Raw genomic sequence first — 57,671 nt, 5'->3', positions numbered from 1 at the left:
CGACAGGATCGTTGATCCGGTCGTGGTCAAACCCGATACGGTTTCAAAAACCGCATCGCAAAAACTAAGTTCAAGCGAGGAAAACCAAAGCGGCAATGCGCCCGTCAGGCTGATCGCAATCCAGGAAAACACCGTCAGAACATACCCCTGACGTGCCGTTACACGCGGACCGATTTCCGACCGGCAGGCAAGACAAGCCATACCGCCAAGACCGATACTGGTCATCGAGGCCTGGGCAAAAATCTTCCAGTCCGGGTTACCGTAAAAAAGATCAACACCAGCCGGGATCATCATCGACACACCGATGATGATAACCATGATACCTACGACGAAGAAAATGGGCTGTAATCGAAACAAGAATTATGTCCATGACACATTCGGAAAATCTGCTTGTAACGCCAAATCACCGCCTTTGCATCCAGTTATCGAACGGCAACCACATCAATTAATCCAAGAACCGTACATTCCCTGAGTTTGCGAGCCATTATTTTGCCGTTGTTTTCAACTGTTCTTTCCAAAGCCATTCGTGCCATTCTGTATCGGTGAACCATCGCCCGTCCCCTTGCATCATTCGAGGTACCTTTGATCCGTATATCCCGCCTGATTGCCATCGCCGCCATCCTGACACTCGGCATTGCCGGGATTGTTTCCTATGGCACCCATGCCGGGGCGGCGGCAAACCGCCCGGCCCCCGAAGGCACGATGGTCTCAAACGGACGCGATGTTAAGATCATTGACGGCGATACCATTCAAATTAACGGCCAGATCCTTGATATCGCCGGTATCGATGCCCCGGAACTGGGCCAGCAATGCCAACACAATGGCAGTTTCTGGGATTGCGGCATGTCGTCGGCCATGCAGCTTCGCAAATATTTCGCGATGGCACCGTTCCCGGTGCGTTGCTGGCCGGGACATGAAGATGAAAACACCCCAATCCGCGACATTCCGATTGCCGAATGCGGCATTGGGGACCGTGATATCGGGGCCGCGATGGTGATTGACGGCGAAGCATTGCCGGTCCCGGAATATTCACACCACTATGACCAACTATCAGCCGAAGCCGCCAACGCCGAAATCGGCATCCATGGCGGCAAAATTGTTCCGCCTGCGGACTGGCGCAATGGCACCCGCCTTAAGGGCGAGGAAAATCGCTGTCTGTATATCGAGGACGGCAACGGCCATTACCTTAGCGCGCTTGACCCCGCATTTGAAAAACTGGTCGAAACAAATCATCCCAAACTCTGCAGTGATGAAGAGGCACGTGCCAAAGGGCTAAGCTATCTTCCACTTGCACCTTAAAATTTGCCATCTACCTGCATCTTTTCTGCCAGCACGACGTCTTTAAGGGTATCAACATTTTACTCAGGAGACTGAAATGCGCCTTCAACTTGCCCTGAACGTCCCCGATCTTGCGGCTGCCATCACTTTTTATAGCGATATGTTCGGGGTATCCGTCCACAAACAGCGTCCGGGATATGCCAATTTCGAAATCACCGAACCGCCCCTAAAACTGGTTTTGTTCGAAAACACGGATGCCCAAGCCAAACACCATCTCAACCATATTGGTGTTGAATGTGAAGACCGCTCAGCCCTTGAAACTGCCGCTATTCACATGACGGCCAAGGGCCTGACACCGGGTAACATCTTGAAAACCGGATGTTGTCACGCGACGCAGGATAAAATGTGGATCACAGGGCCAGACGACCTTTCTTGGGAATGGTATCATGTTCTTGATGATAATCCTGACCCGGAATTTGCCCTTGATAAGGCTCCCACAACAAAATGCTGTGGTACGGAAATCAAACCCGATACCACTTGCTGCGCATAAGGTCCCATGACCCTACCGATCAGCCAAGAAACAGTACATTCTCCGGACTGGCAGGCCCTGAAAAAGGGCCTGCTAGGTTATGTTCACAAGCGCGTACCCGAACGCGATTGTGATGACGTGGTTGCCGATATTCTTGAGGCAATCATCCGTCACAGAGCAAAATTACAACACTCCGATAACCCATCAGCATGGATCTATGCCATCGCCAAAAACAAAATTACGGACCATTTCCGCAAAACGGCACGGCGTCACAATAATCTTAAAGACGCAATGAATGATCCAACTTTCAATGTTGCCGACCAACAGATCAACAAAGACGACATCATGTCGATTTCCGGGTTGGCCATTTGCCTATCCCCATTGATTGCCGGGATGGATCGACAGGATCGTTTGATCCTAAAAGCTATCGATCTTGAAGAAATGCGCCAGACAGATTATGCGGCACATCACGGCATCATCCTGCCAACAGTCAAATCCCGCATTCAACGTGCGCGCCAAAGGTTACGTAATCGACTGCTTGCCTGTTGCCCGGACGGATCAGCCCAGCCAAATCAAAATTGCGCACAGGGATGCGGCCCCGAAAATCAATGCGGTGGTGATGGTAACGTCATCTAAATTTTATGAAAATTTGGAGCGGGTGAAGGGAATCGAACCCTCGTATGCAGCTTGGGAAGCTGCCGTTCTACCATTGAACTACACCCGCTTAACGGCGCGTTTTATATCCCGGTTTCAGGTCAGGTGCAAGCCCATCCCCGATACCGGGATCATTTAATTTGGTGCGGTGCCAACCGCCATTTTGCACCGTCTATCAATCAGCGCGAAACAACTTATCGGGCGCGTTCAGAGATCGGCGCGTTTACCGACAACTCCATATCCCATGGGAAATAGATCCAGGTATCCTGCGAAACTTCAGTGATAAAGCTATCAACGATATCGCGTCCCAGTGGTTTGGCATAAACCGTGGCAAAATGCGCCTTTGGCAGTTTTTCACGCACAGCCTTGGCGGTTTTGCCAGTATCAACCAGATCGTCGATAATCAACATATCCGTGCCATCACCTTCAACACCTTTAAGCCATTCAAGATCGCCGCGAGTTTTGTCGGCATAGCTGCGAATGCACACGGTATCAATCAGACGGATATCAAGTTCGCGCGCGATGATCGCCGCCGGAACGAGCCCGCCACGGGTAATCGCGATAATGCCCTTATACGGGCCCTTTTCCAACAAACGCCACGCCAGTGCACGTGCATCGCGATGCATCTGTTCCCAGGAAACCGGGAAACCTTTGTTATAAGCTGCTTCGCTCACAAGCATTCTCCTGCGCAAAAACCAGATCGCCAAACCGGTCCGCGCCCCATCGCGACATACGAGGTTCACCGGACAGTCATAAAGCGTCATTCATAAATTAAGGCGTTTTCCTACGCTGAGTCACGATCAATGACAAGGTCTGGTTACGATCAGAAACGCAGCCTGCCTAAACGATCCTTCTTTTAGGAGGCTTTTTCATCCCCTTCTTCATGCTCACTGCCACGAAACAATGAAGCAACAAAAACAGGATAGGTCACAAACGCCAAGCCAAGAATGCCAAGCCAATTGGCCGGTGCCAAAGCTAGATAGCTATATTCAAGCCAGAACGCACTGCTTACGACGATGCCACAAACAATTACCGCATCTAATAGCAACAAAAAAAGTACGAATAACGTACGCCAAAGCGGCTTCCTATATTTGGCTTTGCCAAGATTCTCTGGAATATTCCAAATGACATTCTTCGCAGCATTGAATTTGTGACGCCAAAAACTGCCCAAACCAAAAAACTTAATTGTTCTGGATTTCGTCATTGGCGATGGCCAATATTTCCGCATAATCCACATAACAGTAAGCCGGAAACCAAAAACCAAAATCAGCGTAACGATTTCAATGCTGTCGATATCCAGCCCAAACTTACCGAATACAGGCCATCTGACAATGGCCTGATCCGAAAGGTATCCCCAACCATTTGTCAGCAGGTTTTCAAGCGCCATCGCATGTAAATAAACCCCCGCGACTCCTGCATCGATTGTTGGTGGCTGGATAACATCCTGAAACCCTTGAAGGTTAAAACCATACATCACAACCCGACCTGCGAACTCGCTGCGCCATGTACGGCCACTAAAAGTTCCGCTGTCTTGATCATCATCGAATGTAGCAGGCTTGGGGGCTTCAAATAAGACATGAGCCGACGAAATGGTATCAAACGGCACGCACCTTACTTCAGGACGCTCGCCAACCCCCAAAACATAACCAATATTGCGAATAACCTGTTGCCATGAAGAGATATCTGACTGGTTTGCAGCAGGGCACCGATAAGGATGACCTAAATTTTGATCTTTATCTTCATCCTGAAGGTCCGCGTTCAACACACCAGACGTCCAACCGTCGTAGGCTGATTGCTTTTCCGGCCAAATCAGTGACATCAATCTATCACGGCTATATTCTCGCCAAGCATCTGTAATGCCATACAATTTTTCTTTTCCGTCATAGGAAATCACGCCATCGCAATTCCAGTTCTTTACAACATTTTTGCTACCCTTTTCAGACGCCTGCAGCTTAGCTTTGCGCAAGCATAGATCCTCATACAGGGTCAATGCAGCAGACTTCAGGTAACTTTGATCTGCATTATGGCTATCATTCTGATTGGGTTTATCCGGATAAAGGCTATACGAAATTCCCCGAACATCCGACTGGCTCTTGGCATCTCCCCAACCGGCGACCGGCGTCACATACGCAGCCAATTCCTCAAGAACTTCGTTCTGCTCCCAACTTTTAAGCTCTGCCGCCGTAATAAAAACGGGAATACCACTTTCATGGTATTTTTTTAACACCAACATCAGCCTGTTCAGGCTTTGATCGAGAACATAGTTTTGGGGATAATTCCCCGCGTTCTCTGCTCCCACGTCGGGACCAGGTGGGCCTCGGCGATCCCGCAAGGTGAAATCCAGAAAAACAGCAAGCGGCTGTTCATAAAAAATGCCATCCAGCACCCTTGCATGCAAACCATACGGAACAGGCCAACTTGATCGCATATCCCGAAGCGCATCATCATCAACAATAACGACACCAATCGTGTCGGTATTTTCGGCCTCGTAAACCACACTCGAAAAAATACGATTAAAAAGCGCATAGGAATATTCGTCGACCGGCCTTGATATTTCTTCAGGCTCAAGCCGCATCAAAAGCCAGGCCCCAAGAACCACCGTTCCAATCCAACCAACATAACGCCAGCGCGGCACCAGACGTACGCTTGGTTTATCTTGATCTTTCTTGCTCATGCCTGATTAATTTCCACGCATACCGCTACAAAGTGCGCGCTGCTGGGGGTAACGAACCGTACATCCCATCACGAGCTCGTTGGCACGAACCGAATTACCGCTTTGCTTCACACGGGGATACAGGAATTCATATGCCTCAATCGGCCAATTGTAATAGGCAGCAACTGCTTCAATTCGTGAAACAGCAATATCGGTTTCCCCAAGCGAGTCCTGAAGTACTGCCCGTTTGATCTCAAATGGCAAAGGCAAATAATCCTCGCTTTTGACCAAATTAATATTCTGGATCGCCTTTTTCCGCTCACCCTGCTTTTCTCGCAGATTGGCAAAGGCCCAACGAACATAGGGATGTGTCGATGTATCGCCACTGACAGCTATTCGGGCTTCTTTTTCAAGCGCCCTGAAATCTATATTTTCATCCTCTTTCTGCAAAGCAGCCATGATGCCATTCGCCACATCATATTTGTGCAGAATATCCCGGTTCGCCTTAACCAGATTAGTAAAATTCTGAGTTTGTACCGATGTCCGGCGCATAGCCGAATATTCGCGCATGTTATAAGCAAAGATAGCCTCTGCCCGCTCTTTTGCCTCACCATGACGGTCCGCAAACTTATCCTGCAGAGATGTTAATGCATCTGAAAACTCCGTCAAAACCTGATTGAGCAACGCATTATCATTATTTTTCTGGGTGGCATCGAATTCTGCAGCTAACTGTTTTTCAAGTTGGTTCCGCGTATCCTGAAATAGGTTGTCATACTGCTGTTCGTATTTATCGAGCACCTCAAAGAAACGATCTGCTTCTGTAGGATTGTATCCGGCGCGCACCATCAGATCGACACCCATATGATCAGCTTCGCGCTCATCAGCGCGATCCCATACCGGCAGCAAAAGATCACGTGTCAGGATGTCACTACCATAAAGCTGGAATGCCTTGCGCGTCTGATCACCACCGCCCGAACGCGACACAGCAACATCGACCGCCGTGACCAAATAAGGACGAAGGCTTCGCAACAGTGAATCCGGATTATGTTGCAAAATAACGTGGCTGTATTCATGTGCCAAAACAAATGCAAGTTGATCTTCCGACTGCAAATAATTGAATACAGAATGATGAAGAAAAATCATGTTCTCGGGTAATGCCATCGCCCCGGCACTGGCATTTGCTAAAAGGTAAACCTTCACCGACCTTGTCGGTTCAGGAGAAGTGGCAATTATCTTATCAAGCACCGTCTGCGCATAATCCTGTAGGCCCCCCAAAGGGGCAATGCCCTTGGAATTTGCGAGCACTTCAAGCTTTGCCTGATGAATTTCTTCTGCACTGAATGGTTTGATTTCCGGCACAGCAACCGTATCAATATATTTCCCTTCGTCCGGAATCGAGCTTAAAAAAGGAAGATCAATCCCCGTCTGGTTGGTTACACAACCGGCAAGCGCAAAAGCCACCGCGAACAGCGGAATATATGATTTTTTCATGGTATTTCCGAAAATGATCAATTTTTACAAACGACTTCGGTCCCGGCACCACGACCAAGATTTCCCGTTGCCGTAGCTTGACTGGCGTCACATGTGATCTCAACCTTGCTGTTTTCCGCTTCGATCAGAACTTGATCCCCAGCAACCCAGTAATCATTCGGGTCACCTTCAAACCGAATATGATGCATGCGGCCTGCAACAGTTGATGTGCCGAAATATTGGACGACTTTTGGAAATTGATCGCTATTACGTGCCCCCAGCACCGGGTCCTGAGCCCCCGGTCCCGCGTATAATTCAACCTTGTACTTGGGGTGCTTGATTTCTGCTTTGGACACAACAAAATCCGCAGCGTAGGAATGGTTTCTTCCTACATCAAAAATCAGAACTGCCAACAGAATTACAAAATATATGAAGAATCGCTGCAAGTGCCCCTCCCCCTTCGAAATCCCCCTTTAAAGTTGAGTATTCTTGCATAAACACAACAAGAAACTGAACTACTCATAAGGCTAGAGAAAAGCTAGTCTTTCGGGGCAAATACTTAAACGTCCGGATTATTTCAATATTTCCCTTAAGCGCGCCTGCAATAGAACATCAAAGTCCTGCTTCAGATAACCAATAGCATCCTGCCAATCCCCAGGGGACAGCTGCCGATAAATCCGCATGGTTGGATACCATGGGCTATCAGCGCGGTTTACCATCCAGCGCCAATCGGTCGTGTAAAGTTGCAACATCCAGACCGGCAATCCCAATGCCCCTGCAAGATGGGCTGGCGCACTGTCGATGGTGATGATCAGGTCCATATCGCGCATCAAAACCGCGCTATCACCGAAATCGTGAATATGGTCGCCCATATCGGTAATCAATGCGCCTGCACCAAGCTTTGCGATATCGCCGCGCCGGTCGTCTACCTGAAAACTATAAAAACTGGCCCCTTTTTGGGCCATCAACGGCAACAACAGTTCAAGCGGGCAGGATCGATCTCGCGGGTTCAGTTTCCCCGCCCAGATCAGCCCGACTTTAAGTACCGTCCCCGCAGGCGGGCTTAGTCGTGCCTGCTTGCCTTTTGGTGCAGAAATATAGGGATCGGTGGAGATCCGATGCAAATCAGGCGCATTGATTTTCAAGACATAGGGCAAACTAAGCAATGGCACATGCAAATCAAACGGCGGCAGCTTCGCCCCCTTTTCAACAATGGTGCCAACACCGGAAACGGTTCGCATCACGGGGATCAGTTCGCCGCGACATTCCAAAATGATATGCGCGGCTTTTTTCGCGACCAAAGGAACGAAACGGGCAAACTGGATCATATCGCCAAAGCCCTGCTCGGCGCGAAGCAGCAATCGTTTGCCGCGCAGATCAGTCTTGCCATCCCATTCCGGAACGCTTTCAAGCGGGCGGATCGGGTTATCGGCAAGTTTGCGACGGGTTTCATACCCGGCCCAACCGGCGTCAAATTGCCCCATCGCCAATTGGGCCAATGCCTTGTCCCAATTGGCATCGACATAATCGGGGTCAATGGCAAGTGCCGCGTCAAAATGCGCGACCGCCTGATCAAAACGGTTGGTATCGCGGTAAACCAACCCGGCATTGAACGGATGCGATTTGATGGATGCATCAAGTTCCAGCGCCTTGGCATGGGCGGCGGCGGCCTCGTCGAAACGCATCATTTCGCGCAGGCAATTTCCCATATTCGACCAAAGCCCGGCATTGCCCGGGCGCAATTCCGCAGCCCGACGATACGCCATCAGCGATGCATCCAGCCGCTTGCTGCGCCGAAGCGCCACACCAAGGTTGTTCCAGACATCCGGCTGATCAGGGTTTTGTCGCAAAACCGCACCATATAGCGAAATTGCTTCATCAATATTACCGGTTTGATGGGCTTTCAGCGCGCGCGCAAAAAGTTCCGATTTCCCGGGCCGCGCCGTTGCTGGCGCTGCTACAACAGGTGCCGAAACCGCAACAGATGGCGATAACGCCGCAGTTTCGGCCTGCTTTTGGTGTGAATTGATCAGCTTGGCCTCGGACTTGGTCTGGGTCTGGGTCTGGGACTTGATCTGGGCCGAGGTCCGCGGCTGAGCCTTTGGCTCGCGTTCGGATGTCACCGGATTGACCGATACCGGCGTGGTCCCAAGCGTGTCCGCTGCACCAGCCGCACTCGTTACGGCTGCCTTTACCTTGCGGCTTCCCGTCGCCGTGCCGGTAGTGGCTTTTTTACCTTTTTTGGCCGCACGCGGCTTTGTCATGGTTTTAGACTTCGCCATTCGGGTTCCCTGTCCCGCAAAAACTGCATCATCATGATGGTTCACTGTCCAAAAGAAAAGCCGCGATCAGCTTTGATCATTGCCTGTCCCGCCCGGCATTTCGATCAAGCGATTCGCCGTATAAAAAATGCCCGACATGCAAATAGCATTATTTACTAAAAACACGAATAAAACCGGATGATTTTATCGCATTTAGTGATTTTGATATCATTTCAAACAAGCAAATTTTAATTATTTCGGTTATCTGGCGCTTTGCAGTAGCCTTTGTATGGTTGCAACCATCGGCATAATCAAAGGCACGTTTAGATGCTGCGTATGCTTGGGCAATTTGCATAGGGAAGCCAGACCGGAACATCAAACCGGAAAATTACACAAAACCAATTGATCCACGGTCCCTTAAAAACCGAAAACGGATTTTGGACCGCCGAAAACACGGCATCATCCTGTTTTGCCAAGCGGCGACAATTTAAAATGATCGCACGCAGTAAAACAGGCATCGAGGGAACAAATATCATCAGGCTTCAAAGGAGCGGGAGACCCTAATGGCCGAAATCAAAAGATCCGGCGGCTCTGTCGGACGCAAAGTCATTCTGGTTATGGTTGCATTGCTGATTGCGGGCTTTGCATCGATGATGACCATCCAGACGATCTCGCAACGCAATGCGATGATCGAAATCATGTACAATGAATCGGTCGAAAAAACCGAAATGCTGTCAACGGCGGTGCAGCCGGGCTTTATCGCCATGGATGGCAATTCGGTCGAAAAAGAATTCCGCAAAATCACCGACAAGGATAGTTCGCAGCTAGCAACACTGCTGGCCGCCAATCCGAACGGTGATGCAATCGCATCCTATCAGTCGGAAAATCTGCGCGAACACGATCTGGCCGCACTTGCCGAACCTTATCTGGAACGGTTGAAAAACAAGGAAGTCGTCAGCTTTGTTGATGGTGATGCCGTTATTGTTGCCGCGCCGATCACCAAGTATTCCAAGCGTCGTGACGAAGATCAGTATCGCGGCATGCTGATCACGGCCTGGAGCGTTGAACGCGTCAATGCCGAGGTCAAACAGGCCGTCATTATACAACTTGCATTGGCCGCAGGTATTCTTGCCGTCTTGCTATGCAGCACGTGGTTTATTCTTCGCCATCAAATCATCACCCCGCTGGTCAAAATCAATGGCGCCATGGCCGCCCTTGCCGAAGGCAACCGCGACATTCACATCCCCGGCCTGAACCGGCGTGATGAAATTGGTCAAATGGCCGCCTCGGTCGAGGTGTTTAAGGAAAACGCCAAGCGCGTCACCCAACTTGACCGCGAACGCGAAAGTGAACGCGAACAGGCCGAAGTCAAACGCCGTGATTCGATGAATGGCCTTGCCGGTCGGTTCGAACAAACCGTTATGGGTGTGGTTGATGGTGTTTCGGGTGCTTCGAACGAAATGCAGCAAGTCGCCCAGACCATGGTTGCCGCCGTCCACCAAAACGAAGCAGGCTCGCAGGCCGTCGTTACCGCCGTTGAACAGGCCAATCACAGCGTTGAAACTGTCGCCAGTGCGGCAGAACAGCTTGCCGTTTCCATCCGCGACATCAGTGCGCGCGTCAATGACACGTCCAACATCTCCGCCAATGCCAGTACCGAGGCCAACCGGGTCAACGAAATGGTTCAGGGTCTGGATATCTCGGCGCAAAAAGTCGGCGAAGTCGTGCAAATCATTCGGGCAATTGCCGAACAAACCAACCTTTTGGCACTAAATGCAACAATCGAAGCCGCACGCGCCGGTGATGCCGGCAAGGGTTTTGCCGTGGTTGCCAACGAGGTCAAAAACCTTGCCAATCAAACCGCCCGCGCGACCGAGGATATTTCAGCCCAGATTTCGGGCATTCAGGGGTCAACCCAGGAAGCTGTTGGCGCCATCGAAGGTATCACCAGCATCATTTCCAACCTGAATGGAATTGCATCCGAAGTCGCGGCTGCGGTTCAGGAACAGGGACACGCCACATCGGAAATTTCGACCTCGGTGCAACAAGCTGTGCAAAGCACCCAGGAAGTCACCAGCCATATTCACGAAATGCAAGCCGCCGCACGTCAAACCGGCGATGCGGCGCAGCAGGTACTTGATGCGTCCGAAAAACTTGGTACGCAATCCAGCACATTGCGCGATGAAGTCGGCAACTTCCTTGATGAAGTCAGAACAAGCTGATCACACGCCATTAACCAGACAAAAACGCCGCCTCGGTTGGACCGGGCGGCGTTTTTTAGTGTCTGTGCCCCTTGAAAATTCCGTTTAGCGCAACGGATCACAATCGCTTGCGGCATCGTCAAGCCGCATCATGATCACATCATCAAGATCGCGATATCCGTGCTGACGATAAAGTGGCTGCATATCATGTGTTGCCAACATCCATCGTTTAACCCGCGCAATATCAGGATGGCTGTGCAGGGCAGAAAGCATTCTGGCGGCAATCCCACGCCGCCGATAATCCGGATCGACAAACACATCGGCGACATAGGCAATCGCAATAAAATCGGTCACAACCCGGGCAAAACCAACTTGCCGTCCATCGCAATAGGCCCCAACCGGGATCGACATATCGACAGACCGATCAAATTCGCCACGTGTCCGGCCGCGTGACCAATAAGAATTGGCGACAAAGTCATAACAATAGGCAAGATCGATACGGTCGCGGTCACAACTGATGTCAATGTCACCCATTGTCGCCTCTTATTTCATGAACAGAGCCACAGACAGTGCGGCAATCGCCAGCCAAAGCAGGATCGATTGTTTGGAAATGCCACCGGTTTTGCGTTGCCCATTACTCGAACGACCGCGCATTGCCGCCACAGTATCGGGATGCAGGCGCAACCCCTGATCGGTAAAGACGGCCGCGGCCTGTTCGGCGGCTTCAATAACGCGTGGTAACCGGCGCAACATTGATCCAGCCTGACGGGTAGCTTCGGCAATTTTGGCCTCAGGGCCAAGATTTTCGCGCATCCATTCTTCGATCAGGGGGCGGGACAATTCCCACATATTCTCATTCGGACTCAGGATCCGCGAAAGCCCCTCGGTAACGATCATGGTTTTCTGCAACATCAAAAGCTGTGGCTGAGTTTCCATGCCAAAGGTTTCGGTGATCTGAAACAACTGCCCCAACAAACGGCCAACCGAAATATCGGATAATTCCTTGCCCAAAATCGGTTCACCAATCGATCGACACGCTTGTTGAAAGTTTTCAAGCGACTGGTTGCGCGGCACATAACCGGCTTCAAAGTGGATTTCTGCAACCCGGCGATAATCGCGGGTCAAAAAGCCCAAAAGCATTTCGGCCAGATAAAGCCGCGTCTGGCGATCAACCCGGCCCATAATGCCAAAATCAACAACGCTAACCTGCCCGGTTTCATCGACAAACAAATTGCCCGGATGCATATCGGCATGGAAAAATCCGTCACGGAAGACCTGCTGGAAAAACGCACCTGCGGCCTTGGCCAAAAGGGCGGAACGGTTAACCCCCATGCGGTCAAGCGCCTCGACATTATCGATACGCACACCTTTAACCCGTTCCATGGTCAGAACGTGTTCGGCGGTGCGTTCCCAGTCAATCTGCGGGATATAATAGGTGGGGTCGCTTGCGAAATTGTCGCGAAATTCGGATGCCGCCGATGCTTCAAACCGCAAATCCATTTCAAGATGCACGCTGTCTTCAAGCGTCTTGATGGTTTCCACCGGTTTCAACCGGCGCAAACGCGGCTGCGTCAGTTCAACAAGTTCCGACACCCAGTAAAACAGATCAAGATCACGGGCAAAGCGCACCCCGATATCAGGGCGCAAAACCTTGACCGCAACTTCACGGCCATCCGGTGTTGTGGCGAAATGCACCTGTGCGATGGATGCGGCCGCAACGGGCGTGTCATCAAATTCGACAAACAGGGTTTCGAACGGCCCGCCAAGCTGTTCGGTGATAATGCGCTTGGCAACTTTGGCCGGAAATGGTGGTAGGCGATCCTGCAAACTTGAAAGATCCGCCGCAACATCGTCGCCAATCAGATCGGCACGTGTTGCCAATGTCTGGCCCAGTTTGATAAACGCTGGCCCCAATTCCTCAAGCGCACGCGCCAAACGGCGCCCCGGTGGTAAATCGGAACGCCGTGAAAACGGTGCCGTCAGGCGGGCAAAAAATGCCAGCACATTGCCACCCGGGACAAGCGCCAACGGAAACAGCGCATCATGTCGCGCCAAAATCCGCGCCATGCCCAGCAGACGGAAGCTGTTACGAATAAAACGGATCATTCGCCCAACGCCCTCAAATCCGCCAACCGGAATGGATGGCGGCAATACCGCCCGATAAATTACGGTATTTCACCCGTTCGAACCCGGCGTCACGGATCATCGATGCAAATGTTTCCTGATCGGGGAACTGACGAATGCTTTCCGCCAGATATTGATAAGCTTCGCGGTTTCCGGCAATAAGCCGCCCGATTTCCGGCAACAACTTGAACGAATAGGCATCGTAAAGCTTGTCAAAGCCCGGCAACACGACCTTGGAAAACTCAAGACACTGAAACTTTCCGCCCGGACGCAGCACACGATAAGCTTCGGAAAGGGCTTCGGTTATGCGGGTCACATTGCGAATACCAAAAGCAATGGTATAGGCATCAACCGAATGATCCGGCAGTGGCAGTTTTTGCGCATCGCCAACCGTCCAGTTGATGTTTTTAAGCAACCCGTGATCCGCCGCACGATCCCGACCGACATGCAACATTTCATAATTGATGTCGCAAACCGTAACCGACCCGCCACCCTTTTTCAAAAAGCGAAATGCGATGTCCCCGGTCCCACCGGCAACATCAAGCAACTTCATGCCTGGGCGTGGCTTCAGCTCGTTGATAAACGTATCTTTCCACAAACGGTGGACGCCACCGCTCATCAGATCGTTCATCAAATCGTATTTGGACGCGACAGTATCGAAAACCTCGCGCACCATCGATGCCTTCTGGCTTTCGGGCACGTCCCGAAAACCAAAATGGGTTGTCTGTTCGCCGTTTTCGCCCCCGGCTGGGCCTGTGTGCTTGCTCATGGTCGGGAAAATAGCGCAGCAACCGCCATCTCGCCAGTGGAAAGCCACGTAAATTCGCAAATACCCTGTTGGTCCGTATAACTTTCTGCTAGGACCAAATGACTTGGACGGAACATTAAATTGACTCTTAAAGACAGGACACCCCGATGAGCTGCTTGGTCAAAATCTGTGGAATCAATAGCGAAGACGCCGCCATCGCCGCCATGAGTGCCGGAGCTGACGCGCTGGGTTATGTCTTTTTCCCGCCAAGCCCGCGTCACATATCGCTTAACGGTGCCGCCACCCTGACCGAACGTGTCCCTGACAGTATCCTTAAGGTCGGCTTGTTTGTTGAAGCTGGTGACGCCGCACTTGAAAATGCAATCCGAGCCGGGCATCTGGACGTCCTGCAACTTCATGGCAAGGAAAGCCCGGAACGTGTTGCCGAGGTAAAGGAAAAGTTTGGTCTGCGCGTCATGAAGGCGATTTCCATCAGTACCGCTGCCGATATCGATTCTGCGGCGTCGAAATATGACGGTGTTGCCGACTTCCTGCTATTCGATGCCAAACCGCCAAAAAACAGCAACCTGCCCGGTGGCAATGCCGTCAGTTTCGACTGGACGCTTCTAACTGGGCGCAGTTTCACAAGCAACTGGATGCTGGCCGGTGGCCTTGATCCGGACAATGTCGCCGATGCGGTCCGCATTTCCGGTGCCCCTTGGGTCGATGTATCGTCAGGTGTTGAAAAAACCAAAGGCGTCAAAGACGCGCGCAAAATTGCCGACTTCATCCACGCGGCAAAGGGTTACTGACCCTAACCGGCCCCACAACCGACTGCTTTAACGATTTCTGAAGCGATTGCAGCGACCATCAATCAGTCGAGGACGGTCATTGCCGCCCTTTTCCAGCTAGGGTAAAAAATGGCGCAGACGCTTCGATCACAGACCCAAAAACTGTTGCATGGCGTCGACCATCAATCGCGGCTGTCGCGGTCTGTGCATCTGCTTTTGGCATCCCTGATTATTATAAATGTCATCTGCGTCATCCTCGACACGGTTCAGGACCTTGCCGACCGATATTTCACGCTGTTTCTGATCATCGAATTGATCTGTACGGCCGTTTTCACCATCGAATACATATTGCGGATCTGGTCCGCTCCCGATGACCCGGAATTTACCGGTCGCGGCGGACGATTGCGCTATATGCTACGTCCGATGGCGATCGTTGATCTGATTGCCATTCTTCCGGCCTTCCTGTTCTTGTTTACCTCTGTCGATCTGCGCTTTATCCGAATCGTGCGGTTGTTGCGGTTGCTGAAATTCACCCGATACTCTACCGGGCTGGACTTGATGTTGATGGTCTTCCGTCAACAGTTGGGTATTTTCGGTGCCGCCAGTGCCGCATTGGCCTGTATGCTGGTCTTCAGCGCCGGTGCTATTTATCTGGCCGAACACCAAGTACAACCCGATGCCTTTGGTGATCTTCCCAGTACCCTGTATTGGAGCATCATCACCCTTACCACTGTTGGTTATGGCGATGTCGTGCCAATCACAGCCGTTGGAAAATTCCTGGCCAGCATCATTTCCCTGACCGGAATCGGGATTGTTGCCGTTCCGGCCGGTATTCTGGCATCGGCCTTTTCCAGCGAACTGCGCCGCCGCGAAGATATTTATCGCCAACAGGCCGCCCACCATCTTTCGGGCAAACGCCTGACCGAGGCGATGCGCCGCAAACTGCGTTCCCATCAGGAAGAACTTGGTATCAGCGATGAACAGGCACAATCAATCATCGCCGATATCCACGATGTCCATCACGACCACGAAGATGAACTTCTGATTTGTCCGCATTGTCACAAACCCCTGCATCTTGAACTTTCCGAACCCCACGAAGAACCATCTAATCAAAAGCCTTGACGCATGACCAATCTCTGATCATAGTTTTCCTCATGAAAACACACGGCATGAACCCAATCCTTATTGCTAATCGTTGGTGGTGGTCCGCATAAGCGGGCGGCCAATTATCATGCCCTAAACCTACCGGCCGCCTGATCTTTGCAGGCGGTTTTGTGTTTTCAGATCCTTTTTTCATTTGCTGAAACGTCACAATCCGCCTGCGGCAGCGCCCCGTAAACGGAGAATCTGACGTGACCAACCCGACCCCAAAGCCCCACGAAACAACCGGCCGCAACATCAGCAGCGAATATCGATATACCACCGATGGCGGTATTGCTGTCATTCGCCGCCAGACGGAAATCACCTATGAAAATGCCACCGAGCATCTGATTGATGCGTTGGATCGGACCAAGGGTGTTTTGCTGTCATCTTCCTATGAATTTCCGGGGCGATATTCGCGTTGGGATATGGGGTTTTCAACACCGCCGCTTGAAATCACCGGGCGTGAACGCGGCTTTGCCATCCGCGCCCTAAATGACCGCGGCCGGGTGCTGTTGCCCGTCATCGAAAAAATCCTTTCTGACCATCACCATATTGACGGCCTGACCAACGGCGATGATGGCATATATGGCTTTGTCGGCAAGGCCGCCGCATGGTTCCCCGAAGAACACCGCAGCCAGCAACCCAGCCTGTTTTCCGTCGTGCGCGCCATCCGCGATCTGTTTGCCCATAAGGGCGAGGAACGTTTGGGTCTGTATGGTGCGTTCGGATACGACATCGCCCTTCATTTCGAACAGATATCACTGACGCAGGATCGCAGCCGCGATCACAAGGATGTTCATCTTTACCTGCCCGATCAGATCATTACGGTCGATCATGCATCCAAGGTCGCGACCCTGTTTGAATATGACTTCATTGCGCCTGACGGGCGCAGCACCGCCGGGCTTGAACGTATCGCACAGGATCACCCGCCGTCGCATGGCGCAAACACGGCGGTCGAAAATGACATGATAGACGGCGAATACGCCGCCGTGGTCGATGAAACCAAACCGCGCTTTGCCCGTGGCGAACTTTTTGAAGTCGTCCCCAGCCGCGTGTTCCGCACGGAATGCAAAACCGCGCCGTCGGAAATATTCCGCCGCCTGAAACGGCGCAACCCGGCACCTTATGGCTTCCTGATCAATCTGGGCGATGGCGAACACCTGATTGGGGCCTCGCCGGAAATGTATGTTCGCGTAACCGGTCAGCGGGTTGAAACCTGCCCGATTTCCGGCACGATTGCGCGCGGCCGCGATGCGATTGAGGATGCCGAAAATATCCGCACGCTGTTGAATTCGGCCAAGGAAGAATCCGAATTGACCATGTGTACCGACGTTGATCGCAACGACAAGGCGCGCGTTTGCAAACCCGGCAGCATCCGCATTCTGGGCCGTCGCCAGATCGAAATGTATTCACGCCTGATCCACACCGTTGATCATGTCGAAGGTCGCCTGCGCGACGGGTTCGATGCGTTGGATGCCTTCCTGACCCATTGCTGGGCTGTAACCGTGACCGGTGCCCCGAAACGCGCCGCAATGAAGCATATCGAGACCGTCGAACGCAGCCCGCGTGCCTGGTATGGCGGGGCAATTGGCGCGGTTCTGTGCAATGGCGACCTGAATACCGGCCTGACATTACGCACGGTGCGCTTAAAACAGGGTATTGCCGAAGTCCGCGCCGGGGCAACATTGCTGTTTGATAGTGAATCTGCCGCCGAAGAAGCCGAAACCGTGCTGAAAGCATCGGCAATGATCGATGCCGTCACCCGCGACGCCAAAGACGAAGCCATGATTGATCCAACGGTATCGGGTGTTGGTAAACGTGTACTGTTGATCGATCACGAGGACAGTTTTGTCCAAAACCTGGCAAGCTATATCCGCGCAACGGGGGCCGAGACGTTAACGCTTCGCCCCGGTTTCCCCGACGAAGCATTTGACGATTTCAAACCCGACCTGGTGTTTCTGTCACCCGGCCCCGGACGCCCCGATGATTATGGCTTGCGTCAAAGTATCGAACGCGCCCTTGCCGCCGGGCTTCCGGTTTTTGGGGTTTGTCTTGGCTTGCAGGGGATTGTCGAATTTTTCGGTGGATCGCTCGGCCAACTTGACACACCGATGCATGGTAAACCGTCAAAGGTGAAACTGGATCAATTCGATCCCCTGTTTGACGGGCTTCCCGATGAAATTGTTGTCGGGCGTTACCATTCACTGTTTGCCGATCTGGCAACACTGCCCGCCGATCTGAAAGTAACCGCACGCAGCAGCGACGGAGTTGTGATGGGCATTCGCCATCAAAGCCTGCCGATCAGTGCGGTGCAATTTCATCCCGAAAGCCTTCTAACGCTTCAGGGCGATGTCGGGATGCGCATGATCGCCAATCTGTTGCGCAACCCGATGGGCACACTGCCGGGCAAGGTGGAAACCCTAGATAACGATAAAGACGAAACCACAACAATCAAAGCGGCCTGAACCCGCCAGACAATCAAACAACCTGACCCAACGCCCTGTCATCGACCTTCCCCCCTTGGTCGATGAAACCCGGGTCAGGAAAACGCAACGGCCGCGCTCCTCCCTCGCGGTCGTTGCTTCCCTTTAATTGGGATCAATCTTTAATCAGGATTAATCTTCATCATCCAGCGTGCCGTCGACCACGCTATAATCTGGCGGCGGGGCTGTTTGGAATTTCTCGGGGTCGGCCTTGTGCTTGTCACGTGTGCGCGAAATCCAGCCGCCATAAAATGCCTTGGGCTTGGGTTCAGTCGGCGCACCGGCACGCACCGGGCGCGGCGCAAAACGGCCAAGACTGATCAGGCGATCATACATCACGATATTGGCCGCAATCGCGACATTGACGCAGAAGCTCATCGGGATCTTGACAATAAAGTCGCATTGTTCCTGCATTTCCGGTGACAAGTTGCCGCGCTCCGGGCCAAGGATATAAGCCGCCCTAGACGGATGCTTGAAACTGGGCAGTTCAATCGCATCCGAGGTCAGTTCCACACCGACCATCCGGCACCCCGATGGCAGGAAAAAGTGATCATGATCGGGGAAATGATAATACGGCATCTGTTCCGTCGCCCGCGATGTATCGGTTATATTAGACCGTTCATCGCGAAAATCCGCGTCGACCGTAAAGGCAAAGCTGGCCCCAAAGGCATGTGCAGAGCGAAACAGGGTGCCCACATTCAAGGGCTTGCTCGCCCCTTCGATTCCGATCCCGAAATATCCGCGCATCATTTCCTCCGTGCTGCACGCCCATGGTGCGCTTGGCACACACTCCAATAAAAAAAACTGGGTCGGCTATACCCCCACAGGGCGAATATGGCAAGCCAGCGGGATCGCGCCCCACCCGGCCAACAGGACCCCTGTGGAACAAACCCACCAGCATAACGTTTTACATAAAACAAAACAGGAACCGGGAAAATCCGGGCATTGCCCATCCCATGTTCCGATTAAAAACGAGCAACCGATCCATAATACTGCAGGAGAATACCTGATGAATTGGGACCAGATCCAAGGCCGCTGGAAACAAATGCGCGGTAACATCAAACGCGAATGGGGCCGCCTGACCGACGATGATGTCAACCAGACGCAAGGCCAGCGTGACAAACTGATTGGCCTGATCCAAGAAGCCTATGGTGTTGAACGCGAAGAAGCCGACCGGCAAATCAGAAACTGGTTTTCGCGTCTCTGACATTTCATTGCCAACCCACCCTCAACGAATTTACAAAGCCCGTCATGATCATTCCCCCTTGATCCCGACAGGCTTTGTGTTTTCTATGCAGGTAACATTTCATCCATCAGCGATATCGGAAAATCATGCCTGTCAAATCCCCGTGCATCGGCATTTGCGTTCTTGACCCCACTGCGGACTATTGCACCGGATGCTATCGAACAGGCGATGAAATCGGGGCTTGGATGGGCATGAGTGACGGTGGCAAAAAACGTGTTTTAGACCTTGTTCGAAAAAGACGTCAGGCAACGGTCCGTCCTTCATCAAAAGCCCGTCAAACCAAGTCATAAACAGATGCATTGTCGCAATGCATTGCGAAGCGGATTTTTCCACCCCAAATAAAAAGTCCGGTTCATCGAAGGGCGCATAACATGCCGGACAGCAAAAATCAGAATGGAAATGCCGCTTGTGATCTTCGGCGCATGATGCGCCGTGCGCCGCATACCGTTCTGGCAACAACGGCCCGTGATCATAAACAGGTCACAGATGGCTGGCCGGTAACATCTATGGTCGTTCCGGCCGTTCACATTGATGGCAGCCCGATTTTACTTATTTCCGATTTGGCCGACCATACCCGCCATCTGCAAAGCGATCCCCGGCTGTCATTACTGTTTATCGATCAGCTCAACGATCCCGCACAAAACAAACGGATCGATACAGACAGTGCCAGACTTACGATTTTTGGCCGTGCTGTTCCCGATACGGCACCCGATACCCGCAAACGGTATCTGACCGCGCATCCGGATGCCGGGCAATATGCTGACTTTGCCGATTTTGGCTTTTACCACGTCGCGGTCGAGGCCGTTTACTGGGTCGGCGGATTTGGCAAGCAACGCCGCCTGAACGGAAATCAGTTCATTGCCGGGGGCTGTCTTTCACTCGTTGCCGGGCATGATGATGTCGTCGGTCATATGAATAACGATCACGCCGATGCCATTGCCGATATTGTTGGTCATTTCACCGATAAGAACAAAAATGACGGCTGGAAAATGATCGCCATCGACTGTGATGGAATGGATTTAGAACGCGATTCTGCCGATTCCCCCCGTTTAAGGATCGAGTTCCCCGGAACGATCAAAAGTCCGGGCGACGCACGCGACATTCTGGTCGAAATGTGTGAAAAAGCGCGCGGTCAGATGGCCTGAATTGGGCAATGAAGATTTAATTATCACTTTCGAAACCAGACTTTTCGTAAACGCAAAAACGTCTACGTTTTCCTTGGTATTGGGCCAAAGGACCGGTTGCTTTTAAGACACCTTTGTAACAATATGTCGCAACGCAACCGGTTAACCCACATATCGGTTGTGTATAATTGCCTTTTAACCCCCAGACTTAATCCCACCAGGAGAGATCCGTGCTGCAATCAGGACCCGTTGTCAGCCGTGTAGGCCTTGAAACTCATGGCCTCAAAAACCTTGGCGCCGTTCACTGGAATTTGGACGCTGCAGGCCTTTACGAACATGCGATCCGTCGTCAGGAAGGTAAAATTGCCAAAGGTGGCGCATTTGTTGCGTTGACCGGCGAACATACCGGCCGTTCCCCGCAGGACCGTTTTATCGTCGAAGAGGAAAGCACCAAGAACGAAATTGATTGGGGCGACGTTAACCGCCCGGTCAGCCCCGAAGTATTCGATCGCCTGTATCAGAAAGTGCGTGCTTACTTTCAGGGCACCGAACTATTCGTTCAGGACTGCTATGCCGGTTCTGATCCACGTTTCCGCCTGCCGGTTCGCGTCGTTACCGAAAACGCGTGGCACAACCTTTTTGCGCGCAACATGTTCATCCAGCCGCAAAAAGATGAATTGCGCGATTTTGCACCGGATTTCACCGTTCTGCACGCCCCGGGCTTGCAAGCGGATCCCGAAGTCGACGGCACCCGCTCCGAAGTTTTTGTCGTTGTATCGTTCGAACGCAAAATGGTTATCATCGGCGGCACCTGGTATGCTGGCGAAATCAAGAAATCGATCTTCTCTGTCCTTAACCATATTCTGCCCGCCAAAGGCGTCATGCCAATGCATTGCTCGGCCAATATGGGCAAGGACGGCGATACCGCGATCTTCTTTGGTCTGTCGGGCACCGGCAAAACCACCCTTTCGGCCGACGCATCACGCACTCTTATCGGTGATGACGAACATGGCTGGGGCGAAGACGGCGTCTTTAACTTCGAAGGCGGTTGCTATGCCAAGGTGATCAAACTTTCGAAAGAAGCCGAACCGGAAATCTATGCCACGACCGAAACATTTGGCACGGTTCTGGAAAACGTTGTGATGAACAAGCAATCGCGCCAGCTTGATCTCGACGATGCACGTCACACCGAAAATACCCGCTCTTCCTATCCGATTGAATTCATCCCGAATGCATCGGAAAACGGCCGTGGCGGTCATCCGAAAAACATCATCATGCTGACCTGTGACGCATTTGGTGTTCTGCCCCCGATTGCCAAGCTGACCTCGGCACAGGCGATGTACCACTTCCTGTCAGGTTACACCGCAAAGGTTGCTGGCACGGAAAAAGGCGTCAAGGAACCAACCGCTGCGTTCTCGGCTTGCTTTGGTGCGCCGTTCATGCCGCGTCATCCGTCGGTTTATGCCAAGCTTCTGGGCGAATTGATGGAAAAACATCAGGCCAATTGCTGGCTGGTCAATACCGGCTGGTCCGGTGGGGCCTATGGCGTTGGTTCGCGTATGAAGATCGGCTATACCCGCGGTCTTTTGAATGCGGCCCTCAATGGTGAACTGACAAATGCCGACTTCGCAACCGATCCGTATTTCGGCCTGGCATATCCGACCGCCTGCGGCGATATCCCGGCAGAAGTTCTGAACCCGCGCGACAGCTGGTCGGACAAAGCGGCCTATGACAAGGCCGCGGCCAACCTGACCGGCCTGTTCGAAAAGAACTTCACCAAGTTCGAAGAACATGTCGATGGTGATGTTCGTGATGCCGCCATCCGCAGCAATGCCGAAGTCAAAGCCGCCGAATAAGGCAAAATAATTTCAGATAGAAAGCCGGCGCATTTGCGTCGGCTTTCTATTTTCGACATCGTGATCGACAAAACCTTGCCCCGGTTGATCGTTACCGAAAAGTTCACCCCCAAGCGACTTGTGATTATCACTTCTTTGGGTTTTACTTTGGATCATTGGTAACAGGCGGCAACGGATTCGAGGCTGAATCTGAAAAATAATGCCTGTTTTGCAGTTACATCACAGACGATACGTCTCGTAACGTCTTGCGACGAAACTCGTAAACTATCGTGCATTATCAGAACGGCCGGAAAAGAAGACCATTGTGACATTCGGATTGCTGTTGCGCCCAATTTACCGCCTGATCGGCGTTGTTTGTTTGATTACCGGTGTGATGACCGGATCAAAACAAGCCGCCGCAGAACCCCCGCTCCTACAGCCACCCAATCCGCGCCAGAACGTCATCTTGATGTGCAATCCGTTCCCACCGTCCAAGATTGCAGATCGCCCGGTGATGCCGGGTTCTGATGTGGAAATCCTCAGGGCGGCTTTTGCGGTCAGCCATATCGCGGTGATTACACCATTTTATCCCTGGAAACGGGCCTATCTGATGGCCGAACAAGGCGCCGCTGATGGTCTGTGTTCGTGTAGTTATTCCCCTGAACGCGAAACAGCATTTTTATATTCCAACGAGCTTGGCCGCGAACATATTGGTCTGTTCAGCTTGAACAATGCGGCACTTGATGGCATCGAACAACTGGCCGATGCCAAACAGCTGACGATTGGAGTTGTTGCAGGCTACACACTTGAAAGCCAGGCACGCAATGCGGGCCTTGATGTCATTTCAGCCAACAGCGAGAACGCTCTGCTTGGGCTTTTGCTGGCACGCCGCCTTGACGCTATCTTCAGCTTTCAGGCACCAATGCAATACACAATCCGCACGCGCAATCAAACGCATGACCAACAGGTCAAACTGAGCTATCGCGACATTGATAACAGCCCGTATTATTCCTGTATCTCGCGCAAGGCCAAAAGTTCCGGCTTTTTGCTTGAACGGCTTAATCATGGACTAACCGTGTTGCGCAAGAACGGCGTTTACGGCGATATTCTTGAAAAATACGGCATGCTGGCCGAAGAACACGAAATCCTTGCCCCGTTAAACAACCGATAAGCCCGTGCGCCACCGCTTTGATGCATGTTACCGCAGATATTCGAACAGCGACATATCGACAATCTGACCAGCCACTGAATAAGACGCTTCAAGCTGCACCGACAGGGTTTCAAGATTGACCATGGCTTCGGCCAGATCGACCTCGGACAGATCAGTCACGATACCTTCAGCGGTCAATTGGAAATTCGTATGCATATCGACAACGGCCTCAAGTTCATCCTGTGTCAGTGATACCTGTGTCTGCATCTGTGAAATGCCTTCAACCGCATCCTCAATAAGGGCCATCGCCTCGGTCAAAGCAGTTTCATCAATCGGGTCCGAAGACGCATAAGCCGTAAGGTTAAGCGCCCGCAAAGCCTGTTCGAACGGCGTCTGGTCTGCGGTGATGCCATATTCAATCGTCGTTCCATCGGCTACTTTTACCGATGCGACATCGTTGTTGCCGGAATAATAACTTGTATCGGTTGTACTTGGCGATGTCAGAGCCGCGTAATCAGCTACATCAACCGACACCGGTGCTGTATTGGTTGCCGATCCTGCAAAAAGATACCGATCCTCGTACTGGGTATTCAAAAGCGATGCCATAGTCGCAAGAGCCGCCGTCGCGGATTCATTGATGCCTTCAACATTTGTGCTGCCGGTGCTAAGCGCGCCCGAAATATCGGCCGCCATATCACTTAGCAAATCAACCATATCGCTAAGCGTTGAATAATACATTTCAACCCGGCTTTGGATTTGTTCGGCCAAATCGGCATAGGCTGCTGATTCCGATATTTCGGCGCTTAACGTACTGATAATATAAGAATTATCCGAAATTCCGGCATAAGAATCGGATTTCATTCCGGAACTGGATTGTTTGGTGGCATCGGCCAATTGCGATTGTACACTTCGCATCTGATTCAACAGGTTTTGCTGCATGGCGGCTGTCGAAACTCTCATGTTATTTACCCTTTACCGGACAGCTTCAAGCAAGGTGTCCATCAGCGACTGCGTGATCTCAAGGATCGCGGCGGCGGCCTCATAGGCACTTTCAAGATTGGCCAATGTCAGGGCCTCTTCATCGGTATTAACACCGTATTGGTTCGAAAAACTTTCAACAAGATCGCTATAGGCGGTTTCAGCGACACTGGCTTTGGTCTCGGCCGAGGATGCCTGTTGTGCAACATCGGACAATATTTCCGAGGCATAATCTGACAGCGTGGTTTTGGTGCTGCCAAGGTTGCCAGCTGAATCAAAACTGACATTGGTGTCGAACACCTCTGCCAAAGCTTCGGCCACATCGGAACTTCCCGATGAAATCACGCTGTCACCAACCGCAAGGGCCGCATCATCCGATCCCGCCCCTGTCGGCACCAGACTTGAATCGGCAAGCCAGTCGGCATTGACAGAAATGTCATCGGCACCGGTGCCGGTAAACATGTCATTCAGGCCAAAATAATCGGAAAAACCCAATGCATCGGCGCCAATTTCGGCGTCCATATTGACAATCGAAACCCCGTAATCGTCATCGGAACTGGCAATCGTCAACGTCCCATCGGCATTTACCGTTGCCGTCATATTGGTTGATGCATTGATTTGATCAACAAGATCCTGAACGGTGGCCACAGTTGTCAGATCGATATCAAGAATTTCAACCGCATTGCCGTCTTCATCGGTTGCGGCAAACCGCACGGTACCCGTACCGGCAACAGCATCGGTCAAATCTGTTGTTTCGCTTGAATTCAATTCGCTGGCACCGGGAAACGACGTCCCAAGATTGATGACAGCATTGATGCTATCCATCAAGGTCACCGCAAGGTTATCGAGCTCGGCCTGAATATCAGGAAGGGTTTCATCGCGCAGATCAATCAACCCGCCGAGTTCGCCACCGCTGACATCATCCATGATCGAATTGCCATTGACCGTGATCTCGCCAAAGCTGGTATCAGCATTCACCGCCCCAACAGCGTTGTATTCCAGTTGCTGAACCTGACTTCCGACAACAAGGGTGCCCCCAATATAGATCTGCGTCTGGTTCGATCCACTTGTATAATAGCTTATATCAACCAGCTCGGACAATTTCTGAACCGCAACTGAACGGGCATCTTCCAGTTCGCTTGACGACAGTGTCGTCCCGTCCGTGCCGCTTAGTTGATCGTTATAGTTCTGGATCTCAGTCAAAAGCGTATTGATCTGATCGACCGTATCCTCAATTGACTGATCAGCCGCAGAACGCTGATCCTGTACACTGTCAGAAAGATCATTCAGTTCCGTGGCAATCTGTTGCGCATCCGTCAAAGCCAGTGACTTGGCAGATTGGCTGTCGGCACTGGCGGCAAGCGATGCAATCGAGGTTTCCAGATCTGTGATCAAGGTCGAAATCGCATCGTCATCACCAACAGTTCCGAAATTGCTGGCAACAAGTTCCAGAGGATCGGCAAAGACCGAGGCATAGCCACTTTCCGATGCGCTTTCATTAATGGCCTTGATCAGATAAATATCGACCGTTGACCCCACCGATGTGACGGATACGCCAACGGCGGCTCCCCCGTTGACATTGCTCGCCAAACTGGCAGATTTGGTCGTGTATCCTTCGACCGACGCATTTGCGATGTTGTTCGAAGATACAGCGATCCCGGCCTGGCTTGATTGCAATGCGCTTAGCGCAGCGGTTTGGGCAGCACGGATCGACATGATTCTGACCTGTCAGTTGCCAAAATTGCAATTACATCTTGAAGTTAAGGATCGTCTGCGTCGTCTTGTTGTTCAGATCGCCATCCTGATCATATGACGTTGCCTGATCACCCTTTGTCGCAGCCCAGCCCGCACGGATGCGCTTCATGCACGCATCTCGTTTGGCCGTCAGACGAACATTGTTGCGATCAAGCTTGGTTCGCAAACTGCGCACGGCATCGATATTAACAATCTGCCCCGCCAGCGGATTGGTCGGATCAGCCTGTTTCTGAGCACGAAGTTCAGCCTGCAATTCGTTTTCAAGCAGGGTTTTTTCGGCGGTAATATCGGGCAGCAAATCATATTGCGCCTGTTCAAGGATGCGCCATTCGACATCCAGAAGTTCTTCAAGACGATGAATGATCTGTGTTACCGCATCACTGTCGTTACGAAGGGCCAATGCCAAAGCAGTCATATTCCCATATCCCCTTAATTCACGGCCGAAATCAGCGTGTCATACATGTCACTGGTCGTTGAGACGACCTGGGCCGCCGCTGAATAGGCCTGTTGGGCGACAATCATTTTGGAAAACTGGCTGGTGGTATCGACAGTCGAGCTTTCCAACGAATAATCGGCAAGCGTACCGGTGCCACCATCGCCCGGCGTTTTCAGCACATAGTTACCCGATGTATTGCTTTCCCGGTAAACAGTGTCGCTATAGGCTGTCAGACCATCAGCATTGGCAAAATCAGCCAGCACAACCTGATAGACCGGTTCACTTTCGCCATTTTCATAGGTGACCGACACCACCCCGTCATCCGCGATGGAAATCTCGGCGATCTCGCTATAGTTCGAGCCGTTCTGATCGACCGAATACATCGTCATGTCGCCATCTCCCTCGTCCGAGGCAAGTTGCTTCAGACCATCATCATCACCAGCAGTGCCAAGGTCGGAAACGATCGAGCTGTCATTCGCCCCCGTGGTCCAGCCGGTCACAGTCAGGGTTGCGCTGTCGGTTACATCGGTGCCACCGGAATCAGTAATCGCAGACAGATTACCATCGCCGTCAAATGAGATGGTCAGGGGGCCACCGGCCGACGTGCCGGTCACCGTGGTACCATCCGAGGTCAGAACCGGATCGGAATAGGTCAGTTCCCATTCGTTTGCCGCAGTCTTTTCATAACCATAGGTCACCGTGTGACTGGTGCCGAGACTGTCGAAAATCTCGACATCGACGGAAAATGTATCGCCCACTGCCGCATCTGCCGGAAGATTAACGACCATCGAAACTTCGGTCGTGGCTTCGGCCGTCCCGGTCAGGTTTTCAAGATTGATGGTAGACAGTGCGGATGTACTTGTCGGAACGGTTCCGTTGACGGGATCACCATTCTCATCAAGCGCATATCCCATCAGGTAATAACCGGAACTGTTGACCAGATTACCATCAGAATCGGTATCAAAATCACCGGCACGTGTGTAATAGACATCGCCGTTGGCATCGGTCACGACAAAGAAGCCGTCGCCCGAAATCGCCAGACTGGTTGCCGTATCATCCGCCTGAATCAGACCTTGTGAACTGATATTGGTCTGGGTCGATGTAAGCACCCCGTTGGAATAACCACTTGTCGTCGAACCGGGTGTCGTCACCAGCGACGAGAAAGACGTGGTACTATCTTTGTAACCGACGGTTTCACTATTGCTGATATTGCCCGAAATCACACCAAGCGACGTCGATTGCGCATTCAGCCCCAAAACGGCGGAATTCAGTGCACTGCTTAAACTCATGACCTTGATCCTTCACTTCAGGAAACTGTTTGCGTGCCCTGAACGTCCGAGATCGAGATATCGACCCCGTTGACATACAGCACGGCCTCATCACCGGTCAGGTCGATTGCCGACACCACACCGGTCATCAGAATTTCGGAATCTATGGAACTACCGTCGGAATCGGTCGCTTCGACCGAAAGGGTATAGGTGCCCGAGCTCAGCGTACTGCCGTCATCGGTCGTGCCATCCCAGATGAAATTATTCGCACCTTCCGATCCGGTCGTGGTCGTCTGATAGACCACGTTGCCGTCTTCGTCGGTAATTTCGATGCTCACACTATCGGCCGCATCATCAAGGACGAAATACCATTCGGCCTCGCCATCTTCGAGCGGGGCAGTATCGCCAACGGCAACGATATCTGTTCCCAAATAGGACTGGGCGGCGCTGTTATCGACAACCCCCTGCAAGGTCAAAAGCGATTCCGACAAATCAGACAATAGCGAATTGTTCTGTTCCGCCAGTTCAAGCTGTTCAAAGGTTGCAAGCTGGGTGGTGATTTCCGAGACATCCTCGGGATCGGTTGGATCCTGATTCTGGAGTGTCGTCAGCATCAGCGTCATATAGGTTTCATAGGTCGAGCTTTCGCTCGTGCTTGACGAACTTGTCGTGCTCGACGATGTGGTCGCAGAACTCGCCAGGCTATCGTATGTCAGGCCGCTGAGGTAACTCATCACTGCCTCCGGAAATCGAACTGTTAAATTTGTCTATGTTCGTTTCACGCAGGCGGACGGAAAAACTGGCGCCACAAAGTTACTTTTTTTGAAAATAAAAAAAGGAGCGCGGGTGCGCTCCTTTAAAATTACGTGCTGAAATTACCGGCCCATCGCGACCTATTGATCTGGTGGCGGCGGTGGTCCGGGGCGATGCAGCGCCAGCTCGGCACGGTCAGCCAATGATAACTTAACCGCAACATTGGCCATATGATTAAGGATATTGGTAAAGTCACGACCGATACCGTCTTTCAACTGATCAAAAGCAACGCGGATATCTTCATCCGTCGCATTATCGCGTAACAAAACTTCGCGCAATTCCGTGAATGCTTCAACATCCTGACGCCGTTTCATCAACTCCGTGACCACGGGGCCAAACTCTGCATCAAAGACTTCCTTCCCGCCAGGGCTTAGTCGATCCCGTATTTCTTCAAGCATGCGAAGCGGTGGCGGGCGGTCCTGCCCCCCATCAAAGGGCGGCAAAGGCCCCTCAAAGAAGCGATGCAGGATCGTACTGCCCGCAGCAATGCTGCCGGCAATTGCACCGATCAAGAACAGGTTCAGCGCAAGCGAAACCCACATGATCCTGCCACCGGAATTTGATTTTCGGCGATCATCAAATGCCATCATTTTTGCCCTGCCAACGATTTGTCGACATTATTACCAAGACCCATACCCTGCGATGCTTCGTCAAAAAAATGATTTTCAAGTGCCCTGACCATCGGCAGTTCCGTTGCCTGAACATCGGACTGAATTTCCTGTTCCGAGGTAAATATTACCCCAACGACAAAACCGAACATAACACAAATCACCATGCCAAAGGCCGACGCAAAAGTCGCGGAATAACGCAGCAATGCACGTGATGACTTTACCGTCAGGCTCGATACACTATGTGCCGAATCAGTTGGAACTGCGGCATTTTGCGCAGGTGTTGCTGCCTGATCGGATGGATAGGTTTGCCGGGGTGCAATAACATCATCGGACTGTTTCGCCGCAACCGTTACCCTGTGATGTTTCGGGCGATCATCGCTGAAGGCGAAAATGTCGCTTTTGATATCTACGATATCTGCATTGCCCGTAGCCGCGCGGTCGGCACGCCCCTCGTTGACATCAATCGCAGCAAAAATATCATCAATGGCCTGATGCTTGCCCATCGGCAAAGGATCATCGGCCAGAAAGTCTTCAACGGATTTAAGGGACCGAAGCAATTCGGCCGCCTCGTCATTAAGCGCAATAAAACTGTTAGCCTCGTAACGATACAGTTCCGGCCAAGACGAAACATCCCACCCGTATTGATCCAACAGTTCTTCAAATTTCTCGATCTTCACAGCACACCGCTTTTTTCTAGGACGAACCTACCTGTTCGAACGCAACTGAAGTTAACGATCTATTCCATCGCTTTCAACTCTTCACGCAGTCGCTTTCGTGCCCTTTTTAAAAGCGATTCCATTGCATTAACGGAAACACCCATGATCGCGGCCGCTTCTTGGTTCGATAACTCACGATCATAAAATAGATTGATGGCAATTTGTTGTTGCTCGGATAATAGCTTTATTGCCGTTCGCAAGCGTTTGAATTCCTGATGCTGTGCCAATTTTTCAACCGGCGACATTGCGCCATCAGGGATGCTTTCAAGATCACCGCCATCAACAAATTGCGGTTTTCGTTTTAAATCAATGATCCGGTTGACCGCAACACGATATAACCAGGTTTTAAAACTTGCCCCTTCGGGGCGCCATTTTTCCCGATGCAACCAAACCCGGACAAAGACATCCTGCGCTGCATCTTCAACGTCACCACCGTTCAAACCCATCCGGCGCGCAATCCCGATGATCCCACGGTAATAGCGTTCAACAAGCACGCGATATGCGCGCTTGTCGCCATGAACCATCAAGGCAACAAGATCCGGATCAGTCAAATCCGCCAGGGCGGCAGCTTGCCTGGCCACTTCGGATGCCTGTGATCCCAACGTCATTTCGCGACGGATGCCTACACTCAACTGCCCCTCACAACACCTGCTCTACGATGTGACGCGTGCCGGGGACCTGTTTTGATCCAGCGGACCGTGGATTGACCGATTTAAACGATTCCCACTGTTTTGCCAGTGCTTCAAGGTTCCGGTCGACGAATACGTAACGCTCCTCAAGTGGGGTTTCACGCCCGTTTCGAGCCAGAAGTTTGATCATGCGGGCATAAAACGCATAAAGATCACGCGACAATTCCGGGGCCGATTTCGGCGCCACGATTGCTTGCAGGGCACGCAATCGATTGATAGCAATTGCCTTTTCCTGATGTTCCAGATCAAAATGCTTTTCTTCACGGTGTTGTTTGGCCGCTCTCAGATGCTGACGCGTGCGGGTAATGGCAATCACCATCATTGCAATCGGCGAGGTCGTGCGCAATGCATTGTTGTATTGGGAACTCGCACCGGCAAAGCGATAGGCCTGCTGAGCCGCCGCCTGTGAATTATTACTCATCGTTACCCCACAAGGCTTCAAGTTGTTCGCGCAGCAGCTGAAGCTGATACATCTTGGCTTCTAGCGCCGAATAACGTTCGGTCAGCTTTTCGGCATAGGCGGTGGCGTCGGCTGTGACGTCATCAATCTCATCCTCAAGATTTGAGGTTTGTTCTTCCAAACGTTCGATCCGGGCCGAAATCAACCCGTCTGAACTGTCGGTATATGTGTCGAGCACATTCATCATTTCATAGGCAAGGCCACTTGAAATCGTGACATCGATACTGTCGGAACTGTCACCACCAAAATAAAGTTTGACGCCTTCATATTCCGATCCGTCGACCCCGATGATCTGATTACCACTGACGGTGAACAGGCTGGCATCCCCGCCAACACTGGCCGAGGTGATATTGCCATCGGCATCGGTCGTGATATCAATGGTGAAGGTACCGGTATAGGAACCGTCCGCTCCGGACACCAACAATTCATCCGAATTGGTATCGGTCGAAAGTGAAAACAGATCGGCAATCTCGTCAAAGTCAGAGACCAACGCTTCTTCAAGCGTCTCGCTGTCAATGACCAGATAATTGCTTTCATCAAAGGTAATGCCAATCGAAGACAACGTTGCATATGTTGAACTGTCTTCGGAAAACGACAGCGCGCCATAGACCGATGTAACCGAAGAACTAAGCAGTGAGTCGCCAAACAGAACAGCGTCTTCGCCCGCTCCTTCACCTGCTTCATAGGTTTGATTGGTAATAACGAAGCTTCGCAGATCATTATACGCGGTCACAAAGGCCTCAATCGCGTCATAGACCGAACTGGCGTCCTCTTCGATTTCAAGCGTGATTTCCGTGCCTTCTTCCTCGGCATACAGATAAAGCGTCACACCATCGATCACATCATCGACGCTATTGCTGCTGCGTGTAACCTCGACACCATCAACGGAAAAAATCGCCTGATCGGCAGTAACCAATTCATTGGCATAGCTACCATCGGCATTGGTCAGGCCAAGCGAAGCCGCCAGTGTCGTATCGGCACCATCGGTATCAAATGTAATTTCCTGCCCGGTATCAATCGCCGAAAGCACCAGCATATATTCATCATCAGAAATCTGAAGAACACTGGCCCGGACACCGGTTGCACTACTTTGCTCGTTGATCGCATCTGCAATCTCGTCAAGCGACATGTCATCGGTAATTTCGATATCTGTTGCCGTGTAATCATCACCTGCAACCAGATTAATCGTTCCCGCAAGGCCAAGTGCAGATGCAGAATCGTCATAGGTATCACCGCCTAGCTTATGCGCCGTGGCAAGTTGGGTGATTTCAATCGTATAACTTCCTGCTGCGGCCTCGTCATCGACCAGAACACCCAGAACATCAGACGCCGTGGTATTCGCATCTGATGATGACAAATAAGCCGATTTCCCAACCCAGACATCATCACGCAGGCTATCGAGTTCGGCTGACGCCGTCAGCGCCTCGGCCGCATCCTGAAGGGCTTCAAGAAGATCTTGCAAGTCCTCGAAGGCCGCTATCTGAAGTTCGATATCGTCGACCTCTGCCTCGATTGTGTCGGCGACCTCCATCTTGGTATTATAGGCGTCTTCAACCAATTCTGCGGTATCAAGGTCTGTCAAACCTGACACATAGGACGAGGATACGTAACTCGATGTAGTAGACGAATTAACTGTCGACATCCTGCCCTCCTTTCCCAGCGACACAAAATGGTACAGGGTCACCCGGCGGCTCTAAGACCGGATGACCCTGTGTCGAGTTAGCTCAGCAATCGCGTGAGCTTCTCAAGATTTTCATTGGAAACCGACAGGGCCTGGATGGCAGAATCCATCTTCACGCCAAGTTCGGTCTGGTCCGCGCTTAATTGCGCAATATCGGCATCCATATAGACGCTCATTGCGGCTTCAAGGTTGGTCTGAGCCGTTTCAATGTTGCCACCGGCATAGTCAAAACGTGACATCAGGGCACCAACCGTCGCACGACCTGACGAAACGGTCGTAACCGCCGCTTCAATCGCCGTCAGTTCGGTCCCGGCATTGGTCGATGACGTCAAATCACCAGCAAGACCAAGAGATGCTGCGTCAAAGGCCTGTGTCGACAAATCGACAGCAATTGCCGCAACGCTTGAATCCGCTGAAACGGTAAAGTTCTCGTTATAGGTGCCGTCCACCAGCGCCGTATCAAAATAAGTGGTCGAGGCAACGATGGAATCGACCTGTGCGACCAATTCCTGATATTCAGTATCAAGATATCCACGCTCCGTATCAGTCACCGACCCCGAAGATGCCTGCGAGGCCAGCTCATACATACGTTCAAGAATATCTGCGATTTCCGAAAGACCACCATCGGCGGTTTCAAGAATAGCAGTTGCAACTTCGGCGTTATCACCAGCCTGTTCCCAGGCCGCATAGTCGACCGACATTGCGGTGTAAACTGCAAGACCGGCAGCATCATCAGAAGCAGAGTTGATGGATTTTCCGCTCGACATTGCTGTCAGGACGGAAGTCATCTCTTCTGTGGTCTTGTTCAGGTTCGACACCGCCAGGGTTGCCGACATATTTGTGTTAATGCTCGCCATTTTCTAGATCTCCTATATGGAATAATCGACGTGACATACCTGCCAACCGACCAAAAACTAGGTCGGTACTCATATCCACGCGGCGAGGCGCCAAAACTGGCGGTGCTTTGATCATTTTTCTGGGTGAAATATCGCGACCACGGCAAAAAGGGCTGTTTACCGCCAAATTTGGCCAATGTTTTTTTGCCATTCACAATAAAAAAAGCCACCCAAGGGCGGCTTTACACAACGTGATGATGGATTAATCGATCTTGACCCTAGGGATTTTTTCCGTCCTGGACGTTGCGCCAATAACGGGTGATATCCTTTTCGGGTTTGCCAAACAAATAGCCTTGCGCGTAATCAAAGCCAGCCTTGATGACCATGTCGCGCATCGCATCGGTTTCGATCATTTCAGCCACGACTTCAATATCCAGTTCGTGACACAGATCGACCAACGACGTCATAAACACCCGTCCCTTGGAAGATTTCAGGGACTGACGAATAGCTTCCCCGTCCAATTTGACATAATCAACTTCAAGCGCACTGATATAACGGAAATTGGACGCCCCGGTCCCGAAATCATCCAGACAGATTTCAACGCCAAAATCCCGGAATCTGCTAATCCAGACTGCCGCATTGTCCAGATCGCTGATCCTGGCCGTTTCGGTGATTTCAATCATCAGATGCCCCATCGTATCGCGATTGCGTTCAAACAAAGCAATCACTGAACGACAGAAATCAGGATGTTCGATGCTGTCACCTGATACGTTCACAGCAACACGCACATCAATACCGTCATCAAGCTGATTACGGATCCATTTCAGGGTACGGCGCATCATGGCAAGATCCAGTCGATGGATCATGTTCACCTGTTCGGCAAAGGTAATCAGGCGCTCCGTCGGAATCAGTTTATCGTCATCGTCATAAAACCGGGCAAGCACCTCGAAATGATGGATTTCCGCGGAAGGCAATCGCACAATCGGTTGATAGACCGCATCAAATTTCAAACGATCAATCCGCATGCCAAAATCGCGCATCGCAGAAAATGTATCATTCACCAGATTTGGGGCCTGCCCGGTCAAACAGGAAAAAGTGAACCCATGTTCCTGCCGATCACAAAACCGACGAATAGAATATAATACACCGCGTGCCAGATCACCCGGCGGGATCATTTCAGCCGTAAAATCCGTGACCGATGTCGATATTTCGACGCCTGTGCCCGCAGGATCGGCATTGCGTGCACAATCAGCAATCCGGCTTTCAAGTTCGCCAACCGGAATATCGGCACGATGCAGCATTCCAAACTGGTTGCCGTTCATTCGCCCGGCGGTATCACCGGCAACCGAATGGGCGCGTAAAAAGGCGCCAATGCTGGCAAGCATTTCATCACGCTCGATCTGCTCCATCCGTTTGCAAAGCGGATCGAACGCATTAAGTGTCATCAGGGAAAATTTATGTTCCGCCCCGGTTTCACGCTGCGCCATCAGGCGTTCGGTCACAACCCGCGACAGACTTTGTTCGTCCAGAAGGCCCGTAGCAGCATCACGTTTTATCGAACGCGCAATGTCGTGTGGCAGGGTATTGACCGCGATACGAAGTGCGACAAAGAAATGATCCCCAAGATCAGGCAAAAAATAGCCGCTCATCGACACTGGTGCGCTGAGTTGTTCATCCGGGCGGATAAAACGCACCTGAATATTGTCCATACGGCCACGACGGCGCGCCGCAAACAGCATTTCCTGCACCAGCGGCCTGAACTGCGGTGCCAAAACCGACTGCAATGTATGACCTTCAAGATCAACGGCCGCCCGACCCAGCATACCGTCGGCGGCCCCCGATGCGAAAACAATCCGAAGATCGTCATCAAGCTCAAGCAGAAGGTCCCCCCATACAAACGCAAGGGCTGCAAAACGGTTGCGTTCATTCCTAAGCGCCGAAGCTCGACTTTTCAGAAGTTTGTCCAATGGGCTCTCTCGCACTAACTCAAAACCGGTGCAGCTTCCTGCCCCAACTCAGGATTACTACACTTTCACCATGGTGGATTAGCCTATCTTCTGCATGTCCACTCTTAATAAGCCCTTTACATAACTGACAAATTTCTACCCATGTAGATAAATTTCCGGATATTTTCCTATTCGAAACTCAAGGCACCGCATGATGCCATCAAATTCAATCCAAAATCAAAAATGCCTTTGACCGTGCTGTCACGGTAAAATTGCGCCCCCCCAAAACCTTGGCCCGATAACAGCCATCAAAATGTGATATCTGCATCTTTAACGTCGATGTCACCGACGATGCCTTTGCAAAGGCATCGAAATCCCATAAAACAAATGCCTGAAACACGCTTGCTTTTGTCACCTGCCAATTGCGCCACCGCAACGGCAAACAACCGGATTCATCTGAAATGTCTTCGCCCGCTTCTGCTCCATCAACCATCCCGCAGGTCGAAACCGACAATGTTCTGATCTTTGATCTCGACAACACGCTGTATCCTGCGGCATGCGACCTGTTTTCACAGGTATCAAACCTGATCGGGCAATATGTTCGCGATGCGTTGCGCCTGCCAGCCGATGAAGCCTATGTGATTCAGAAAAGCTATTTTCATCGTTATGGGACGACCCTTCGCGGTCTGATGACTGAACATGACATTGATCCGGCCGACTATCTGAACAAGGTTCATGATATTGATCTGTCGGTTGTCGATCCCGCCCCCGATCTTGCCGCTGCCCTTGATGCGCTGCCATGCCGCAAGGTGATTTTTACCAATGCATCACGTGGCCATGCCGAACGGGTGATGGAACGACTTGGCATCGCCAGCCATTTCGAAACCATTTTCGATATTGTCGATGCCAATTATGTTCCCAAGCCACAGCAACATCCCTATGACCTTCTTCTGGCACGGGATGCAATTGATCCAACACGCGCCATATATTTTGAAGACATGGCAAAAAACCTGCTGCCGGCCAAGGAAATGGGCATGACCACAGTTTGGGTCCATACCGACGAGGAATGGGCACAGGTTGGACGCGGTGACCCGCGGATTGACCATGAAACCGATGATATGACGGCTTTCCTGCGCACATTGGGCAACACCACGGTATAAAAACACACAACTTGCGCAAATTTGTCATCGTTCCAAGATTGAGGTTTCCGCCCTGATCAGATAGGTGTTGCGCAGGTCAGGAACCGGAAAACTACGTAAACTGGCGGAGTTGACTTAAGCGCAGGCTTTGACCATTCTCCGCCCGACATGAAATTAAGGCTGACCGCAAGGACCTCTGAAAATGGACAGAACAGAACTTGAAGGCGTGATCAACGTCGCTTGGGAAAACCGCGACGAAATCAGCTCGGCCACCCAGGGTGAAATCCGCAAGGCGGTCCACCAGACACTTGCCGCACTTGATAGCGGCACGTTGCGCGTTGCCGAGAAATCGCAGAACAGCAATGAAAGCAAATGGGTTGTCAATCAGTGGGCCAAGAAGGCGGTTCTTCTGTCCTTCCGCCTTAATGACATGACCACCATTTCCGGCGGTCCGGGCGAGAACACCAATTGGTGGGACAAAGTTCCGTCGAAATTCGAAGGTTGGGGCGAGGCCGAATTTAAAGCGGCCGGTTTCCGCGCCGTTCCGGGCAGCATCGTGCGCCGTTCGGCCTATATCGCACCGGGCACCGTTCTGATGCCAAGCTTTGTCAACCTTGGCGCCTATGTCGATACCGGCGTGATGGTCGATACCTGGGCAACGGTTGGCTCCTGTGCACAGATCGGTAAAAACGTTCACCTTTCGGGTGGTGCGGGTATCGGTGGTGTTCTTGAACCGTTGCAGGCCGGTCCGGTTATCATCGAAGACAATGCCTTTATCGGTGCGCGTTCGGAAATCGTCGAAGGCGTCATCGTCGAAGAAGGTGCCGTGATTTCGATGGGCGTTTTCATCGGCGCATCGACCAAAATCATCGACCGCACCACCGGCGAAACCTTTATCGGTCGTGTTCCGGCCTATTCGGTTGTGGTTCCGGGCAGCATTCCGGGCAAACCATTACCCGATGGCAAGCCAGGCCCAAGCCTGTATTGCGCGGTGATCATCAAACGTGTTGATGAAAAAACCCGTTCGAAAACCTCGATCAACGAATTGCTGCGGGACTGATTTCTGTCACCCGATTTGCCAATGATCTATAAGGGGCAAGACGGCCAGTCCGTTTTGCCCCTTTTTACAAACAGCTTTACCCCGCCCTATCGTGCGCTCAACACAGAGAACATTAAATGTCCGCCGCCCTTGATCTTGCCCAGTCCCTGATCCGCTGCCCATCTGTCACCCCCGCGGATGCCGGTGCCCTTGATGTCTTGCAGACCGCCCTTGAAGCCCGTGGCTTTGACTGCAAACGCAAGGTTTTCCACGAGGATAACTGGGACAGCATCGATAACCTTTATGCCCGATTGGGAACAAAGGGCCGTAATTTCTGTTTTGCCGGGCATACTGATGTTGTCCCGGCGGGGGATACCGCAGCTTGGACCGTCGATCCGTTTGGCGGCGAAATCAAGGATGGCCGTTTGTTTGGTCGCGGTGCGGTCGATATGAAAACCGGCATTGCCTGCTTTGTCGAAGCCATCGATCAGTTCCTGGCCCGCCATCCCGATTTTGACGAAAGCATCAGTTTCCTGATCACCGGTGACGAAGAAGCCGATGCGGTCAACGGCACGATCAAACTGCTGGATTGGTGTGACAAGCATGGCGAAAAATTTGACGTCTGCCTTGTCGGCGAACCAACCAACCCGAAATATCTCGGCGAAATGATGAAAGTTGGTCGGCGCGGCTCTATCACCGGCTGGCTCACCATCTATGGCGCACAAGGCCATGTTGCCTATCCGCATCTGGCCGATAATCCGGTCCCGCGCATGATCAAGGTCCTTGATGCCTTAACCAGCCACGAACTTGATACCGGCACGCCACATTTCCAGCCCAGCAATTTGGAAGTCACGACAATTGATGCCGGAAACCCGGCAACAAACGTGGTTGCGGCCAAAATCAGTGCGGCGTTCAACATCCGCTTTAATGATCTGCACCAGGGTGTTGATCTTGAAAAATGGATCCGCGAAACCTGTGCCGCACATGCCGGGGCGCATGACCTTAAAGTCAAGATTTCCGGCGAAGCTTTCCTGTCTGAACCGGGAAAATTGGCAACCTTAATCGGCGATGCCGCGGAAAAAGTCACCGGTCACCGCCCGGATATGAGCACCACAGGCGGCACATCGGACGCACGCTTTATCCACAAATATTGCGAAGTCGCTGAATTTGGTCTGGTCGGGCAAAGCATGCATAAGGTCGATGAACATGCCATGGTCGATGATATTAAAAACCTGACTGTGATTTACGCAGAAGTCCTTTCAGGATATTTTGCGAAAATCTGATAAACGCAAATTGCATGACAACGGATCGGGACAACAAAAAATGTCGGCCACACCAAAAACAGCAATCAGCACAAGCCGAGTTGCCAAAGGTGATATCGTCCCGAAAATTTCCCTGCCCGACGTTGCCGCAAAGACGGTCGATCTGACCGATCAGCTCATTGCCGGAAATACGCTTGCGCTCTTTTTGCTTGATGACAAACCAACCAAAGAAACCTGGCAGATGATCGACCGGTTTCTCGATCAGGTATCGGATTACGAGGCTCTGACCTTTCTGATCATTGACGGAAAGAAAAGCCCAAAGAAAAGCCCCAAATCAAACGCCAAGGCAACCGAGCTTTATGACCTGGAAAATGCTGTCAGAAAGCTGTTTGGTGTGAACGAGCCCTCAATACTGCTGATCGATCCCAACCATCGGCTGATGTTCAATGCACCGCTGGCGGATATGAATAACGCCATTGATGTCTGCAAGGCAATCCACGCCGGAAGCAAACCTGACCTGGCCAGTCGCCAAGCCCCGGTCATGTTGCTACATGATATTCTCGAACCTGAATTGTGCGAGGCTCTGCTTGCCTATTGGCAGGCGGGTGAAAAACGCGCCGACGGTGTCTCTCAGGGGGCGGAAAACAGCAGCACAGCAAAATCCGACATCAAAAAACGCAACGATGTCGTCCTTTTGGACGAAGTGCTGTTTGAAAAAGTCAAAACCCGGATCGTTACCCGCATTTTGCCGGAATTGTTCAAGGCGTTCCAATTCAGAACAGCCAGCATGGAGGTCTTGCGGATCGGGTGCTATGACGCCGCCGATCAAGGGCATTTCGGCCGTCACCGGGATAACCGCACAGCGTTTACCGCACATCGTCGTTTTGCCGTATCGCTAAACCTGAACCCGATTACTTACGAAGGCGGGCAGGTTCGGTTCCCGGAATATGGTCGTGGCCTTTATGCCCCGCCCGCGGGGGGGGCTGTGATCTTTTCCTGCTCGCTGCTGCATGAAGCAATGCCGGTGACCAAAGGGCGTCGCTTCGGGATTTTCACCTTCCTGACCGACGAAGCCGGTGCGATTGCCGAACAAAAAATGATTGCCCAGCGTAAAGGCCAGATCGCACCGCTTGCGATGAAACGCTGATATTCAGGTTCCATCCATACCCAAGTTAAACCGGGGTTCTTCCGACTTTGGGGGCACTCGCAACTGTATCTATCAAGTTATTTGATCCGCATAGATCACAGGCCAAATGTCTATCCCCATTGCGCTATCTGGATCATCCAATGGGCCTTGCAGCCGCCCCAATGTAATTTCTGATGCAGGGGCGGCTGTTTTTTCAAGGAAGGCTGTTTCAGGGCTTCATCGTAATCGGAATATAGCCCGGCAAAGCCGAAATACGATCCATCCACGCCATGATGCCCGGATATACCGACAGATCAATGTGACCTTCCTCGGCAACATGGGTATAGGCGTATAGCGAGATATCGGCGATGGAAAGCCCATCAGCCACCAGCCAGTCATGGTCTGACAAACGTTTTTCCATGAATTCGAGGGCCTTTTTCGCCCCCGCCTGCTTCATCGGCACTAAAATATCAGCATGTTCCGGCATGCCCTTAATCGCGACCCACGCACGCAAAACAGCAATCGTTGGCTCGTGGTCATATTGTTCAAAAAACAACCATTGCATGACTTCGGTACGTTGCCATACATCGGCGGGCAAATAAGGCGTTCCCTCCGCAAGATGGATCAGGATCGCATTGCTTTCGGTCAGAATGTGCCCATCGCCAAGTTCCAGCGCCGGGATTTTTCCGTTGGCGTTAATCCGCGATATAAATTCCGGTGTGCGGGTTTCGCCCTTGGTGATGTCATATTCCACCAGATCAAACGGTTTGCCGAGAAGGGTTAGCAGCAAACGGATCTTGTACCCGTTCCCGGATGGTAAAAAATCGTGAAGGATCATTTTGTCTTCCTTTGGCACTTGCAGTTTCGCAATGGCCGGCCGGTCGCGATAATTGGGGCTGGCCCAAAATCAAACAATCGAATAGTTTTGACCTGACTGTTCAATTTTGTTGATCATTTTTTCTGACCAAAGGAACCTCAATGGATTCCGATTTGCTGCGCAGCTTTGTCGCCTTTGCCGAATGCGGCAGCTTTAACCGTGCTGCGGATCGCATCGGCCGCACACCATCGGCCTTTTCGATGCAGATGAAGCGCCTTGAAGACCTTGTCGGGAACAAGCTGTTTGAACGCGAAGGTCGTAATGTTCTGCTGACGTCAGATGGCATTACCTTTGTCGGATATGCCCGCCGTATTCTTTCGCTTCAGGACGAAGCCATCGGCATATTGCGCAGTAAAGACATTGCCCGCCCGATAAGGATCGGTTGCCCTGACGACTACATGCAAAACATTTTACCCATCGTTTTGCGCGCCATAAAAGAACGCCACCCCGATATAGAGTTCTTTATATCGGTCAACCCAACGATCCTGTTGCAGCGGATGCTGGATCAGGGGGAACTTGATCTGGCGGTTATCAGCCGTTCGGAAAAAGGCGAAGAAGGATATTTTCTGCGGCGTGAGCCCGGCGTCTGGGTTTCTTCCCCGATCCACAAACAACATTTATCCAACCCGATATCGCTTGTATTGCCTGCAAGCGACTGCAAATTTTATGCTTGGGCAATTGATTCTATTTCAAAGGCAGACCGCCCGTTCACATTGTTTGCAACCTCACGACAAGCCGCATCCCTTTTACATCTCGTGCGGGATGGACTGGGTGTGGCTGCCCTCGCCAAAGCCAGCGTCACAGACGAATTTTTAATTCTGGATCATGGTGACGGTTTTGCACCGCTGCCTGCTGTCGGGGTTGCCCTTATGCTTTCTGATGCGTCCCATCCGCTTGTTGATCGGCAATTGGCCGCCCACATTCAAAACTATGTCAGCACAAATATCATCGATGATGCTTGACCAAACAGACCGTAAACTGTTTGGATGCGCGCCCGTTTTACGCCAAATAACAAACCGGATGCCATGACAACCAAACCCCGCCTGCATATCTGCACGACCTGTACCGCGTCCTCGGCCGACGCGGCGACCGATCCCCGTCATGGCAAGGTACTGTTTGATAAAATGGTTGAAACCTGTGCCGATCAGGACCTGCCATTTGACATCAAACCGGCCCAATGTCTGACCAATTGCAAATCAGGTTGTTCTGTTGCGCTAAGCGGATCGGGCAGATGGGGATATGTTTATGGCAATCTTGATCCGGAAACCATAATCACCGATTTGTGCGACCTTGCCGCACGCTATGCCAATACCACAGATGGCATTGTCGCATGGCGTGAACGCCCCGAAAGCCTGCGGCGCAATGTAATCGCCCGCATCCCCGCATTGGACTAATTTCACAAAAAACCGCCCAAAAAACGGCCTCAGCCCAAAAGATCACCATGCAATTTACGCCAGATTTCGGCCAGATTGCCTTGGATGTGAAGAATGTTAATCAGGGCGTTGTAATCCGCAACCGAAATGGCGGAATCATACGACATCACCGACAATAAATGACTGCTGGAAACCTGTTTGGGCCCCATAAAGATCTGATTGCTAAGTTCCGGGCGTCTTTGAAAGGCAGCCGCCAGAAAACCGGCCGACAAAACCGCAACATCACCATCGCCTGCCAAAAGTTTGTCCAGAACCTGTTGTTCATTATAAAGCAGGGACATATTGAAATGGGCGTTCAGGTAATCCGGGTCAGCCTTGAAATTCGCAAACCCATAGTGAAATCCAAGAACACCCAGGATGGTATGTTTTGTCACATCGTTAAACCATCCCGCCCCCGGGATGTCTTTGCGCCGGGCAACATAAAGGTCATGTTCGGTAACGATCTGATTGGAATAAACGACGTTCTGGTCGCGCCATCCCCAATCCGGGCTTTCAAGCAAAAGCATGTCAAACATACCCGATGCCAGATCGCTGTATCGCCGTCGTGACGATGTTTCGACCAATTCGAAATAATAGGTCGACTGAATAGCATTCAGTGCCGATACCATTTCAAAGGCAAAACCGGTGGGGTTCTTATCTTCAAAAAAATAAACCACCCCGTATTCATAGGCACCGACCTTAACCGTGATCGGCGTCGTGGCATGGGCTGCACCAACCATTGCCAGTGCACAACCCGCAATCCCTGCAAGGGTGCAAAACCATCGAAACATCTGCTTCATTCGAAGACTTAACCTTGTTACTGCCTGTGTTTTCCATCGATGTCTCACCTGTGTCGCGCACAGAGCCGCACAATCGAGGAATTTCTTTCTATATGCGTCCTGCGCACCAATTTTCCAGAAGGTAACGTGCAATAGATATCGGACGCGGCAAATTAATTCCCTTGTCAGGAAGCCCGGCAACCTCGTCACGATGGACCCACATCGCAAACTCGATTTCCTTTTCGTCGATCACAATATCGGTTGTTTCGGCTTCTGCGATGAAGCCCAACATCAACGATCCCGGGAACGGCCATGGCTGCGATGCGACATAACGCGCACGTTTGATCCGAATACCGACTTCCTCATACACCTCACGTGCAACAGCTTGTTCCAGCGTCTCGCCCGGCTCGACAAACCCGGCCAGAACCGAAACCATACCGGGCAAAAATTGCGGCGAGCGCGCCAAAAGAACCTGATCATTTTGATGGATCAGCATAATCACCGCCGGGTCCGTGCGCGGGAAATGCGGTGTCGCACAGGCATCATTGCCACATTGCAATCGATATCCGGCTTCCATTACGTGATTGGGATGGCCACAGACACCGCAATATTGATGCTTCTGATGCCAGTTAAAAATGGCGCGCGCCTGTGCCGCAAGGGCGGCTTCGTCTTCGGAAAGGGCGGCCATACGACTGCGCATATCGCCAAACCCGCCACCCAAACGACGAATGGCATCATCACGATCAATAATCACAGGCGCAATATCAATCGCAATGACGGCTTCCCCACCGTGACGGCCAATATAAATCCAGCTTGCCTGTTCGATTTCAAGGTCCAGATATGGCAAGGCAGGACCGCCCACCACGACAAGCTCGTGTTCGTTCATATCTTCGGGCCAGGCAAAAAGCGGATCACCATTATGACAGATCAGAATGCGAACGGTGTCCTCGGCCAACAGGATTTCACGCCAGTTTTCCCGAGATCGCAATTGGGCATCGCGATCCAGATCGGTTGCTTCATAGAACAGCCTGTCCATTATGGGGCATTTCCTTGTTCTGGCGCGCCGGGTTCTGATCGGTGCCGGGGGTCGGTCGAGTCCCGGCAATCAGGGCGGCGAACCATTTTATGGTGGTAACGGGTCCCGACCTTACCGCTGTCAAACCGACCGTCAAAGCCACGATCACGCGATTTGTCAAAAAATCGCAGCCGGGTCTTGCGTTTTATAGTCCCTTGCGCGATATAGAGGGCGAGAGGCTGGCCGTGGACGGACCGCTCGCCAACCCGGTCAGGACCGGAAGGTAGCAGCCGTAACGAGTTTTTCCGGGTCGCGGTTCAGTCTCTCACCCTTTTATTTCCCCCAAGTATCCCCCTCCGATTTCCGCCATGCTGTGCAGCGTCACGTTTGCCATGGGGTTTTGTGTGGGAAATTTCCCACTTGGCCTTTCCCATCGGCCGCTGAAACTGCTAAAACCAAACCAACTTGAAACATGCCGGACCGGATGAATGACGGACCAGATCGACAGCACCGAAACGCCCGCACCAGAAACGCCAGAGGTTGAGGTAAAGGTGGAACAGGAACCGACCGCTGCAACGCCCAAGGCCGCAAGCCCGGCCATCGTCGAAGAAGCGCCCAAAAGCGAATATCAGGTTCTTGCCCGTAAATACCGCCCCAAGACCTTTGACGAACTGATCGGCCATGGGACGATGGTCAAGACGCTGTCAAATGCGCTTGAAAGCGGACGTTTGGCGCATGCCTTTATTCTGACCGGGGTGCGCGGGATTGGTAAAACCACCACGGCCCGTATCATTGCGCGCGCGCTGAACTGTATTGGTCCGGACGGCACGGGCAACGCCACAATCAATCCCTGCGGCGTATGCGAGCATTGCCGTGCCATTGCCGAAGATCGCCATGTTGATGTTCTGGAAATGGATGCGGCGTCGCGCACCGGTGTTGATGACATTCGCGAACTGATCGAAGGCGTTCGATATCGCCCGACATCAGCGCGTTACAAGATATACATCATCGATGAAGTGCACATGCTGTCGAAAAATGCGTTCAATGCGCTGCTAAAGACGCTGGAAGAACCGCCAGAGCATGTGAAATTCATCTTTGCGACCACCGAAATCCGCAAAATCCCGATTACCGTTCTGTCCCGGTGTCAGCGGTTTGATTTGCGCCGGGTTCAGACCGATGAACTGACCGCGCATTACAAACGCATCGCCGATCTTGAAAAAGCCGATATCGATGACGACGCCCTTGCCCTGATCGCGCGCGCTGCCGATGGATCGGTGCGTGACGGCATGAGCCTTTTGGATCAGGCAATTTCGCATGGTGCGGGCAAGGTCACAACCCAACAAGTCCGCGATATGCTGGGCCTGTCGGACCGGTCACGCATTTTCGACCTGTTCGATCAGACCATGAAGGGCGAAATCAACGAAGCGCTGGAACTTTTGGGTGCGCAATATGCGCTTGGCGGTGACCCGGCAGTCATGTTGCAAGACATGCTTGACCTGACCCATTGGCTGACACGCGTGAAACTGTCACCCGATGCGGCCAATGCCCCCGGCGTTTCGCAAATTGAACGGGATCGCGGCAAGGAAATTGCCGCCAAGCTTGCCATGCCGCAATTAACCCGTTCTTGGCAGATGTTGCTTAAGGGGCTTGAAGAAACACGCATTGCACCATCCCCCATTCAGGCCGCTGAAATGATCCTGATCCGGCTGGCATATGCCGCCGAAATGCCAGCCCCTGGCGATTTGATCAAAAAACTGCGCAACGATTTGAACAAGGCGGGCAACGCCCCGCAAGGCGGCGGTTCTGGTGGCAATGGTGGCGGCAGTGGCCCCGGCCCGCGTATGCAATTGGTTAATGGTGGTGGCGGTGGGGCCGCAGTGGCACATGCCCGCCCCGATCCACTGGGCGAGCCGGAAGTTGCCCAACAGGTTTATGCCAAGCTGCCCGAAACCTTTGCCGAAGTCGCAGAATTGCTATCAAAAGAACGCGAAACCACCGCGCTTTCGATCCAGCTTAAAAACTATATGCATCTGGTAAAATACGAACCGGGTCGCATTGAATTTCGTCCGGCACGCGGCGCACGTGCGGATTTATCGAGCCAATTGATCAAGACACTGAACAATCTAACCGGCCATCGCTGGCTGGTCAGTGTTTCAGAACGTGAAGAGGGCGCGCCGACCCTTAAAGAACAGGAACTTGAGGAACTTGAACAGCGCAAGGCGGATGCATCGCTTGATCCGCTGGTCAAGGCGATCCTTGAAGGACTGCCCAAAGCAAAAATCGTTGCCGTACATCTGCCACCGGGTCAAGAAGAGACCGACGGTGAAGGAGACGACAGCGGTTCCGTTTACGATGATGCGTTTTATCTCGAAGGAGACGACGAGCTATGAAGAACCTTGCAGGGATGCTGAAACAGGCCCAGCAAATGCAGTCCAAAATGCAAGAAATGCAGGACGGTCTGCTTGCACTTGAAATCGAAGGTCAGTCGGGTGCTGGCATGGTCAAGGTCATGCTAAACGGCAAGGGCGAAATGCGCGGTCTGAAGATCGACCAAAGCATTGTCGATCCCCAAGAAACCGAAGTCCTCGAAGACCTGATCGTTGCCGCCTATAACGATGCCAAGGTCAAGGTCGAAGCCGCGGTTCAGGATAAAATGAAAGACGTCACCGGCGGCATGAACCTGCCAGAAGGTTTCAAACTGCCGTTCTGATCGACCCTGTTGATCCGAAATTGCGGCAATACCGCATTTGGCAAAGGGTGGCATTGCGCCGCCCTTTGTTTTTGATACAAACTATCAGTCAATCCAATCGCCAGATCCACCGCAAGACGGGACGACCATGAACGGACGGGAAATCGAAAATCTGATCAAGCTTCTGTCACGCCTTCCGGGGCTTGGCCCGCGGTCGGCACGGCGCGCCGTTTTGCAGATGCTGAAAAAACCCGAAACCCTGATGATCCCGCTGGCGCATGCGTTGGAAGAAACCGCGAATGCCATGACCAATTGCGGCATTTGCGGCAATATCGATGTCATCGATCCCTGTCATATCTGTACTGATCGCGGCCGAACGCGCGAGGCAATTTGCGTGGTCGAAGAAGTTCAGGACCTCTGGGCGCTTGAACGTGCCCGCGTATTCAAGGGGCAGTATCACGTTCTGGGTGGCACGTTATCGCCCCTTGATGGTATTGGGCCAGATGATTTGCATATTGATCAACTGATCGAACGCGCGCGCGGTGAAAATGTCACCGAAATCATCCTGGCGACCAATGCAACGGTCGATGGCCAAACCACGGCGCATTACATTACCGAACGGCTGATTGAAACCGGGGTCAAGGTTACCCGTCTGGCTCATGGTGTGCCTGTCGGGGGCGAACTGGATTATCTTGATGACGGCACATTGGCCGCCGCCCTGCGATCACGCAGTCCCGTCTGAACACCGCCTCGGATATCTAATCCAAACGGAAAAGGCAGCATTTGATGCTGCCTTTGTCACCTTGCATCAAACCTGATCCAACGCCTTAGCTGGCGGCTGCGATTTTTTCCACGGCCAAACGGGTTGCCAGTTCATAACCATAGGCCCCCGCACCAGCCATCACCGCATTGGCAACCGGGCTGATCCAGCTGTGATGGCGGAATTCGTCGCGGGCATGCGGGTTCGAAATATGCAATTCAATGATATAGCCATCAAACGTTTTTAGCGCGTCATGAATTGCCGCCGATGTATGAGTATAAGCCCCGGCATTGATGATGATCGCAGCCGATTTGATCCGCGCATCATGGATAAAATCAACGATGGCGCCTTCATGGTTTGACTGTTCAAACCGCACAGAAACACCAAGCGTTTGGGCCAAGGATACACATTTATCCTCGATACTTGCCAATGTGTCGTAACCGTAAATTTCAGGTTGCCGCTGCCCCAAAAGATTCAGGTTCGGACCGTTAATAATAAGAATTTCCGCAACACTCATGGTGATGACTTCCCCTGAATTTTCTGTTTATTTCGACGTCTGGCTGTGCCGGTTCATACGAGTTTGCGATGCCAGCCGGATCGGCGCATTGGCCGCACCAAACCCGCGATAATCACGCCGTTCTACCAGTTCAAAGAAGAACCGATTGGCAAAGGTCTTTGTATAGACCTGATAATATTCACCGTCATCATCGCGATCATACAAAATATTGGCAGCCTTCAACCGATCAAGAAGATCAGGATCAAGGCCAAACCGGGCATCGATATCATCATAGTAATTTTCTGAAATTGGCAAAACTTCAACACCATTTTTCCGGCAATAATCGACACTGGCAAAAATATCATCGCTAGAAAATGCGATATGCTGAACGCCACTGCCAAAAAATTCATTCAGGAACTGGGAATGCTGGGTATGGGGGCTTTGCGATCCATTCAGGATCAGCCGCACCCCGCCATCATTACCCTGCACCACCTGACTTTGCACCAGACCACCGGGATCAGGCACATCTACGGTCGGCATTTTCCCCAGATCAAAGATCGAGGTAAAATACAGCAACCAGGTCAACATTTCTTCGTATTGCATTGAATAGGAAACGTGATCGACCGCTTTCAGGCTGGCACCGGCCGATGGTTTTCCAGTCGTGGCTTCGGGTTCGAATTCGACATCCCAAATGCGTGCAAGCTCGCTTTGATCATCAAGAAAATAAACCAGACTGCCCCCGACACCGCGAATGGCAGGCATTGCAATCTCGCCAGCACCAACCGGCTGGGTAAAGGACGATGCCAACAAAGATTGCGCCCGTCGCAATGCTGCCCCGGCATCATCAACTTTAAGTCCGACGGCACATACCGACGGGCCATGCACGATGTTATAGGAATGCGCAAAGCCATCCTTGTCGCAATTGATCACAAGGTTGATATCGCCCTGCTTCCACCATGTTACGGCCTTGGATTTATGGCTGCCGCGCTTTTCAAAACCCAACCCGGCAAACAAGGTTGCAAGCTTTTCGGCATTTTCTTCTTCGACTGCAAACTCAACAAATTCGACATTGCGGGCATGGGCCTTGGGCGGCAACGCGGCTGCTTTTGCCCCCACTTTGATCCCATCCACGCCATCGCCCAGATAAATCAGTGACCGCAAGCCATCTTTGGCAACATTCTTGGTCGAGCTGGATCGAAATTGATCATTGAAAATTTCAAGCGAAAGCGGCCCGTCATACCCGGTGACCGCCAGATTGCGCATAAATTCATCAAGTGGAAAATCACCCTGCCCCGGAAAACACCGGAAATGGCGGCTCCATGATAACGGGTCCATTTCAAGGATTGGCGCATCAGCAACCTGCACCAAAAAGATCCTGTCACCGGGGATGGAAGCAATGGCATCAAGCGGCACCTTGCGCGCCATAATGTGAAACGTATCAAGTACCAGACCGACATTAGGATGATTGGCGCGCCGCACGACTTCCCAGCTATCGCGATAGTCGCTGATATGTTTGCCCCATGAAAGGGCCTCGAACGCGATCCGCAATCCGCGCTTGGCCGCACGATCGCCAAGTTCGGCCAAATCCTTTGCCGCCCGATCAAGCCCGCCCAGCGAATGCGGGGATACGTTCGAACACACCATCAAAAGATCGGTGCCAAGTTCTTCCATCAGATCGAATTTACGCTCGGCCCGATCAAAGGCACGGCTGCGCTGGGGTTCGGGCATGCCTTCGAAATCGCGAAACGGCTGAAACGTCACCAGCTTCAGGCCAAGATCACGAATGGTCTTGCCGACATCTTCGGGTGATCCGTCAAAGGTCAGCAGATCGTTTTCAAAAATTTCGACCCCGTCAAAACCCGCAGCAGCAATCGCGTCGAGCTTTTCCTGAAGATCGCCAGACAGCGATACGGTGGCGATGGAAGTCAGCATTTTATCCCTCCGGGATGGTCGTGTGGCGCAATGGCGCACGCGTTCGGAAGGACTTCCGGGCAGGCACCCGGGGGATCGGTGGGATCAATCCTGTGAACGGCGCCGATAGGTTTCGATATGATCGGTCAGTTTCTTAAGGGCTGCGTCCTTGTCACGCGCCAGTGCCAAATCGCAGATGCTGCGATGTTCATAGATGATTTCCTCGGCACGAAAGCCGTGGGTTTTAAGCTCGATCACCACATAGCGGCGGAACTGATCAAAGATTTCGCGATGCATGCGCATATGCAAATCCGAGCCACAGGCCGAAATCAATGCCTGATGAAATTCGCGGTCATACTGGCTCCAACGGACCGTAAGTTCGCGGCTTTCCTCGCTCAGCATGCGTTTTTCAATCGCCGAAAGTTTATGATGGGCGGCGGCAACCCGGCCTTCCCATTCAACATCACCGATCTCAATCGATTTCGCCAACCCGTTGGTTTCAAGCAACAACCGCATGGCGGTCAGTTCCTTGAAATTCGAGGCCGAAGTCCCGACCACCCGAAAACCTTTTTGGCCTTCAACAAAAACAAATCCCGATGCAACAAGACGGTTCAGCACCTCGCGCAGCGTATTGACACCCGCACTATACCGATCACGCAGTGCATCAAGCTTAAGCTTCACACCCGGCTGCAATTCGCCATACAAAATATCGTCGCGAATTTCGTTATAGACTGTCTCTGCAACGGTATTGCTGCTCATGAATTTTTCCCTTACCCCGTCAATGCCTCGGGATAGGCATTGAAATATTCGATCCGGGCCGCATCCCCGTCGATCTGCGTACCACTGAAAACTTCAAACGCTTCAATACCCTGAAAGAAGAACAGTTCAAAGCCGGTCATAACCAAAATCCCTGCCTTACGGGCGGAATGAACAAATGCGGTTTCAACCGGGGTATAAACCGCATCAAACACCCATTTCTGACCGCCCAGCAACCGGGCCTCAAACGGACTTCCCGGATACTGGTTCATGCCGACCGGCGTACAGTTGACCAAACCATCAGCCGTGCGAATAGCATCAGACAAATCAGCTTCCCCAACAAAGGCGGCATTCGCCCCGCCATCCTTAAGGGTCGCGACAAGTGTCTTGCCCCGGTCTGCGTCCTTGTCATGGATCAGGATACGGTCCGCACCAAGCCCATGCAGACCAAAAGCCGCGGCAAGACCAACACCGCCCGCCCCCATCTGAAGGACCATCCCGGGTGCCTGATCGCCAAATTTCCCGCGATACCCCCGCATGAAACCGACATAATCGGTATTATCCCCACGCCAGCCATCGTCACGGAAAACAACCGTATTCACCGCACCAAGGGCATTGGCCAGGCGTTTTCGCGGGGTAATCATTTTGCGCGCTTCGGTCTTATAGGGGTGGGTAACATTCACCCCGGCATAACCGGCATTCGCGCAAGCCGTCAGTTGATCGATCAAATCGAAATCAGCAATCTTTTCACTGTCGAGATAATCATAGGTCACATCAAACCCGCACATTCGGCCAAGCAAGACATGGAGTCTGGCCGACTGGCTGCGTGATATGCCTTTACCAATAAGACCAAGTTTCAACATGGGGCGAAATCCTAAAATCCGAACAGGTTGGGCATAAAGGTAACGAGCTGCGGCACGAAGGTAATCAGGATCAGCACCATCAGTTCCACAAGGAATAAAGGCATGATCGATTTGATCATCCGGGCCATACCAACATTGGCGATGGCATCAGCCACAAACAGGCAAAGCCCCATCGGCGGCGTAATCAGCCCGATCATCAGGTTAAAGATCACGACGATGCCGAAATGGGTTGGATCAATACCAAGACTGATGGCAATCGGATGCAGGATCGGCACCAGAACCAGCATCGCTGCAATGCCTTCCAGCACCAGGCCGACGGCCAGCAACATCAGATTGATCAGGATCAGGAACATGGTCGGGCTATCGACATACCCCAGAACAAATGAACTGACCGCCTGTGGAATACCGGCGAATGTCATGAACCAATTCGCCGCCGCAACCGCCCCCATAATGATCAGGATGCTAGACGAATCGCGCATGGCATTGGCGAATATGCCCGGCAATTCGGCCGGTTTAAGTTCGCGAAAAACAAACAATCCAACGACCAATGCATAAAATACAGCAAAGCTTGCGGCCTCGGTCGGGGTCACGATACCGGCCAAAATGGATCCGATAACAAAGACCGGCATGAAAAGCGGGATCACACCATCCCAAAGCGCACGCAGTTTCTGAGCAAAACTAATCTTCGGGCGCCGCGTGGCATAATGGCCCGCAAAAAGGCGCACATAAACCGAAAGTGCGACCGCCAACAACAACCCCGGAATAATCCCTGCCAGGAACAAAGCTGGTACCGAAACATTAGTCGTGATCAGGGCATAGATAATCACCGGAATACTGGGCGGAATGATCGGCCCGATAACCGATGATGCCGCGGTCAGTGCCGCCGCAAAATCACGCGGATAGCCTTCTTTTTCCATCGACGGAATAAACACTCGCCCAATCGCGGATGTATCGGCCACCGCCGATCCCGAAAGGCCTGCAAAAATCACCGAGGACCAGATATTAACCTGCGCCAAACCAGCCTTGGTACGACCGACCAATGCATTGGCCAGATTAATCACACGCGATGTAATGCCGCTGGCATTCATCAATTCGCCGGCAAGAACAAATAACGGGATGGCAAGAATGGTAAAACTATCAAGCCCGGCAAAAATACGCTGGGGCAGCAAATCAATCGAAAACGTCGCCCCACCGATATAAATCGCAATCGCCAGTGCAATCGCAAAGGCAACCGGCGCACCAATGGCAAGCAGAACAAAAAGACCAAGACCGGTGATCATGCTTCACCCCCGGTGGATTTTTTTGGTCGCAACGCAATCAATCGAAACAGCGCCGCGATCAAAAGGCATCCACCGCCGATTGTCATGGCAATTTGGGCCCAATACATCGGGATACCAATGCCCGACGCCACAATCCCCCCGCGTTTGGCCGCAAAAATAAGCCCCGCATAAACAAGGATCCCGCCAAGAACAAACGTTGCCAGATCAACACCAACGCCAAACTTGCGGCGGATCGCGGCGGGAAAAGCATCAATGAAAATGCTGAACGTAATCTGAGTACCCTGAAGATAGGCAAAGGCCATCCCAAACATGGTGCCATAGATCATCGCGTATTTCGCGACTTCCTCGCTCCATTGCAGGGGGGCAGAAAAAAGATAGCGGCTGACACTGCCGGCAAAGACAACGCCAAAGACAACAAGGATGCTAAATCCCGAAAGTCCGGCAAGAAGACGCCTGAAAGCATTCTCTGCGCGTTGCATAGGGTCCTCTGAATAATCACAGAAATTTCGGTGCCGTGACGATACGATCACCGACACAATGGCGGGAAAAAGGACAGGCCAGGGTCAAAGGAGGCGGCGACACCTGGCCTGCCAATACCATTACATGGCAGCTTCAGCTTCGGCTTCACCGACAGCAGATTGCAGTTTTTCAATCCACTGCGCATCAATCTGACCCGAAAGCCATTTGATCACAGCAGGCTGAGCCGCATCGCGGAAAGCTTTCAACTGATCAGCCGTTGGCGTGGTGACTTCCATGCCCTCGGCGGCAAGTTTGGCGACACCCTCGGCCGAGTTAAATTGCTGGATCGCACGCCCGACATTCGATGCAATGCCCGCAGCCCGGCGCAAAAGAGCCTGATCACCGGCTGACATCCCCTGATAGGTTGCTTCATTCATCAAGATAAAATCAGTGCCGTATACGTGACGGTCAAGCGTCAGATATTTCTGCATTTCATAGAACTTGTTGGCATAGATCACGCTGATCGGGTTTTCCTGACCATCAACCGTACCTGTGGTCAATGCGGTCGGAACTTCCGGCCATGGGATCGGAGTCGGCTCCGCACCCAGCGCCTTGACCATTTCCACAAACAGCGGGACCGTCATAACGCGGATTTTCAGGCCATCCATGTCTTTGGGTTCGGCAACAACGCGTTTGGAGTTGGTGAAGTTCCGGAAACCGGTTTCGCCATACGCCAAGGTGCGCAGCCCGGTTTTTTCAAGGCAATGCGCGGCAAGCTGATCGCCGAAATCACCATCAAGAACTTTCCAGGCCACATTGGCACTCGGGAACATATAGGGGATATCCAAAACAGCGGCTTCCGGGCAAACCTTGGAAAACGGGCCCGAAACCATAGAAATGGCAAGGGTGCCATCCTGGGTATTCTGAAGCAGATCGGTTTCACCGCCCAGTGAACCGGCGGGGAACAACTGAACCTCAATCCGGCCCGCGGATTCCGCTTCGACAATATTTTTGAACACCTGCGAGGCCGCACCTTTTTTCGAGGTGGTCCATTCCGCGGGGTCAACATGGGCAAAATTCAAAGTAATATCCGCAGCCATTGCTGGTGCGATAAAAGAAGCTGCTGCAAGCGACACCGCACCCAGCAATGCACTTTTGGAAACACGTTTCATTTTTTTCCTCCCGAATAAAACAATCCCGACGGACCGACATTAATTCATAGATTCTTATGCATCGATCCGATATCGGAATAGGGAGAATTTAAAAAATATAGGAGATTTTGTCAAACCTTCTATAATTATTATAGTTCAGAATAACTTAGCGCCGCAAACCCCTTGTTCCCACAGCATTCCAACCCGTCATGCCCCGCCAAACGATATGTAAATTTCAATATCGGGATCGTGGCTTTGATCTTCCAAGGCAAAAAATGGAACATTCATTCCTTATGGCGGCCATCCCCCTGCCGGGACTATGGAAATCTCTGTAAAACACTTGCGATTTAACCGGCATTTCATGCTACTTTGACGCCGTAATGCATCTTTCGATGATCGAAACGACGCCCTTTTCAAAAGTGAATTCAGTGAATAGCGTTCCCGGCACTGCAACACCCCAACTTGCCAAAATTGCTTCGCGCATTCTTGCGGGCAGCTTTTTATTCGAAGATCTTGATCCCGAACTGCTGTCACAGCTGTCGGATCAGGCAAGTGTGAAACGGATGGATGACGGCGAATTCCTGTTTAAAAAAGGTGCGCCTGCTGATGGTCTGTATGCGGTTGAGGCCGGAAAGGTCCGTATTTCAACCGTTTCTGACAGCGGCAAGGAAATTGTCCTGAACGTTCTGGCACCCGGTGCCGTCTTTGGCGAAATCGCCCTTTTGGATGGCGAGGCCCGAACAGCAACCGCACGTGCCGTTGGCCCAACACGGCTTTTGTTCATTTCACGCGACGATTTCTTTGTAATATTTGACCGCGAAGCACCACTGCGCCGTCATATCACCGCTCTTTTATGTCGTCGGCTGCGCTGGGTCAGTGACCTTTTGGAAGATGCCAATTTCCTTGATCTGACCGGGCGCCTGATCAAACGCCTTTTGTGGCTGGCAGAACGCCATGGCGGGCCAGATCCCGAAGGCATTCGCATTGCCCTGCCATTATCCCAACAGGAACTCGGCCTGATGCTTGGCGTGACCCGCGAAGCCGTGAACAAGAAATTGCGCGACCTTGAAAAGCGCGACCTGATCACGCGCCGCGATGGCCGATTGGTCATTCGTGACAGGGACGGCCTGAAAGACCTTCTCGCCGATGCCATCAAAAGCTGATATCGGACCCAACTCTTTGTTTGGGCGGCTCGTCGCACGCGAGGAACAGCGCGGCCTTTTCCTTGTCGCGTTCTTGCGCATCTGCATGCTGGCCTTCATCTTGCTGCTATTCTCCAAGCCCGATTCCCCAACCGGCGAACTTTATTCCCTGTTGGAAGTTCTGGGCTGGTTTATTCCCGGTGTGCTGGTTCAGGTTTTTGTTGCCATGTACGGCGGAAAATGGCGCTGGCTTTTATATGTGCTGGCCGTCGTTGATGCCGTCCTGATTGTTTACGTTTCGGTCGTCCCCGACCCGTTGCACCCGCTTACAGATCATCCCGCATGGCTTTACAGCTTTGTTATTCGTGATCGCGGCGTTGTGTTTTCGATGATCATGATGGCGCTCGTCATTATGACGTTCTCCCCGCGACTGATTCTTTGGTTTGGCTTTTGGCTTTTCATCGCCTGGAGCACCGGCATCGTCTGGCTGATGACACGCCCGGGCGTGATCATATCCCAACATTTCGGCGATGACTGGACACCGACCCAACAGGAAATCATCACGACCTATAATTCGCCGGAATTTATCGATATTTCGGCACTGGCCGAACAGGTGGTGATTGTTGTTGTCTTTACGCTGGCCTGTGCCGTGATGGTTTCCAGGTTGCGTGTCTTGATCAATCAATTCGCCGCCGCCGAACGCGCCCATGGCAATCTTGCTCGATATTTCCCGGCCGCCCTTGCCGATCAATTGGCGGATCGCGATGAACCTTTGCGAATCGGTGCGCGGCGCGAATGCGTTATCCTGTTTGCCGACATTATCGGGTTTTCTAGCTATGCCGAAAAACGCGATCCACAGGATGTCATGCGGCTTTTGAACCAGTTTCATCACATCATGACGACACAGATCGGCGCCTATGGCGGGATCGTTGAAAAATATATTGGCGATGCCGTCATGGCGAGCTTTGCGGCATTTGACGATCTGGACTGTCCGGCGTCAAATGCCCTGTCAGCGGCACAATCCATGGTCGCGCATGTCCGTGACTGGCAAAACAGCGACCTTGCCGACAGCACAACGCCACTGCAAATCGGAATAGGGCTGAATTTCGGGCCTGCCGTTGTCGGTGATATCGGCGAAGGCGAGGCCGTCACCCCCGCCGTCATCGGCGCCAGCGTCAATCTGGCGGCACGGCTGGAACGTGCGACCAGAACGCTTGGAACTGACATCATCATAAGTGACGGCTTTGCCCAAAAACTGCGCACTGAAGCCGCTTCGGACCAACCGGCAATGCTGCACAGTTTCACCAAACAGAATGTCATTCGGGTCAAAGGTTTCAGCCAACCCATCCCCGTACACTTCCAATCCTGACTAAAATGCTTCAGAATAATCAAGCTGATATACGCCAAGCCCTTGAATTATGGTGAAATCGGCCCAAAATGCCTTGTACTTGTCCAAGGTGCCACTTCAAGGGAGGAAGGTATGGCGGATTCCACAATACCGCAGTCACCCGGAACGGACGGCGTGCCGTCCTCCGTTACGATCCGCACTTTGTTCGGCGATAAGGAATTTTTGTGGGACAAAGCCATTTATTTTCCGGCAGGGCTTAAGGGCTTTCCCGATCATAATGTTTTTGCA

At 52.1% G+C, this 57,671-nt stretch carries 56 protein-coding genes, 1 tRNA gene and 1 other RNA gene (2 of these 58 cut by a window edge); 25 read left to right on the top strand and 33 right to left on the bottom strand.

Annotated features, from left to right (window positions below; translation table 11 throughout):
* Positions 1-318: the start of a TrkH family potassium uptake protein gene (locus tag TALK_RS02945; protein WP_085615621.1), read on the bottom strand. It extends 1,101 nt beyond the left edge of the window; 318 of the gene's 1,419 nt are visible here — the first part of the coding sequence; the start codon lies at positions 316-318; its stop codon lies off the left edge, out of view.
* A gap of 264 nt (positions 319-582) precedes the next feature.
* Here TALK_RS02945 and TALK_RS02940 point away from each other — a divergent pair, with 264 nt between their 5' ends.
* The 3 genes from TALK_RS02940 to TALK_RS02930 all read left to right on the top strand — a co-directional run bounded on the left by TALK_RS02940 (position 583) and on the right by TALK_RS02930 (position 2,443).
* Positions 583-1,299 carry a thermonuclease family protein gene (locus TALK_RS02940; protein WP_085615619.1) on the top strand — a complete coding sequence of 239 codons (717 nt, stop codon included), beginning with the start codon at positions 583-585 and terminating at the stop codon, positions 1,297-1,299.
* A gap of 76 nt (positions 1,300-1,375) precedes the next feature.
* A complete protein-coding gene (locus TALK_RS02935; RefSeq protein ID WP_085615617.1) occupies positions 1,376-1,828 on the top strand; it encodes an ArsI/CadI family heavy metal resistance metalloenzyme in 453 nt (150 codons plus the stop codon).
* Positions 1,829-1,834: 6 nt separating this feature from the next.
* Entirely contained in the window at positions 1,835-2,443 is a 609-nt protein-coding gene (locus TALK_RS02930; protein ID WP_085615615.1) for a sigma-70 family RNA polymerase sigma factor, read from the top strand.
* A 14-nt stretch (positions 2,444-2,457) separates the two neighbouring features.
* On the opposite strand, the gene TALK_RS02925 is transcribed toward TALK_RS02930, so the two are convergent.
* The 6 genes from TALK_RS02925 to TALK_RS02900 form a co-directional block, all read right to left on the bottom strand.
* Positions 2,458-2,531: transfer RNA gene (locus tag TALK_RS02925), tRNA-Gly, on the bottom strand.
* A 124-nt stretch (positions 2,532-2,655) separates the two neighbouring features.
* On the bottom strand, positions 2,656-3,135 hold the full coding sequence (gene gpt, locus TALK_RS02920; protein ID WP_085615765.1) for a xanthine phosphoribosyltransferase: 480 nt from the start codon (positions 3,133-3,135) through the stop codon (positions 2,656-2,658).
* A gap of 182 nt (positions 3,136-3,317) precedes the next feature.
* On the bottom strand, positions 3,318-5,135 hold the full coding sequence (locus tag TALK_RS02915; RefSeq protein ID WP_085615613.1) for a CHASE2 domain-containing protein: 1,818 nt from the start codon (positions 5,133-5,135) through the stop codon (positions 3,318-3,320).
* 6 nt (positions 5,136-5,141) lie between these two features.
* Entirely contained in the window at positions 5,142-6,605 is a 1,464-nt protein-coding gene (locus TALK_RS02910) for a M48 family metallopeptidase (RefSeq protein ID WP_085615611.1), read from the bottom strand.
* Between the two features lie 17 nt (positions 6,606-6,622).
* The gene (locus TALK_RS02905; RefSeq protein WP_085615609.1) at positions 6,623-7,030 is read right to left on the bottom strand and encodes a hypothetical protein; all 408 of its coding nucleotides are present in this window, start codon (positions 7,028-7,030) and stop codon (positions 6,623-6,625) included.
* 126 nt (positions 7,031-7,156) lie between these two features.
* Complete coding sequence (locus tag TALK_RS02900) at positions 7,157-8,866, bottom strand: tetratricopeptide repeat protein (RefSeq protein ID WP_245829640.1); 1,710 nt, start codon at positions 8,864-8,866, stop codon at positions 7,157-7,159.
* Between the two features lie 542 nt (positions 8,867-9,408).
* Between TALK_RS02900 and TALK_RS02890 the strand changes: the two genes are divergently transcribed.
* Positions 9,409-11,067, top strand: a complete 1,659-nt coding sequence (locus TALK_RS02890; protein WP_085615605.1) for a methyl-accepting chemotaxis protein — start codon at positions 9,409-9,411, stop codon at positions 11,065-11,067.
* Positions 11,068-11,151: 84 nt separating this feature from the next.
* Here TALK_RS02890 and TALK_RS02885 read toward each other — a convergent pair whose 3' ends face one another.
* Genes TALK_RS02885 through ubiE form a run of 3 tightly spaced genes read right to left on the bottom strand, consistent with a single transcriptional unit; the run spans position 11,152 to position 13,939 of the window.
* Complete coding sequence (locus TALK_RS02885; protein ID WP_085615603.1) at positions 11,152-11,580, bottom strand: GNAT family N-acetyltransferase; 429 nt, start codon at positions 11,578-11,580, stop codon at positions 11,152-11,154.
* A 9-nt stretch (positions 11,581-11,589) separates the two neighbouring features.
* The gene (gene ubiB, locus TALK_RS02880) at positions 11,590-13,152 is read right to left on the bottom strand and encodes a 2-polyprenylphenol 6-hydroxylase (RefSeq protein WP_085615601.1); all 1,563 of its coding nucleotides are present in this window, start codon (positions 13,150-13,152) and stop codon (positions 11,590-11,592) included.
* A gap of 13 nt (positions 13,153-13,165) precedes the next feature.
* Entirely contained in the window at positions 13,166-13,939 is a 774-nt protein-coding gene (ubiE, locus tag TALK_RS02875) for a bifunctional demethylmenaquinone methyltransferase/2-methoxy-6-polyprenyl-1,4-benzoquinol methylase UbiE (protein ID WP_085615599.1), read from the bottom strand.
* Positions 13,940-14,085: 146 nt separating this feature from the next.
* Between ubiE and TALK_RS02870 the strand changes: the two genes are divergently transcribed.
* The 3 genes from TALK_RS02870 to TALK_RS02860 all read left to right on the top strand — a co-directional run bounded on the left by TALK_RS02870 (position 14,086) and on the right by TALK_RS02860 (position 18,317).
* Positions 14,086-14,730 carry a phosphoribosylanthranilate isomerase gene (locus TALK_RS02870; RefSeq protein ID WP_085615597.1) on the top strand — a complete coding sequence of 215 codons (645 nt, stop codon included), beginning with the start codon at positions 14,086-14,088 and terminating at the stop codon, positions 14,728-14,730.
* A gap of 108 nt (positions 14,731-14,838) precedes the next feature.
* Positions 14,839-15,831, top strand: coding sequence for an ion transporter (locus TALK_RS02865; RefSeq protein ID WP_085615595.1), 993 nt, complete (start codon positions 14,839-14,841; stop codon positions 15,829-15,831).
* Between the two features lie 230 nt (positions 15,832-16,061).
* Entirely contained in the window at positions 16,062-18,317 is a 2,256-nt protein-coding gene (locus TALK_RS02860; RefSeq protein WP_245829639.1) for an anthranilate synthase component I, read from the top strand.
* Positions 18,318-18,467: 150 nt separating this feature from the next.
* Here the strand turns inward: TALK_RS02860 and TALK_RS02855 are convergent, their stop codons facing one another.
* Positions 18,468-19,082 (bottom strand): RNA methyltransferase, encoded by a 615-nt coding sequence (locus tag TALK_RS02855; RefSeq protein ID WP_085615593.1) that lies wholly within the window; start codon positions 19,080-19,082, stop codon positions 18,468-18,470.
* Between the two features lie 262 nt (positions 19,083-19,344).
* Between TALK_RS02855 and TALK_RS02850 the strand changes: the two genes are divergently transcribed.
* The 5 genes from TALK_RS02850 (at position 19,345) to TALK_RS02830 (ending at position 23,711) form a co-directional block, all read left to right on the top strand.
* Positions 19,345-19,542, top strand: coding sequence for a CsbD family protein (locus TALK_RS02850; protein WP_085615591.1), 198 nt, complete (start codon positions 19,345-19,347; stop codon positions 19,540-19,542).
* Between the two features lie 125 nt (positions 19,543-19,667).
* Entirely contained in the window at positions 19,668-19,871 is a 204-nt protein-coding gene (locus TALK_RS02845; RefSeq protein WP_085615589.1) for a DUF1289 domain-containing protein, read from the top strand.
* Positions 19,872-19,952: 81 nt separating this feature from the next.
* Entirely contained in the window at positions 19,953-20,726 is a 774-nt protein-coding gene (locus tag TALK_RS02840; RefSeq protein WP_085615587.1) for a HugZ family pyridoxamine 5'-phosphate oxidase, read from the top strand.
* Between the two features lie 209 nt (positions 20,727-20,935).
* The gene (locus TALK_RS02835) at positions 20,936-22,561 is read left to right on the top strand and encodes a phosphoenolpyruvate carboxykinase (protein ID WP_085615585.1); all 1,626 of its coding nucleotides are present in this window, start codon (positions 20,936-20,938) and stop codon (positions 22,559-22,561) included.
* A gap of 304 nt (positions 22,562-22,865) precedes the next feature.
* Entirely contained in the window at positions 22,866-23,711 is an 846-nt protein-coding gene (locus TALK_RS02830) for a substrate-binding periplasmic protein (RefSeq protein WP_085615583.1), read from the top strand.
* A gap of 27 nt (positions 23,712-23,738) precedes the next feature.
* Here the strand turns inward: TALK_RS02830 and TALK_RS02825 are convergent, their stop codons facing one another.
* The 12 genes from TALK_RS02825 to TALK_RS02770 form a co-directional block, all read right to left on the bottom strand.
* A complete protein-coding gene (locus TALK_RS02825; RefSeq protein ID WP_085615581.1) occupies positions 23,739-24,650 on the bottom strand; it encodes a flagellin in 912 nt (303 codons plus the stop codon).
* Positions 24,651-24,662: 12 nt separating this feature from the next.
* Positions 24,663-26,384: a flagellar hook-associated protein FlgK gene (gene flgK / locus TALK_RS02820; RefSeq protein WP_085615579.1), complete on the bottom strand. Its 1,722-nt coding sequence runs from the start codon at positions 26,382-26,384 to the stop codon at positions 24,663-24,665.
* A gap of 31 nt (positions 26,385-26,415) precedes the next feature.
* Complete coding sequence (locus TALK_RS02815) at positions 26,416-26,838, bottom strand: hypothetical protein (protein WP_085615577.1); 423 nt, start codon at positions 26,836-26,838, stop codon at positions 26,416-26,418.
* 14 nt (positions 26,839-26,852) lie between these two features.
* Complete coding sequence (gene flgE / locus TALK_RS02810; RefSeq protein WP_085615575.1) at positions 26,853-28,148, bottom strand: flagellar hook protein FlgE; 1,296 nt, start codon at positions 28,146-28,148, stop codon at positions 26,853-26,855.
* 17 nt (positions 28,149-28,165) lie between these two features.
* Complete coding sequence (locus TALK_RS02805) at positions 28,166-28,861, bottom strand: flagellar hook assembly protein FlgD (protein WP_085615573.1); 696 nt, start codon at positions 28,859-28,861, stop codon at positions 28,166-28,168.
* 159 nt (positions 28,862-29,020) lie between these two features.
* A complete protein-coding gene (locus TALK_RS02800) occupies positions 29,021-29,530 on the bottom strand; it encodes a hypothetical protein (protein ID WP_139833696.1) in 510 nt (169 codons plus the stop codon).
* A complete protein-coding gene (locus TALK_RS02795) occupies positions 29,527-30,228 on the bottom strand; it encodes a hypothetical protein (RefSeq protein WP_085615569.1) in 702 nt (233 codons plus the stop codon). The genes TALK_RS02800 and TALK_RS02795 overlap by 4 nt, the downstream gene beginning before the upstream one ends.
* Before the next feature lie 59 nt (positions 30,229-30,287).
* Positions 30,288-30,899, bottom strand: coding sequence for a sigma-70 family RNA polymerase sigma factor (locus TALK_RS02790; RefSeq protein ID WP_139833695.1), 612 nt, complete (start codon positions 30,897-30,899; stop codon positions 30,288-30,290).
* Between the two features lie 7 nt (positions 30,900-30,906).
* Positions 30,907-31,377: a flagellar protein FliS gene (locus TALK_RS02785; RefSeq protein WP_085615566.1), complete on the bottom strand. Its 471-nt coding sequence runs from the start codon at positions 31,375-31,377 to the stop codon at positions 30,907-30,909.
* Positions 31,370-33,058, bottom strand: coding sequence for a flagellar filament capping protein FliD (gene fliD / locus TALK_RS02780; protein ID WP_085615564.1), 1,689 nt, complete (start codon positions 33,056-33,058; stop codon positions 31,370-31,372). The genes TALK_RS02785 and fliD overlap by 8 nt, the downstream gene beginning before the upstream one ends.
* A 77-nt stretch (positions 33,059-33,135) precedes the next feature.
* Entirely contained in the window at positions 33,136-33,954 is an 819-nt protein-coding gene (locus TALK_RS02775) for a flagellin (RefSeq protein ID WP_085615562.1), read from the bottom strand.
* A gap of 257 nt (positions 33,955-34,211) precedes the next feature.
* Complete coding sequence (locus TALK_RS02770) at positions 34,212-35,900, bottom strand: EAL domain-containing protein (protein ID WP_085615561.1); 1,689 nt, start codon at positions 35,898-35,900, stop codon at positions 34,212-34,214.
* 440 nt (positions 35,901-36,340) lie between these two features.
* On the opposite strand from TALK_RS02770, the gene TALK_RS02760 reads away from it, so the two are divergent.
* The 4 genes from TALK_RS02760 (at position 36,341) to TALK_RS02745 (ending at position 40,466) form a co-directional block, all read left to right on the top strand.
* Positions 36,341-37,039 carry a pyrimidine 5'-nucleotidase gene (locus TALK_RS02760; RefSeq protein ID WP_085615557.1) on the top strand — a complete coding sequence of 233 codons (699 nt, stop codon included), beginning with the start codon at positions 36,341-36,343 and terminating at the stop codon, positions 37,037-37,039.
* A gap of 181 nt (positions 37,040-37,220) precedes the next feature.
* On the top strand, positions 37,221-38,078 hold the full coding sequence (gene dapD / locus TALK_RS02755) for a 2,3,4,5-tetrahydropyridine-2,6-dicarboxylate N-succinyltransferase (protein ID WP_085615555.1): 858 nt from the start codon (positions 37,221-37,223) through the stop codon (positions 38,076-38,078).
* 116 nt (positions 38,079-38,194) lie between these two features.
* Positions 38,195-39,340, top strand: coding sequence for a succinyl-diaminopimelate desuccinylase (gene dapE / locus TALK_RS02750; protein ID WP_085615553.1), 1,146 nt, complete (start codon positions 38,195-38,197; stop codon positions 39,338-39,340).
* Positions 39,341-39,380: 40 nt separating this feature from the next.
* Positions 39,381-40,466, top strand: coding sequence for a 2OG-Fe(II) oxygenase family protein (locus tag TALK_RS02745; RefSeq protein ID WP_085615759.1), 1,086 nt, complete (start codon positions 39,381-39,383; stop codon positions 40,464-40,466).
* Between the two features lie 208 nt (positions 40,467-40,674).
* Here the strand turns inward: TALK_RS02745 and TALK_RS02740 are convergent, their stop codons facing one another.
* The gene (locus TALK_RS02740; protein WP_085615551.1) at positions 40,675-41,283 is read right to left on the bottom strand and encodes a glutathione S-transferase family protein; all 609 of its coding nucleotides are present in this window, start codon (positions 41,281-41,283) and stop codon (positions 40,675-40,677) included.
* 140 nt (positions 41,284-41,423) lie between these two features.
* On the opposite strand from TALK_RS02740, the gene TALK_RS02735 reads away from it, so the two are divergent.
* Positions 41,424-42,284, top strand: a complete 861-nt coding sequence (locus TALK_RS02735; protein WP_085615549.1) for a LysR family transcriptional regulator — start codon at positions 41,424-41,426, stop codon at positions 42,282-42,284.
* Between the two features lie 63 nt (positions 42,285-42,347).
* On the top strand, positions 42,348-42,716 hold the full coding sequence (locus tag TALK_RS02730) for a DUF1636 family protein (protein ID WP_245829637.1): 369 nt from the start codon (positions 42,348-42,350) through the stop codon (positions 42,714-42,716).
* Positions 42,717-42,745: 29 nt separating this feature from the next.
* Here the strand turns inward: TALK_RS02730 and TALK_RS02725 are convergent, their stop codons facing one another.
* Both TALK_RS02725 and nudC read right to left on the bottom strand, forming a co-directional pair.
* Positions 42,746-43,534 carry a transporter substrate-binding domain-containing protein gene (locus TALK_RS02725; RefSeq protein ID WP_085615545.1) on the bottom strand — a complete coding sequence of 263 codons (789 nt, stop codon included), beginning with the start codon at positions 43,532-43,534 and terminating at the stop codon, positions 42,746-42,748.
* 88 nt (positions 43,535-43,622) lie between these two features.
* Positions 43,623-44,549 (bottom strand): NAD(+) diphosphatase, encoded by a 927-nt coding sequence (gene nudC, locus TALK_RS02720; protein ID WP_085615543.1) that lies wholly within the window; start codon positions 44,547-44,549, stop codon positions 43,623-43,625.
* Positions 44,550-44,762: 213 nt separating this feature from the next.
* Here nudC and ffs point away from each other — a divergent pair.
* From ffs to recR, 4 genes are all read left to right on the top strand, one after another.
* Positions 44,763-44,857: signal recognition particle sRNA small type (ffs, locus tag TALK_RS02710), an RNA gene on the top strand.
* A gap of 159 nt (positions 44,858-45,016) precedes the next feature.
* Positions 45,017-46,918: a DNA polymerase III subunit gamma/tau gene (locus TALK_RS02705; RefSeq protein ID WP_085615539.1), complete on the top strand. Its 1,902-nt coding sequence runs from the start codon at positions 45,017-45,019 to the stop codon at positions 46,916-46,918.
* Positions 46,915-47,238 carry a YbaB/EbfC family nucleoid-associated protein gene (locus TALK_RS02700; protein ID WP_085615537.1) on the top strand — a complete coding sequence of 108 codons (324 nt, stop codon included), beginning with the start codon at positions 46,915-46,917 and terminating at the stop codon, positions 47,236-47,238. Before TALK_RS02705 ends, TALK_RS02700 begins: the two co-directional genes overlap by 4 nt.
* Before the next feature lie 127 nt (positions 47,239-47,365).
* Entirely contained in the window at positions 47,366-47,959 is a 594-nt protein-coding gene (gene recR / locus TALK_RS02695; RefSeq protein WP_085615757.1) for a recombination mediator RecR, read from the top strand.
* Positions 47,960-48,044: 85 nt separating this feature from the next.
* On the opposite strand, the gene TALK_RS02690 is transcribed toward recR, so the two are convergent.
* The 7 genes from TALK_RS02690 to TALK_RS02660 form a co-directional block, all read right to left on the bottom strand.
* On the bottom strand, positions 48,045-48,494 hold the full coding sequence (locus tag TALK_RS02690) for a type II 3-dehydroquinate dehydratase (RefSeq protein ID WP_085615535.1): 450 nt from the start codon (positions 48,492-48,494) through the stop codon (positions 48,045-48,047).
* Positions 48,495-48,521: 27 nt separating this feature from the next.
* Positions 48,522-50,405, bottom strand: coding sequence for a bifunctional sugar phosphate isomerase/epimerase/4-hydroxyphenylpyruvate dioxygenase family protein (locus TALK_RS02685; protein ID WP_085615533.1), 1,884 nt, complete (start codon positions 50,403-50,405; stop codon positions 48,522-48,524).
* A gap of 84 nt (positions 50,406-50,489) precedes the next feature.
* Positions 50,490-51,143: a GntR family transcriptional regulator gene (locus tag TALK_RS02680; RefSeq protein ID WP_085615531.1), complete on the bottom strand. Its 654-nt coding sequence runs from the start codon at positions 51,141-51,143 to the stop codon at positions 50,490-50,492.
* 11 nt (positions 51,144-51,154) lie between these two features.
* Entirely contained in the window at positions 51,155-52,003 is an 849-nt protein-coding gene (locus TALK_RS02675) for a shikimate dehydrogenase family protein (protein ID WP_085615529.1), read from the bottom strand.
* 11 nt (positions 52,004-52,014) lie between these two features.
* Positions 52,015-53,283: a TRAP transporter large permease gene (locus TALK_RS02670; protein ID WP_085615527.1), complete on the bottom strand. Its 1,269-nt coding sequence runs from the start codon at positions 53,281-53,283 to the stop codon at positions 52,015-52,017.
* Complete coding sequence (locus TALK_RS02665) at positions 53,280-53,762, bottom strand: TRAP transporter small permease (protein WP_085615525.1); 483 nt, start codon at positions 53,760-53,762, stop codon at positions 53,280-53,282. Before TALK_RS02665 ends, TALK_RS02670 begins: the two co-directional genes overlap by 4 nt.
* A 120-nt stretch (positions 53,763-53,882) precedes the next feature.
* Positions 53,883-54,914: a DctP family TRAP transporter solute-binding subunit gene (locus tag TALK_RS02660; RefSeq protein ID WP_085615523.1), complete on the bottom strand. Its 1,032-nt coding sequence runs from the start codon at positions 54,912-54,914 to the stop codon at positions 53,883-53,885.
* A gap of 407 nt (positions 54,915-55,321) precedes the next feature.
* Here TALK_RS02660 and TALK_RS02655 point away from each other — a divergent pair, with 407 nt between their 5' ends.
* From TALK_RS02655 to fliW, 3 genes are all read left to right on the top strand, one after another.
* Entirely contained in the window at positions 55,322-56,056 is a 735-nt protein-coding gene (locus tag TALK_RS02655; RefSeq protein WP_085615756.1) for a Crp/Fnr family transcriptional regulator, read from the top strand.
* Complete coding sequence (locus TALK_RS02650) at positions 56,040-57,404, top strand: adenylate/guanylate cyclase domain-containing protein (protein ID WP_085615521.1); 1,365 nt, start codon at positions 56,040-56,042, stop codon at positions 57,402-57,404. The genes TALK_RS02655 and TALK_RS02650 overlap by 17 nt, the downstream gene beginning before the upstream one ends.
* 111 nt (positions 57,405-57,515) lie before the next feature.
* On the top strand, positions 57,516-57,671 hold the 5' end (the start) of the coding sequence (gene fliW, locus TALK_RS02645; RefSeq protein ID WP_085615519.1) for a flagellar assembly protein FliW. 333 nt of this gene lie beyond the right edge of the window; 156 of the gene's 489 nt are visible here — the first part of the coding sequence; the start codon lies at positions 57,516-57,518; its stop codon lies beyond the right edge, outside the window.

The sequence above is a fragment of the Thalassospira alkalitolerans genome, from assembly GCF_002115745.1.
In the GTDB taxonomy this organism is placed as follows: domain Bacteria; phylum Pseudomonadota; class Alphaproteobacteria; order Rhodospirillales; family Thalassospiraceae; genus Thalassospira; species Thalassospira alkalitolerans.
Note: the sequence above shows the minus strand (reverse complement) of the source record. Positions and strands in the feature narration are given on the sequence as shown.

Coding starts and splice junctions, on each gene's coding strand:
- TALK_RS02855 (WP_085615593.1), bottom strand. CDS start 19,082: ATGCGCGGATATTTCGGGATCGGAATCGAAGGGGCGAGCAAGCCCTTG.
- TALK_RS02665 (WP_085615525.1), bottom strand. CDS start 53,762: ATGCAACGCGCAGAGAATGCTTTCAGGCGTCTTCTTGCCGGACTTTCG.
- TALK_RS02825 (WP_085615581.1), bottom strand. CDS start 24,650: ATGAGAGTTTCGACAGCCGCCATGCAGCAAAACCTGTTGAATCAGATG.
- TALK_RS02745 (WP_085615759.1), top strand. CDS start 39,381: ATGTCGGCCACACCAAAAACAGCAATCAGCACAAGCCGAGTTGCCAAA.
- TALK_RS02785 (WP_085615566.1), bottom strand. CDS start 31,377: ATGAGTAATAATTCACAGGCGGCGGCTCAGCAGGCCTATCGCTTTGCC.
- TALK_RS02935 (WP_085615617.1), top strand. CDS start 1,376: ATGCGCCTTCAACTTGCCCTGAACGTCCCCGATCTTGCGGCTGCCATC.
- ubiE (WP_085615599.1), bottom strand. CDS start 13,939: ATGAGCAAGCACACAGGCCCAGCCGGGGGCGAAAACGGCGAACAGACA.
- TALK_RS02930 (WP_085615615.1), top strand. CDS start 1,835: ATGACCCTACCGATCAGCCAAGAAACAGTACATTCTCCGGACTGGCAG.
- TALK_RS02840 (WP_085615587.1), top strand. CDS start 19,953: ATGCCGGACAGCAAAAATCAGAATGGAAATGCCGCTTGTGATCTTCGG.
- dapD (WP_085615555.1), top strand. CDS start 37,221: ATGGACAGAACAGAACTTGAAGGCGTGATCAACGTCGCTTGGGAAAAC.
- TALK_RS02730 (WP_245829637.1), top strand. CDS start 42,348: ATGACAACCAAACCCCGCCTGCATATCTGCACGACCTGTACCGCGTCC.
- TALK_RS02760 (WP_085615557.1), top strand. CDS start 36,341: ATGTCTTCGCCCGCTTCTGCTCCATCAACCATCCCGCAGGTCGAAACC.
- TALK_RS02870 (WP_085615597.1), top strand. CDS start 14,086: ATGAGCTGCTTGGTCAAAATCTGTGGAATCAATAGCGAAGACGCCGCC.
- TALK_RS02885 (WP_085615603.1), bottom strand. CDS start 11,580: ATGGGTGACATTGACATCAGTTGTGACCGCGACCGTATCGATCTTGCC.
- TALK_RS02890 (WP_085615605.1), top strand. CDS start 9,409: ATGGCCGAAATCAAAAGATCCGGCGGCTCTGTCGGACGCAAAGTCATT.
- dapE (WP_085615553.1), top strand. CDS start 38,195: ATGTCCGCCGCCCTTGATCTTGCCCAGTCCCTGATCCGCTGCCCATCT.
- TALK_RS02915 (WP_085615613.1), bottom strand. CDS start 5,135: ATGAGCAAGAAAGATCAAGATAAACCAAGCGTACGTCTGGTGCCGCGC.
- TALK_RS02680 (WP_085615531.1), bottom strand. CDS start 51,143: ATGAGCAGCAATACCGTTGCAGAGACAGTCTATAACGAAATTCGCGAC.
- TALK_RS02910 (WP_085615611.1), bottom strand. CDS start 6,605: ATGAAAAAATCATATATTCCGCTGTTCGCGGTGGCTTTTGCGCTTGCC.
- TALK_RS02805 (WP_085615573.1), bottom strand. CDS start 28,861: ATGAGTTACCTCAGCGGCCTGACATACGATAGCCTGGCGAGTTCTGCG.
- TALK_RS02845 (WP_085615589.1), top strand. CDS start 19,668: ATGCCTGTCAAATCCCCGTGCATCGGCATTTGCGTTCTTGACCCCACT.
- TALK_RS02850 (WP_085615591.1), top strand. CDS start 19,345: ATGAATTGGGACCAGATCCAAGGCCGCTGGAAACAAATGCGCGGTAAC.
- flgE (WP_085615575.1), bottom strand. CDS start 28,148: ATGAGTTTAAGCAGTGCACTGAATTCCGCCGTTTTGGGGCTGAATGCG.
- TALK_RS02650 (WP_085615521.1), top strand. CDS start 56,040: ATGCCATCAAAAGCTGATATCGGACCCAACTCTTTGTTTGGGCGGCTC.
- ubiB (WP_085615601.1), bottom strand. CDS start 13,152: ATGATCCGTTTTATTCGTAACAGCTTCCGTCTGCTGGGCATGGCGCGG.
- TALK_RS02685 (WP_085615533.1), bottom strand. CDS start 50,405: ATGCTGACTTCCATCGCCACCGTATCGCTGTCTGGCGATCTTCAGGAA.
- TALK_RS02670 (WP_085615527.1), bottom strand. CDS start 53,283: ATGATCACCGGTCTTGGTCTTTTTGTTCTGCTTGCCATTGGTGCGCCG.
- TALK_RS02735 (WP_085615549.1), top strand. CDS start 41,424: ATGGATTCCGATTTGCTGCGCAGCTTTGTCGCCTTTGCCGAATGCGGC.
- TALK_RS02775 (WP_085615562.1), bottom strand. CDS start 33,954: ATGGCGAGCATTAACACAAATATGTCGGCAACCCTGGCGGTGTCGAAC.
- TALK_RS02725 (WP_085615545.1), bottom strand. CDS start 43,534: ATGAAGCAGATGTTTCGATGGTTTTGCACCCTTGCAGGGATTGCGGGT.
- TALK_RS02700 (WP_085615537.1), top strand. CDS start 46,915: ATGAAGAACCTTGCAGGGATGCTGAAACAGGCCCAGCAAATGCAGTCC.
- TALK_RS02900 (WP_245829640.1), bottom strand. CDS start 8,866: ATGGCGAAGTCTAAAACCATGACAAAGCCGCGTGCGGCCAAAAAAGGT.
- nudC (WP_085615543.1), bottom strand. CDS start 44,549: ATGGACAGGCTGTTCTATGAAGCAACCGATCTGGATCGCGATGCCCAA.
- TALK_RS02705 (WP_085615539.1), top strand. CDS start 45,017: ATGACGGACCAGATCGACAGCACCGAAACGCCCGCACCAGAAACGCCA.
- TALK_RS02815 (WP_085615577.1), bottom strand. CDS start 26,838: ATGACTGCTTTGGCATTGGCCCTTCGTAACGACAGTGATGCGGTAACA.
- flgK (WP_085615579.1), bottom strand. CDS start 26,384: ATGTCGATCCGTGCTGCCCAAACCGCTGCGCTAAGCGCATTGCAATCA.
- TALK_RS02690 (WP_085615535.1), bottom strand. CDS start 48,494: ATGAGTGTTGCGGAAATTCTTATTATTAACGGTCCGAACCTGAATCTT.
- recR (WP_085615757.1), top strand. CDS start 47,366: ATGAACGGACGGGAAATCGAAAATCTGATCAAGCTTCTGTCACGCCTT.
- TALK_RS02660 (WP_085615523.1), bottom strand. CDS start 54,914: ATGAAACGTGTTTCCAAAAGTGCATTGCTGGGTGCGGTGTCGCTTGCA.
- TALK_RS02865 (WP_085615595.1), top strand. CDS start 14,839: ATGGCGCAGACGCTTCGATCACAGACCCAAAAACTGTTGCATGGCGTC.
- TALK_RS02740 (WP_085615551.1), bottom strand. CDS start 41,283: ATGATCCTTCACGATTTTTTACCATCCGGGAACGGGTACAAGATCCGT.
- TALK_RS02675 (WP_085615529.1), bottom strand. CDS start 52,003: ATGTTGAAACTTGGTCTTATTGGTAAAGGCATATCACGCAGCCAGTCG.
- fliD (WP_085615564.1), bottom strand. CDS start 33,058: ATGTCGACAGTTAATTCGTCTACTACATCGAGTTACGTATCCTCGTCC.
- TALK_RS02800 (WP_139833696.1), bottom strand. CDS start 29,530: ATGATGGCATTTGATGATCGCCGAAAATCAAATTCCGGTGGCAGGATC.